The sequence below is a fragment of the Caballeronia sp. AZ1_KS37 genome, from assembly GCF_023631165.1.
Classification (GTDB): domain Bacteria; phylum Pseudomonadota; class Gammaproteobacteria; order Burkholderiales; family Burkholderiaceae; genus Caballeronia; species Caballeronia zhejiangensis.
In genome coordinates this window covers 54,804-111,124 of record NZ_JALQDP010000024.1, presented here as the reverse complement: position 1 = coordinate 111,124, position 56,321 = coordinate 54,804, and the positions used below count along the sequence as shown (strand labels likewise).

55 protein-coding genes and 1 riboswitch (2 of these 56 cut by a window edge) are annotated in these 56,321 nt (G+C 64.0%); of the genes, 19 read left to right on the top strand and 36 right to left on the bottom strand.

Going from position 1 to position 56,321, the window contains the following annotated elements:
• The 8 genes from fliP to NCS00_RS13750 all read right to left on the bottom strand — a co-directional run.
• Positions 1-683 carry the 5' portion of a flagellar type III secretion system pore protein FliP gene (gene fliP, locus NCS00_RS13785; protein ID WP_250440294.1) on the bottom strand. 88 nt of this gene lie to the left of the window's left edge, so only the first 683 of its 771 coding nucleotides appear in the window; the start codon lies at positions 681-683; the stop codon falls past the left edge of the window.
• A 245-nt stretch (positions 684-928) separates the two neighbouring features.
• Positions 929-1,438: a flagellar biosynthetic protein FliO gene (gene fliO, locus NCS00_RS13780; RefSeq protein WP_008352567.1), complete on the bottom strand. Its 510-nt coding sequence runs from the start codon at positions 1,436-1,438 to the stop codon at positions 929-931.
• Complete coding sequence (gene fliN / locus NCS00_RS13775; RefSeq protein WP_008352569.1) at positions 1,435-1,866, bottom strand: flagellar motor switch protein FliN; 432 nt, start codon at positions 1,864-1,866, stop codon at positions 1,435-1,437. Before fliN ends, fliO begins: the two co-directional genes overlap by 4 nt.
• A complete protein-coding gene (gene fliM / locus NCS00_RS13770; RefSeq protein WP_008352571.1) occupies positions 1,859-2,857 on the bottom strand; it encodes a flagellar motor switch protein FliM in 999 nt (332 codons plus the stop codon). The genes fliN and fliM overlap by 8 nt, the downstream gene beginning before the upstream one ends.
• A gap of 24 nt (positions 2,858-2,881) precedes the next feature.
• A complete protein-coding gene (fliL, locus tag NCS00_RS13765) occupies positions 2,882-3,370 on the bottom strand; it encodes a flagellar basal body-associated protein FliL (RefSeq protein WP_034473275.1) in 489 nt (162 codons plus the stop codon).
• A gap of 240 nt (positions 3,371-3,610) precedes the next feature.
• Complete coding sequence (locus NCS00_RS13760) at positions 3,611-3,790, bottom strand: hypothetical protein (protein ID WP_250440293.1); 180 nt, start codon at positions 3,788-3,790, stop codon at positions 3,611-3,613.
• 19 nt (positions 3,791-3,809) lie between these two features.
• Complete coding sequence (locus NCS00_RS13755; protein WP_250440292.1) at positions 3,810-5,483, bottom strand: long-chain-fatty-acid--CoA ligase; 1,674 nt, start codon at positions 5,481-5,483, stop codon at positions 3,810-3,812.
• 4 nt (positions 5,484-5,487) lie between these two features.
• Complete coding sequence (locus NCS00_RS13750; protein WP_250440291.1) at positions 5,488-5,910, bottom strand: hypothetical protein; 423 nt, start codon at positions 5,908-5,910, stop codon at positions 5,488-5,490.
• A 459-nt stretch (positions 5,911-6,369) separates the two neighbouring features.
• On the opposite strand from NCS00_RS13750, the gene NCS00_RS13745 reads away from it, so the two are divergent.
• Entirely contained in the window at positions 6,370-6,873 is a 504-nt protein-coding gene (locus tag NCS00_RS13745) for a hypothetical protein (RefSeq protein ID WP_250440290.1), read from the top strand.
• A 6-nt stretch (positions 6,874-6,879) separates the two neighbouring features.
• Here the strand turns inward: NCS00_RS13745 and NCS00_RS13740 are convergent, their stop codons facing one another.
• From NCS00_RS13740 to fliF, 6 genes are all read right to left on the bottom strand, one after another.
• The gene (locus tag NCS00_RS13740) at positions 6,880-8,241 is read right to left on the bottom strand and encodes a flagellar hook-length control protein FliK (RefSeq protein ID WP_250440289.1); all 1,362 of its coding nucleotides are present in this window, start codon (positions 8,239-8,241) and stop codon (positions 6,880-6,882) included.
• Positions 8,242-8,271: 30 nt separating this feature from the next.
• Positions 8,272-8,727 carry a flagellar export protein FliJ gene (fliJ, locus tag NCS00_RS13735; protein ID WP_008352578.1) on the bottom strand — a complete coding sequence of 152 codons (456 nt, stop codon included), beginning with the start codon at positions 8,725-8,727 and terminating at the stop codon, positions 8,272-8,274.
• Between the two features lie 65 nt (positions 8,728-8,792).
• A complete protein-coding gene (fliI, locus tag NCS00_RS13730; protein WP_008352580.1) occupies positions 8,793-10,316 on the bottom strand; it encodes a flagellar protein export ATPase FliI in 1,524 nt (507 codons plus the stop codon).
• On the bottom strand, positions 10,310-10,984 hold the full coding sequence (fliH, locus tag NCS00_RS13725) for a flagellar assembly protein FliH (RefSeq protein WP_008352582.1): 675 nt from the start codon (positions 10,982-10,984) through the stop codon (positions 10,310-10,312). Before fliH ends, fliI begins: the two co-directional genes overlap by 7 nt.
• A complete protein-coding gene (fliG, locus tag NCS00_RS13720; RefSeq protein ID WP_008352584.1) occupies positions 10,977-11,972 on the bottom strand; it encodes a flagellar motor switch protein FliG in 996 nt (331 codons plus the stop codon). Before fliG ends, fliH begins: the two co-directional genes overlap by 8 nt.
• On the bottom strand, positions 11,962-13,758 hold the full coding sequence (fliF, locus tag NCS00_RS13715) for a flagellar basal-body MS-ring/collar protein FliF (RefSeq protein WP_008352586.1): 1,797 nt from the start codon (positions 13,756-13,758) through the stop codon (positions 11,962-11,964). The genes fliG and fliF overlap by 11 nt, the downstream gene beginning before the upstream one ends.
• Before the next feature lie 271 nt (positions 13,759-14,029).
• Here fliF and fliE point away from each other — a divergent pair, with 271 nt between their 5' ends.
• The 5 genes from fliE (at position 14,030) to NCS00_RS13690 (ending at position 17,106) form a co-directional block, all read left to right on the top strand.
• Positions 14,030-14,404 carry a flagellar hook-basal body complex protein FliE gene (fliE, locus tag NCS00_RS13710; RefSeq protein ID WP_008352588.1) on the top strand — a complete coding sequence of 125 codons (375 nt, stop codon included), beginning with the start codon at positions 14,030-14,032 and terminating at the stop codon, positions 14,402-14,404.
• 242 nt (positions 14,405-14,646) lie between these two features.
• Entirely contained in the window at positions 14,647-15,066 is a 420-nt protein-coding gene (gene fliS, locus NCS00_RS13705; RefSeq protein ID WP_033536660.1) for a flagellar export chaperone FliS, read from the top strand.
• Positions 15,067-15,095: 29 nt separating this feature from the next.
• A complete protein-coding gene (locus tag NCS00_RS13700; protein WP_033536661.1) occupies positions 15,096-15,425 on the top strand; it encodes a flagellar protein FliT in 330 nt (109 codons plus the stop codon).
• A gap of 53 nt (positions 15,426-15,478) precedes the next feature.
• Positions 15,479-16,795 (top strand): flagellar hook-length control protein FliK, encoded by a 1,317-nt coding sequence (gene fliK, locus NCS00_RS13695; RefSeq protein WP_008352594.1) that lies wholly within the window; start codon positions 15,479-15,481, stop codon positions 16,793-16,795.
• The gene (locus NCS00_RS13690; protein ID WP_239295503.1) at positions 16,792-17,106 is read left to right on the top strand and encodes an EscU/YscU/HrcU family type III secretion system export apparatus switch protein; all 315 of its coding nucleotides are present in this window, start codon (positions 16,792-16,794) and stop codon (positions 17,104-17,106) included. Before fliK ends, NCS00_RS13690 begins: the two co-directional genes overlap by 4 nt.
• 7 nt (positions 17,107-17,113) lie before the next feature.
• Here the strand turns inward: NCS00_RS13690 and NCS00_RS13685 are convergent, their stop codons facing one another.
• Complete coding sequence (locus tag NCS00_RS13685) at positions 17,114-18,820, bottom strand: isovaleryl-CoA dehydrogenase (RefSeq protein ID WP_250440288.1); 1,707 nt, start codon at positions 18,818-18,820, stop codon at positions 17,114-17,116.
• 295 nt (positions 18,821-19,115) lie between these two features.
• Here NCS00_RS13685 and NCS00_RS13680 point away from each other — a divergent pair, with 295 nt between their 5' ends.
• Positions 19,116-20,774, top strand: a complete 1,659-nt coding sequence (locus NCS00_RS13680) for an OmpA family protein (protein WP_034473261.1) — start codon at positions 19,116-19,118, stop codon at positions 20,772-20,774.
• A 78-nt stretch (positions 20,775-20,852) separates the two neighbouring features.
• Here NCS00_RS13680 and NCS00_RS13675 read toward each other — a convergent pair whose 3' ends face one another.
• Positions 20,853-21,779: a LysR family transcriptional regulator gene (locus NCS00_RS13675; protein WP_250440286.1), complete on the bottom strand. Its 927-nt coding sequence runs from the start codon at positions 21,777-21,779 to the stop codon at positions 20,853-20,855.
• Positions 21,780-21,907: 128 nt separating this feature from the next.
• Here NCS00_RS13675 and NCS00_RS13670 point away from each other — a divergent pair, with 128 nt between their 5' ends.
• The 5 genes from NCS00_RS13670 to metF all read left to right on the top strand — a co-directional run bounded on the left by NCS00_RS13670 (position 21,908) and on the right by metF (position 26,064).
• On the top strand, positions 21,908-22,351 hold the full coding sequence (locus tag NCS00_RS13670) for a CidA/LrgA family protein (RefSeq protein WP_034473259.1): 444 nt from the start codon (positions 21,908-21,910) through the stop codon (positions 22,349-22,351).
• 10 nt (positions 22,352-22,361) lie between these two features.
• Positions 22,362-23,084, top strand: a complete 723-nt coding sequence (locus tag NCS00_RS13665) for an LrgB family protein (RefSeq protein ID WP_008352604.1) — start codon at positions 22,362-22,364, stop codon at positions 23,082-23,084.
• An 82-nt stretch (positions 23,085-23,166) separates the two neighbouring features.
• Positions 23,167-23,302: riboswitch (S-adenosyl-L-homocysteine riboswitch) on the top strand.
• Positions 23,303-23,334: 32 nt separating this feature from the next.
• Positions 23,335-24,756 (top strand): adenosylhomocysteinase, encoded by a 1,422-nt coding sequence (gene ahcY / locus NCS00_RS13660; RefSeq protein WP_008352605.1) that lies wholly within the window; start codon positions 23,335-23,337, stop codon positions 24,754-24,756.
• A 78-nt stretch (positions 24,757-24,834) separates the two neighbouring features.
• A complete protein-coding gene (locus NCS00_RS13655; RefSeq protein WP_008352606.1) occupies positions 24,835-25,188 on the top strand; it encodes a phage holin family protein in 354 nt (117 codons plus the stop codon).
• 36 nt (positions 25,189-25,224) lie between these two features.
• Positions 25,225-26,064 carry a methylenetetrahydrofolate reductase [NAD(P)H] gene (gene metF, locus NCS00_RS13650; RefSeq protein ID WP_008352607.1) on the top strand — a complete coding sequence of 280 codons (840 nt, stop codon included), beginning with the start codon at positions 25,225-25,227 and terminating at the stop codon, positions 26,062-26,064.
• A 339-nt stretch (positions 26,065-26,403) separates the two neighbouring features.
• On the opposite strand, the gene NCS00_RS13645 is transcribed toward metF, so the two are convergent.
• Positions 26,404-27,078: a T6SS immunity protein Tli3 family protein gene (locus tag NCS00_RS13645; RefSeq protein WP_250440284.1), complete on the bottom strand. Its 675-nt coding sequence runs from the start codon at positions 27,076-27,078 to the stop codon at positions 26,404-26,406.
• A gap of 17 nt (positions 27,079-27,095) precedes the next feature.
• Entirely contained in the window at positions 27,096-29,273 is a 2,178-nt protein-coding gene (locus tag NCS00_RS13640; protein WP_250440283.1) for a T6SS effector phospholipase Tle3 domain-containing protein, read from the bottom strand.
• A 190-nt stretch (positions 29,274-29,463) separates the two neighbouring features.
• Here NCS00_RS13640 and NCS00_RS13635 point away from each other — a divergent pair, with 190 nt between their 5' ends.
• From NCS00_RS13635 to NCS00_RS13610, 6 genes are all read left to right on the top strand, one after another.
• Positions 29,464-31,098 carry an ABC transporter substrate-binding protein gene (locus NCS00_RS13635; protein WP_008352609.1) on the top strand — a complete coding sequence of 545 codons (1,635 nt, stop codon included), beginning with the start codon at positions 29,464-29,466 and terminating at the stop codon, positions 31,096-31,098.
• Between the two features lie 125 nt (positions 31,099-31,223).
• Entirely contained in the window at positions 31,224-32,234 is a 1,011-nt protein-coding gene (locus NCS00_RS13630) for an ABC transporter permease subunit (RefSeq protein WP_008352611.1), read from the top strand.
• 91 nt (positions 32,235-32,325) lie between these two features.
• A complete protein-coding gene (locus NCS00_RS13625; protein WP_008352613.1) occupies positions 32,326-33,243 on the top strand; it encodes an ABC transporter permease subunit in 918 nt (305 codons plus the stop codon).
• Between the two features lies 1 nt (position 33,244).
• A complete protein-coding gene (locus NCS00_RS13620; protein WP_175979632.1) occupies positions 33,245-34,237 on the top strand; it encodes an ABC transporter ATP-binding protein in 993 nt (330 codons plus the stop codon).
• Positions 34,234-35,238, top strand: coding sequence for a peptide ABC transporter ATP-binding protein (locus tag NCS00_RS13615; RefSeq protein ID WP_175979631.1), 1,005 nt, complete (start codon positions 34,234-34,236; stop codon positions 35,236-35,238). Before NCS00_RS13620 ends, NCS00_RS13615 begins: the two co-directional genes overlap by 4 nt.
• Positions 35,239-35,282: 44 nt before the next feature.
• Positions 35,283-36,374 carry a TraB/GumN family protein gene (locus NCS00_RS13610; protein WP_175979630.1) on the top strand — a complete coding sequence of 364 codons (1,092 nt, stop codon included), beginning with the start codon at positions 35,283-35,285 and terminating at the stop codon, positions 36,372-36,374.
• A gap of 29 nt (positions 36,375-36,403) precedes the next feature.
• Here the strand turns inward: NCS00_RS13610 and NCS00_RS13605 are convergent, their stop codons facing one another.
• The 17 genes from NCS00_RS13605 to pxpB all read right to left on the bottom strand — a co-directional run bounded on the left by NCS00_RS13605 (position 36,404) and on the right by pxpB (position 55,316).
• Positions 36,404-37,201, bottom strand: a complete 798-nt coding sequence (locus NCS00_RS13605; RefSeq protein ID WP_250440282.1) for a heparin lyase I family protein — start codon at positions 37,199-37,201, stop codon at positions 36,404-36,406.
• Positions 37,201-37,950: a WecB/TagA/CpsF family glycosyltransferase gene (locus NCS00_RS13600; RefSeq protein ID WP_175979628.1), complete on the bottom strand. Its 750-nt coding sequence runs from the start codon at positions 37,948-37,950 to the stop codon at positions 37,201-37,203. Before NCS00_RS13600 ends, NCS00_RS13605 begins: the two co-directional genes overlap by 1 nt.
• 37 nt (positions 37,951-37,987) lie before the next feature.
• Complete coding sequence (locus NCS00_RS13595; RefSeq protein ID WP_250440281.1) at positions 37,988-39,067, bottom strand: glycosyltransferase family 4 protein; 1,080 nt, start codon at positions 39,065-39,067, stop codon at positions 37,988-37,990.
• A 79-nt stretch (positions 39,068-39,146) separates the two neighbouring features.
• Complete coding sequence (locus NCS00_RS13590; protein ID WP_250440280.1) at positions 39,147-40,424, bottom strand: VpsF family polysaccharide biosynthesis protein; 1,278 nt, start codon at positions 40,422-40,424, stop codon at positions 39,147-39,149.
• Positions 40,425-40,426: 2 nt separating this feature from the next.
• Positions 40,427-41,554 carry a glycosyltransferase gene (locus tag NCS00_RS13585; protein WP_250440279.1) on the bottom strand — a complete coding sequence of 376 codons (1,128 nt, stop codon included), beginning with the start codon at positions 41,552-41,554 and terminating at the stop codon, positions 40,427-40,429.
• A complete protein-coding gene (locus NCS00_RS13580) occupies positions 41,551-42,978 on the bottom strand; it encodes a lipopolysaccharide biosynthesis protein (protein ID WP_250440278.1) in 1,428 nt (475 codons plus the stop codon). Before NCS00_RS13580 ends, NCS00_RS13585 begins: the two co-directional genes overlap by 4 nt.
• A complete protein-coding gene (gene wecC / locus NCS00_RS13575; protein ID WP_175979623.1) occupies positions 42,971-44,215 on the bottom strand; it encodes a UDP-N-acetyl-D-mannosamine dehydrogenase in 1,245 nt (414 codons plus the stop codon). Before wecC ends, NCS00_RS13580 begins: the two co-directional genes overlap by 8 nt.
• A gap of 36 nt (positions 44,216-44,251) precedes the next feature.
• Complete coding sequence (wecB, locus tag NCS00_RS13570; protein ID WP_208456978.1) at positions 44,252-45,397, bottom strand: non-hydrolyzing UDP-N-acetylglucosamine 2-epimerase; 1,146 nt, start codon at positions 45,395-45,397, stop codon at positions 44,252-44,254.
• A 35-nt stretch (positions 45,398-45,432) separates the two neighbouring features.
• Positions 45,433-47,649: a polysaccharide biosynthesis tyrosine autokinase gene (locus tag NCS00_RS13565; protein ID WP_250440277.1), complete on the bottom strand. Its 2,217-nt coding sequence runs from the start codon at positions 47,647-47,649 to the stop codon at positions 45,433-45,435.
• Complete coding sequence (locus NCS00_RS13560; protein WP_250440276.1) at positions 47,646-48,083, bottom strand: low molecular weight protein-tyrosine-phosphatase; 438 nt, start codon at positions 48,081-48,083, stop codon at positions 47,646-47,648. Before NCS00_RS13560 ends, NCS00_RS13565 begins: the two co-directional genes overlap by 4 nt.
• On the bottom strand, positions 48,080-49,228 hold the full coding sequence (locus NCS00_RS13555) for a polysaccharide biosynthesis/export family protein (RefSeq protein ID WP_250440274.1): 1,149 nt from the start codon (positions 49,226-49,228) through the stop codon (positions 48,080-48,082). Before NCS00_RS13555 ends, NCS00_RS13560 begins: the two co-directional genes overlap by 4 nt.
• A gap of 16 nt (positions 49,229-49,244) precedes the next feature.
• Positions 49,245-50,519, bottom strand: coding sequence for an undecaprenyl-phosphate glucose phosphotransferase (locus NCS00_RS13550; protein WP_502801579.1), 1,275 nt, complete (start codon positions 50,517-50,519; stop codon positions 49,245-49,247).
• A gap of 501 nt (positions 50,520-51,020) precedes the next feature.
• Positions 51,021-51,977 carry a DUF979 domain-containing protein gene (locus NCS00_RS13545; protein ID WP_175979618.1) on the bottom strand — a complete coding sequence of 319 codons (957 nt, stop codon included), beginning with the start codon at positions 51,975-51,977 and terminating at the stop codon, positions 51,021-51,023.
• Positions 51,974-52,693 (bottom strand): DUF969 domain-containing protein, encoded by a 720-nt coding sequence (locus tag NCS00_RS13540; protein ID WP_008352624.1) that lies wholly within the window; start codon positions 52,691-52,693, stop codon positions 51,974-51,976. The genes NCS00_RS13545 and NCS00_RS13540 overlap by 4 nt, the downstream gene beginning before the upstream one ends.
• Before the next feature lie 110 nt (positions 52,694-52,803).
• Positions 52,804-53,553: a 5-oxoprolinase subunit PxpA gene (gene pxpA, locus NCS00_RS13535; protein WP_008352625.1), complete on the bottom strand. Its 750-nt coding sequence runs from the start codon at positions 53,551-53,553 to the stop codon at positions 52,804-52,806.
• 72 nt (positions 53,554-53,625) lie between these two features.
• The gene (locus NCS00_RS13530) at positions 53,626-54,666 is read right to left on the bottom strand and encodes a 5-oxoprolinase subunit C family protein (protein ID WP_008352628.1); all 1,041 of its coding nucleotides are present in this window, start codon (positions 54,664-54,666) and stop codon (positions 53,626-53,628) included.
• The gene (pxpB, locus tag NCS00_RS13525; RefSeq protein ID WP_008352630.1) at positions 54,663-55,316 is read right to left on the bottom strand and encodes a 5-oxoprolinase subunit PxpB; all 654 of its coding nucleotides are present in this window, start codon (positions 55,314-55,316) and stop codon (positions 54,663-54,665) included. The genes NCS00_RS13530 and pxpB overlap by 4 nt, the downstream gene beginning before the upstream one ends.
• 182 nt (positions 55,317-55,498) lie before the next feature.
• On the opposite strand from pxpB, the gene NCS00_RS13520 reads away from it, so the two are divergent.
• Positions 55,499-56,011, top strand: a complete 513-nt coding sequence (locus NCS00_RS13520; protein ID WP_008352632.1) for a winged helix DNA-binding protein — start codon at positions 55,499-55,501, stop codon at positions 56,009-56,011.
• On the opposite strand, the gene NCS00_RS13515 is transcribed toward NCS00_RS13520, so the two are convergent.
• Positions 56,008-56,321, bottom strand: partial view of a 5-formyltetrahydrofolate cyclo-ligase gene (locus NCS00_RS13515; RefSeq protein WP_250440273.1) — the 3' portion only. Its footprint extends 316 nt past the window's final position; only the last 314 of its 630 coding nucleotides appear in the window; its start codon lies beyond the right edge, outside the window — the gene reads right to left on this strand; the stop codon is at positions 56,008-56,010. The two genes, NCS00_RS13520 and NCS00_RS13515, sit on opposite strands and share 4 nt — an antisense overlap.

Below are 56,321 nucleotides of genomic sequence, written 5' to 3'. Positions count from 1 at the left end.
ATCGTCGAAGGCGAAACCATCATCATGCCCATCGACATCAGCACGCTCGCCACCACCATGTCGATGATGAGAAACGGAATGAAGATCGTGAAGCCGATCTGGAAACCCGTCTTCAATTCGCTCGTGACGAACGACGGCACGAGCAGCGAAAGCGGCACGTCTTCCGGTCCGTTCATCGGCGCGGCGTGCGAGATGCGCGCAAACAGCGCGAGATCCGATTCGCGCGTCTGCTTCAGCATGAACTGCTTGAAGGGCGCGACGCCGCGCGTCATCGCCTGATCCATCGCGATCTGGCCTTCGGAGAAGGGCTTGTATGCGTCGGTGTAAGCCTTGTCGAGAACCGGCGACATCACGAAGAACGACAGAAACAGCGCGAGGCCGACGAGCACCTGGTTCGGCGGCGTGCTCGTGGTGCCGAGCGCCTGCCGCAACAGCGACAGCACGATGATGATGCGCGTGAAGCTCGTCATCATCAGGACCATCGCGGGCAGGAACGAGAGCATCGTCAGCAGCAGCATCGTCTGCACGCTGAGCGAGTACGTCGTGCCGCCGTTCGGGCCGGGACTCGTGTTGAAGGCGGGCAGCCCCGCCGTGCTTTGCGCGAACGCCAGATACGGCGCGAGGCCGATTGCGACGGGCAGCGCGAACTTCACGCCGCGCACGATGTTACGACTCACCTGCATTACTTGCTCCCGCCGACGATGCTTGCGAGGGCATCGAGAATGCGCTGACCTTGATGAACGACGAACGTGATGACCATGGAATCCTGCCTCTTTCGATAGCGTGAATTCTCGGCTATCGCGGCATGGGACGATGGGGCGAAAAGAGGGGGAAACCCGCGCCAACTCGTTCTATTGCGAACGTGCGCCGTAAACGCACATCGGGCGCGGTCCTCGCGAACCGCGCCCGATGCATCGGCAAGACTGACTTATTTGCCGGGAGAAACGAACTTCTGGAGCCGCTTGTTCGCTTCGCCGGCGAGGGCGTCGCGAAAGCGCTGCCCGAAGTTGCCCGCCGGCGGCGACGATTGCGCGGGAACGCCGACGCCTTCCACTTCCGCCGAGCCTGCGGGCATCGTGTGCAACAGACGCACGTTGCCAGGACCGGCGCCGAGCACGAGCCACGTATCGCCCACTTCGACGACCGCGACGCGTTCCTTGTTGCCGAGCGATGCGCCGCCCACGACCTTCACGAGACCGCTGCGCTTGCCGCCCTGATAGCCGAACTTGCGCGCGAGCCATGCGCAGCCGAACACGAAGCCGATCACGATCACGAGTCCGAGCAGCGTCTGCAACACCGCGCCGAAACCGAGCGATGGCACCGCGGTGCCCGCGCCGACGCCCGAGGCGATCTGCGCGGCGTGGTTCACCGCGTTCATGTCGGCGGCATGGGCGAAAAGAGGCGCGGCGAAGAGCAGCGCAACGGCCAGGCGTTTCATCGATTCAACTTCCGGATGCGTTCGGACGGCGTGATGATGTCGGTCAGGCGAATGCCGAACTTGTCGTTGACGACGACCACTTCGCCCTGCGCGATGAGGCAGCCGTTCACGAGCACGTCCATCGGTTCGCCGGCGAGGCCGTCCAGTTCCACGACCGAGCCTTGCGCGAGTTGCAGCAGGTTGCGGATCGCGATCTTCGTGCGCCCGAGTTCCACCGTCATCTGCACGGGGATGTCGAGAATCATGTCGATGTCGTTGCGCGTCGACGGCGCCGCGGCCTTCGACAGCGGCTGGAACACGCCCGCGCTCGCGGCCACCGGCGCTTCGTTGCCGTTCTGCTCGGCGAGCGCGCTCGCCCAGTCGTCCAGCATCAGCTCTTCACCTTTTTCCGGCGCGCCGGGCGCGTCGTTCTGCATCAGGTCACTCATATCCACCTTCCTTCATCGTATCGCTCGCGCTGATCATCTTTTGCACGCGCAGCGCGTATTGACCATTAAACATTCCGTAGCCGCATTCCATCACCGGCACGCCGTCCACCTTCGCGACGACCTGCTCCGGAATGTCGATCGGCAGCACATCGCCTACGCGCATGTTCAGAATCTGCTCGAACGACGAGCGGATCTCGGCGAGATCCACCGTCAGTTCCACTTCCGCCGACTGCACTTGCTGCGACAGCACGCGCACCCAGCGGCGGTCCACTTCGAGCGCTTCGCCCTGAATCGGCGAGGAAAGCACGTCGCGGATCGGCTCGATCATCGAGTACGGCATGCAGATGTGCAGCGTGCCGCCCGTCGAGCCGAACTCGATCGTGAACTGCGTCACGATGACGATTTCGTTCGGCGTCGCCACGTTGGCGAACTGCGTGTGCATCTCCGAGCGCATGTATTCGAACTGCAGCGGCTTCACGCTGCGCCACGACGTCGCGTAATGCTCGAACACGAGATTCAGCAGTTTCGCGATGATGCGCTGCTCGGTTTGCGTGAACTCGCGGCCTTCGACGCGTGTATGAAAACGCCCGTCGCCGCCGAAAAGGTTATCGACCACGAAGAACACGAGATTCGGGTCGAACACGAACAGCGACGTGCCGCGCAAGGGCTTCACATGGACCAGGTTCAGATTGGTCGGGATCGGCAGATTGCGCGTGAATTCGCTGTATTTCTGCACCTTCACCGGACCGACGGAAATTTCCGCCGAGCGCCGCATGAAGTTGAAGATGCCCACGCGCATGAGGCGCGCGAAGCGGTCGTTGATGATTTCGAGGCCGGGCATCCGGCCGCGGACGATGCGTTCCTGCGTCGCAATGTTGTACGGACGTACGCCGGCGGGCTTTTTCTCGTCAGCTTCCTGATCGATCTCGCCGGTGACGCCCTTGAGGAGGGCATCGACCTCCTCCTGCGACATGAACTCTTCGTGGCCCATGACTCTTTACTCGCTGATGCGGCGTTACTGAACGACGAATTCGGTGAACAGCACTTCCTCGACGCGCACCGGTTTCTCCGCCGTGCTCGCCGCGGTTTCGACCGACGCGCGCAGTTCGTTGGCAAGCTGCTTCTTGCCGTCGACGGTCGCGAGATCGTCCGGGCGCTTGCCGGAAAGCAGAAGCAGCACATGGCTGCGGACTTCCGGCATGTGCTCGGTGACGAGCAACTGGACCTTTTCGTCCTTCAGCTTGAGCGTGAGGCCGGCGCGGAGATAGTGCATGGCGCCGTCGTCCGACTGGAGATTCACCGTCAGCGATTCGAGCGGGAAAAACACGGGCGGCGGCTCCGGCGCCGGCTTGGCCGGACCATGATTCTTCCCGACGAAGAAGTACGCGCCACCGGCGCCCGCGCCGAGCAGCACGATCGCGCCGACGGCGATGATCAGGATCTTTTTGAGCTTCCCGCCTTTCGCGGGAACGATGGGTTGCTGGTTTGCGGTCGTGGTAGCCATGAAAATGCGTGCCTCTTTCGATAGGGTGAATTGTTGGCTATCGCGGTGTAAAGCGATGGGTCGAACAGAGGGGGGTTTTCTGGCTATTCCGTTCGATTGCTCCGGGCCTGCGCGGACCCGCTCTTCGATACCTATCTCGGCTTTTCGGACGGAAAACTTGAGGCCGGCGCGGGCATTGCGCCCGCGCGGGGAAAGAAAAGGGAAGGGAGAGCCCGGCGCAGTGGCGCGCCGGGGAACCGCTCAGAAGCGGTAATTCAGCGCGGCGAAAGCCGATCGAAGCCTTCCACGGCGATTCGGCCGGCGCGCTCGCGCTTCCTGCGTGTGCGGCGTTAGCGGCGGCGCGTTGTCGGCGCGGGCATGGCGTGCGAGCGCCAGCATGGCCACCGCCGCAACCTCTTTCATCGAAACGAATTGCTTCACGTCTTTCTTCCTTCCGCGCTCACGCGGTTCCATCGCGCAGTTCCCTGCGCAAAACCTTTCCGATATTGCTCTTGGGCAGACTCTCGCGGAACTCGACTGCCTTGGGCCGCTTGTAGCCCGTCAGGCGCTCCTTGCAATGCGCGATCAGATCGGCCTCGGTGAGGGCCGGGTCGCGCCGCACGACGAAAATCTTCACGGACTCGCCGGAATGACGGTCGGGCACGCCGACCGCCGCCGCCTCGAACACGCCGGGATGCGCGGCGACCACGTCCTCGATCTCGTTCGGATAGACGTTGAAGCCCGAGACCAGGATCATGTCTTTCTTGCGATCGACGATCTTCAGGAAGCCGTGTTCATCCATCACGGCGATATCGCCCGACTTGAAGAAGCCGTCGGCCGTCATGACGTGCGCCGTCTCGTCCGGACGATTCCAGTAGCCCGCCATGACCTGTGGCCCGCGAATGCACAACTCGCCGGGTTCGCCGGGCGCGGCTTCGTTGCCTGCGTCATCGCGGATCGAAACTTCCGTCGACGGCAGCGGCAAGCCGATCGTGCCGCCACGCTGCGTCGAGTCCGCCGGGTTGCAAGTCACGCACGCGGTCGTCTCGGTCAGGCCGTAGCCTTCGATGATCGGCACGCCCGTCTTTTCGAGCCAGCGCTGCGCCACGGCCTGCTGCACCGGCGCACCGCCGCCGACAGCCGCGAAGAGCCGCGAGCAATCGAGCTGCGCGAAATCCGGGTGATCGAGCATCGCGTTGTAGAGCGTGTTCACCGCCGGGAACATCGTGATGCGATAGCGCCGCAGCGTCCGGATCATGCCGCCGATGTCGCGCGGATTCGGGATCAGCACGCCCAATGCGCCGGTCTGGATCGTCAGCAGTCCGCACGCCGTCAGCGCGAAGACGTGATAGAGCGGCAACGCGATGGCCGTCGTGAGTTGTCCGGACGTGGGCCGCTGCGCGCGGGCCGGTTCGAGCCACGCCTGCGTCTGCAGCATGTTGGCGATCAGACTGCGATGCGGCAGCACGGCGCCCTTCGCCACGCCCGTCGTGCCGCCCGTGTACTGCAGAAGGGCGATGTCGTCCGGCTGCTGCTCGACCGGCGTGAACGCCATGTGCCTGCCGCGGGCGAGCGCCGCGTTGAACGCCGTGTGGCCGGGCAGGTTCCATGCGGGCACCAGCTTTTTGACATGCCGCGCGACGAAGTTCACGAGGCATCCTTTCGCGCCGAGCAAGTCGCCCAGCGTCGCGACGACTACGTGTCTGATCGTCGTCTCGTGCACGACCGCTTGCAGCGTCGCCGCGAAGTTGTCGAGCAGGATGATCGCTTCGGCGCCGCTGTCCTTCAGCTGATGTTCGAGCTCACGCGGCGTGTAGAGCGGATTCACGTTCACGACGACGTAGCCCGCGCGCAGGATCGCCGCGAGCGCGACCGGATATTGCAGCACGTTGGGCATCATGATCGCGACGCGCGCGCCTTTGCGCAGGCCGGTCGACTGCAGCCACGCGGCGAGGTCGCGCGAAAGCGCGTCGAGCTTCGCGTAACTGATGGACGCTCCCATGCACGCGAACGCCGGTTTCCCGGCGTAAAGGCGGAAGCTCTGCTCGAGCAGGTCGGTGACGGAGCGGTATCGGTCGGATTCGATCTCGGCAGGCACGCCGGATGGATACGATGCAAGCCAGGTTTTGTTCATGAAGTCATGTGGTTGTTGTTGTAAGAAATGCGCGCGCGGGCCACGTCGGCCTCAGAACTTCGCGCCGAACTGGAGATAGACGCTTTGAATGCCGCCCGGCGCGATCGCGTAGCCGAGATACGCCGGGCCAAGCGGTCGTCGCGCCGACGAACACGCTGAGGCTCTCCTTCAGATCGCCCATGCGAAGTGCGCTGCGCTCGAACGTTGCGTTGCCGGCTTCGGCCATCGTGCCGAGATACACGTCGTTCACCGCCGTTCCGTTCGGCGACGCCACGCGAAACTGGTACGTCTGCTGGCTGTAGAACACGTAGTTCCCGGAGAACTGATTGACGCCATACGCCGCCAGATGTCGGAAGCCGCCGAGCGAGAACAGCAGGAAATTGGATCCCCAGCTCTTTTCCGCCGGGTTCACGCGCGGGCGGTTCACGCCGTCCTCGTGGACGAATTCGTGCGAGACGCTCTTGAAGTAGCCGCTCGTTTCGAGGCGCGCGAGGCGTTCGTTGATTTCGTGCGCGTCGTAGGCATCGCCTTCGTTGAGATCCAGCGCCCGCCGGACATAGTCGCAAAACCAGCGCGATCCGCGGCCGGGACTTGGGCGCGGCGTCGATTACGGGCGATGACGAACCTTGAGCGAAGGCGTCGGAAAAAGGGACGTGCAGGCAGAAAGCCAGCAGCAGTGAAACGAATGCGCGCATGACAAAGCGTCGCGCATGTTGCTGCGCGGCGGCAAAGGAGACGAGTCGCGCAGATTCTAGGAGCGCCCTTCAGACCGCCATCAGAGGAATACTAAATGTTGCACTCATGCTGTGTTCTGTCTCAGGACGATGCCGAGACTTTGAGAAAAGTCCGCCAATTGGGAGAACGCTGATCGTCGTTTGAGTCGCGATTGACTGGCCTCGGCCGGTTTCCATCTGGCGAGCGCCGCGTCGATCTGGCCGCCTTCGGGCGTCGCGATGGCGGCTCTCATGCTGACGCGCCGTGCGGCTGGCCTGCGGTCATCGGCGGACTCGCCGGCGCGCAGACGCTCGTCGGCGTGCTGCATCGGAGGAGCGTGCTGCACGCGCTTTTCGCCGCGCTTCTGCTCATCGCCGCACCCGCGATCGCGCTCGGCATCGTCGTGCGTTTCACGCACGTCCCGCTGCGCGGCCTCTATCTCCTGCGCGCGCTGCTTTTTGCGGCGCTCGTCTCCAGCGTGCTCGCGTGCGGCATCGACATCACGTCGGCGTCGTCGCATGTGCTCGACTTCCCGATGAACGCGCCGCTGCGCGGCGTCGCGCATTTCGTCGGCATGTTCGTCACCACGCCGGTGGCCTTTCAACGGACGATGCCCCCGGCATTACATCGTCGTCGTCGAGCGCCTGCGCGCCGAATGTGCGGCGTGAGGCGCTGAGAAGGATCAGGCGAACGTATCGACGAGTCCGACCGTGCGTCGCACGGGCACGTTGATACTCGCCGCAACGGAATCGTCGGCGCTCACCCCGCCCAGGCCACCGATTCCGCCCGACGCACGGCCGCCGCCACCCGATCCCGAGCGGCCGTCACCGCTTTGTTGCTGCGACTGGCGCGTGAAGCCATCGGCGATGGACGCGCTTCCGAGACTGATGCCGTTCGCTTCCATCGCTTCGCGCAGCTTCGGCATCGCGGCTTCGATCGCTTCGCGCACCTGCGCATGCTGCGACACGAACAGCGCGTGCGCGTGGTTATCGGAGACCTGCAGCGTCACCTGCAACGGCCCGAGATCTTTCGGATTCAGCGTCAATTCCGCGCTTTGCTGATCCGCCTTCGACAGAAACACGACCTTCTGACTGAACGCGTCGTCCCAGCCGGAGCCGCCAACGTGCGGTGCGATCGCGGCGCTGGTCGCCGATGCCATCGCGCCCTGCGGACTCGACACCGCCGAACCCGCCGATGCCGTCTGCATCGCGACCGCGTGCGCGGCCGCGTCGGCGGCTTGCTTGTAGGCGGCGGTCGCGGCGTCGGCGGATATCGCCGGCGCGGTTTGCGCGGATGCGAGCGCGGCTGCGTCGACAGCCTTGTCGCCGGCCTTCGCATTCGCCGTCAGCCCGGGCAGGCTCGCGCCCTTTCCGCCTTTCGCGAAGAGGCCGCCCTGATCGTCGCCTTTCCCGCCCTCGCGCGCCGTCCCGACCGAACCGTTCGCCGCGGCATTCGCGGGCTGCGTGTTGTTCATCGAGGCGAGCGCGGCGGCCAGCGCGTCCTGCGCCGACTTCGCATCGCTGCTCTTGTGCGTCGTGTCCGTCGCTTTGTCGTCGCCGGTCGATGCGGTCGTCGTGACGAGCGATGCAGCGTCGGCGGCATCGGCGAGCGCGGACTCGGTATCGTCCGAGTCGGCGTCGGCTTCGTTCGCGGCGTCCGCGCGGGCTTTCGCTTGCGCAGCGGCGGCCGCATCCGATGACGAGCCCGACGCCGGCTTCGACGCGTCGGCCGTATTCGTCTTGTCCGCAGGCTTCGATGCCTCTTTCGGCGCGTCCGTCTCGTCGGGCTTCGCGGCGGCCTGAGCATCGGATGCGTCGTCGCTCTTCGATGCGTCGTCGGAAGGCTTCGGCGCGTCGTGCACGCTCGATGTGTCGGCGGACGAATCCGCGAACGCCTGAGCCGCTTGTGCGTCGGCGTTGGCGCGGTCGGTGATGCCCTGGAGCGTCTTGCCGAACGACGCGCCGGCGCTCGCCGCGCGCTGCGCCGCGGAGTTGCCCGATGACGTGGCGCCGGAAAGCGCGCCGAGAAGAGAAACGGAGGACATGCTGAGCCTCTGGAAATATCGATGAATGGATTACGACGAAGCCCGCTCGGCGCGCATGCGCAGCACCTTGGCGGCGTGTTCGTCGGATTCGCGCTGCTCGACGCGCGCGGCCTTCTTCGCGAGGATCGCCTCGCCGCGTGCGGCCAGCACTTCGTAGCTGCCGAGCTTCTGTTTCTTGAGACGCCAGTCGGGTTTCGCCGCCTCGATGCGCTGATCGGCCATCAGGAGCAGCGTGCGCTGCTGCGCGATGGCGCTGTCGAGCGTATCGACGAAAGCCTGGAAATTGCGCAGCGTCTGCGCCGTCGTGCCTTGCTGCGCCGACGCCGTGAAACGCGCGTGATACTCGTCGCGATACGTCACGAGCGCGTTCAGTTGCGTTTCGATCTCGTTGCGTTCCTGCTGAAGCTTGCCGAGCTTCTTCGTGGCGTTATCGAGTTCCTCTTCGGCGAGTTCGATGAGGGTGTTGATCGGCAGATTCTTCGACATGGCGTGGCGGTCCCGTAAGGTCTTTGTGCTTTCTTGTGACGAATGCTTCGGATACTAGTCGAAAACTATTCGAACAGTTGATTCAACATCGCGATGCTCGGCTCGAACGGCGCCTCTTCGCGAAAGCCTTGCTGCAAAAACGACTCCATGCGCGGATACAGCGCGATGGCGCGGTCGAGCAACTGGTCGCGTCCGCTCGAATACGCGCCCACGTTGATGAGATCCTTGTTGCGCTGATAGCGCGACAGCATCTGCTTGAAGAGACGCACGCGTTCGAGATGCTTGTCGTCGATGATCGACGTCATCACGCGGCTGATCGACTGCTCGATGTCGATCGCCGGATAGTGCCCGGCTTCCGCGAGCGAGCGGTTCAGCACGATATGGCCGTCCAGAATCGCGCGCGCCGAGTCGGCGATCGGATCCTGCTGATCGTCGCCTTCGGTGAGCACGGTGTAGAACGCCGTGATCGAGCCGCCGCCTTCGGGACCATTGCCGGTGCGCTCGACGAGCGCCGGCAGCTTCGCGAACACCGACGGCGGATAGCCTTTGGTCGCGGGCGGCTCGCCGATGGCGAGCGCGATCTCGCGCTGGGCCATCGCGTAACGCGTGAGCGAATCCATCAGCATCAGGACGTGCTTGCCCTGATCGCGGAAATATTCGGCGAGCGAGGTCGTGTACGCGGCGGCCTGCATCCGCAGCACCGGCGACACGTCGGCAGGCGCGGCCACGACGACCGAGCGCGCGAGTCCGTCCTCGCCCAGAATCTGCTCGATGAATTCCTTCACTTCGCGGCCACGTTCGCCGATCAGCCCGATCACGATGACTTCCGCGCTCGTGTAGCGCGCCATCGTGCCGAGCAGAACCGACTTGCCGACGCCCGAACCCGCGAACAGGCCCATGCGCTGGCCGCGTCCGACCGTCAGCAGCGAGTTGATCGCGCGCACGCCGACGTCGAGCACCTTGTGGATCGGCTCGCGATTCAGCGGATTGATGACCGGACCCGCCAGCGGCGCATCGACCTTGGCGCCGAGCGGGCCGAGCCCGTCGAGCGGACGGCCGGACGCGTCGACCACGCGGCCGAGCATTTCCCAGCCGACCGGCAGACGCTTCGCGCCAGCCATCGGATCGTTGATCGGCGCGCTTTCCAGCGGATACACGCGCGCGCCCGGCAACAGGCCGGCGACTTCGGTCGTCGGCATGAGAAAGAGCTTGTCGCCCGCGAAACCGACGACTTCGGCTTCGGCGGTCGGAATCGCGCTGCCCGGCGGCAGCTCGATGATGCATTCGGAGCCGACGCCCATCTTCAGGCCGACCGCTTCGAGCACGAGACCGGCGGCGCGCGTGAGACGTCCGCAGGGACGCAGCGGCTTCGCGATCGCATTGCGCGAGCGCAGCGCGTCGAGCTTGTCGCGCCACGTGTCGATGTGCGGATTGCCCGCGATACCGGCCAGTTCGGCGATGGTGCGCGCGGCGAGTTCGTCGGGCGATTCGTCTTCCGCGCGCTCTTCGGCGAGCGGGCCGAACGACGCGCGCGCGAGTTCCTGTTCGAGTTCGCTCAGACCGTCCTGCGTGATCCGTTGATTTACCACGGCTTGCTTCTCCCCAACGCGGCCACGACGCGCTCCCAGCGCGACACGTTGGTCGCATCGATTTCACCGGTTGCGGCGTGCGCCTTGCAGCCGCCGCGCTCGACTTCCGGATCGGGCCGCACGGTCCAGCCGGCGGCTTCGAGTTCGTCCTTCAGATACGCATCGACGATAGCCATGTCGGCCGGATTGACGATGAGCGTCGGTGCGCCGCACAACTCCGGCTCGGACGCGATGACTTCGCGCGCCACGGCGACGAGCGCCGTCGGATCGAGTGCGAGATGCTGGCGCACGACCTGCTGCGCGATATCGACCGCGAGTTCCGCGAGCGATTCCGCGATGGCCGCATCGGCGGCTTGCAGGGCGGTCTTGAACGCATCGGCGATCTCGGCGAGACGCGCGGCCTGCGCGAGCGCTTCCTTGCGGCCGTCCTCGAAACCCTTCGCCTGACCTTGCTCGTAACCCGCCTGATACCCAAGCGCCTGCCCCGCGACGTGCCCCTTCGCGAGACCTTGCTGATACGCGTCGTCCTCGACGCGGCGCAGGTGCGCTTCGAGCGCGGCCTGTTCCGCCGCGCTGTTGTCGACCTTGATCTCGACGGGATCGAACGACGCCATTTCCCAGCGCTGATACGCCGAGACCGGAGCCTTTTGCGCGCGGGTGTTAGACATATGCGTCCTCGGCCTTGCCGCCTAACTGGATCTGACCGTTTTCCGCGAGATTGCGGACGATCTGCAGAATCTTGCGCTGCTGCTGCTCGACTTCCGACACGCGCACCGGACCGCGCGAATCGAGGTCTTCGGCGAGCAGTTCGGCCGCGCGCTGCGACATGTTCGACAGGAACTTCTGGCGCAGCGCCGGCTGCGCGCCCTTGAGCGACACGATCAGCGTTTCCGATTCCACTTCCTTCAGCAGAAGCTGGATCGCGCGGTCTTCCAGATCGAGCAGGTTCTCGAACACGAACATCTGGTCGATGATCTTCTGCGCGAGCTCCGCGTCGTATTCGCGCACGTTCGCGATGACGCCTTCTTCGTGATTGCTCGACATGAAGTTGAGAATCTCGGCCGCCGTGCGGATGCCGCCCATCGGCGCGCGCTTCAGGTTGTCGCTGCCGGAGAGCAGCGTCGTCAGCACGTCGTCGAGTTCGCGCAGCGCGGCGGGCTGGATGCCGTCGAGCGTCGCGATGCGCAGGAGCACGTCGTTGCGCAGGCGGTCGGACAACAGCGACACGATTTCCGACGCCTGATCGCGGTCCAGGTGAACGAGGATCGTCGCGATGATCTGCGGATGCTCGTTCTTGATGAGTTCCGCGACCGCGCCCGAGTCCATCCACTTCAGGCCTTCGATGCCGCTCGTATCGCTGCCCTGCAGGATACGGTCGATCAGCGCGCCGGCCTTGGTTTCGCCGAGCGCCTTCGTCAGCACGGAGCGGATGTACTCGCTCGAATCCAGCGAAAGCGCCGTGTGCTGCTCGGCTTCGCTCACGAATTCGGTCAGCACGTTGTCGAGCTGCTCGCGCGTCACGTTTTTCAGGGCCGCCATCGTCGCGCCGATCTTCTGCACCTCGCGCGGGGCGAGATACTTGAAAACTTCGGCGGCTTCTTCCTCGCCGATCGACATCAGGAGGAGAGCGGCTTTATTCAGGCCTTCAGCGTTCATCGGACACCCAGTTCTTTACGACCGTCGCAACGATTCTCGGATCCTGACGCGCGACCATGCGCGCGTAGTCGAGATTGCGGTCGAATTTGGCTTTCTTGCTTTCATGACCGAGGAGACTCACCTCGGCATCCTTGTCTTCGTCTTCCAGCTTCGCCGTGCCGCCGCCGTCGAGCGACGGGCCGTCGAGCAGCGAGAGTTCGTCCGGTACGGCGAGCGTCGGCGCGGCTTCGGGCGGCGGCGGGAAGGCGCGCTTCATCGCCGGCTTCACCATGCTGAAGTACAGGAACAGACCGACGATGCCGATGCCCAGATACTTCGCCGCCTGAATGCCCATGCCGATCGATTCCGGCGTCTTCCACCACGGCACGTCGGGCGTCGCGTTCAGATCGGCGGAGAACGCGCTGTTCACGACGTTCACCGAGTCGCCGCGCTTGTCGTCGAAGCCCATCGCGTCCTTCACGAGCTGCTGGACCTGCGCGAGTTTGTCGGCGGCAAGCGGCGTCATCGTGACGTTGCCCTTCGCATCGACCTTCTTCTCGTAGTTCACGACCACCGCCACCGACAGACGCTTGATCCCCCCCGTCGCCTGCTCGTAGTGACGCACGGTGCGATCGACTTCGTAGTTCGTCGTCGTGTCCTTGCGCTGATTCTGCGGACCCGTTTTCGCCGATGCGCCCGCCGCGCCCGATGCCGCTGCGTCGACCGGCGCGGATGCCGGCTGCGGCGGCTGGTTCGACAGCGCGCCCGGCACGCCGCCGATGCTGCTGCCGCCGGATTCGCTCGACTCGCTCGACTGCTGGCTGCGGATCGCCGTGTTCTGCGGGTTCCCGTTCGGGCCGTAGCTTTCGGCGGTTTGCTCGAGCTTCGAGAAGTCGATGTCGGCGCTGACCTGCGAACGCGCGTTGCCGGCGCCGAAGAGCGGCGCGAGGATCGCGTCGATGCGCTTTTGCGTGTTGTGCTCGATCTGCTGCACATACTTCAGTTGCGATGCGTCGAGGCCGTTCGCGGCGTTCTGGCTCGTCAGCAGGTTGCCGTCCTGATCGACGATGTTCACGTTCTTGACCGGCATGTCCGCGACGCCGGACGCCACCATGTGCGTAATCGCCACCACCTGGCCTTCGTCGAGCACGCGGCCGGGGTACAGATTGACCATCACGGAGGCGGTCGGCAGTTCCTTGTCGCGCACGAAGACGGAAGGCTTCGGAATCGCCAGATGCACGCGCGCCGACTTCACCGACGAAATCGAGCCGATCGTGCGCTCCAGCTCGCCTTCCAGCGCGCGCTGATAGTTGACCTGCTCGGCGAACTGGCTGATGCCGAACTTCTGGTTGTCCATCAGCTCGAAGCCGACCGAGCCGGCCTTCGGCAAGCCCTGGCTCGCGAGACGCAGACGCGTTTCGTGCACCTGCTCGGCCGGCACGAGAATGGCGCCGCCGCCGTCGGAGAGCTTGTACGGAATGTTGCCCTGCTGGAGCGCGGCAACGATTGCGCCGCCGTCCCGGTCGGACAGATTGGAAAAGAGCACGCGATAGTCCGGCTGGCGCGACCACATGACGAGGCCCGCGACCACCATCACCAGAATCGCGACGGCCACGATGAGCGGCACGCGCGGATTCGAGCGGAACTGGTTGAGCATCGGCATGCGCTGCGCGAAGCCGCCGAAGTCGGCTCCCGCGCCGCCCGCGAGGCTCGCGCCGGCGGTGGCCGTTCCGGCTGCGCCCGGCTGTGCGCCCGCCAGGCCCATTCTGGCGTCGGGCGTGATGAGTGAGTTGTTGGGCGTTTCCATTTAGCGTCGAAGCTCCGAATCCTGAGGTTCCCCTCCGCCGCTTCCCGCTTCCATGTAAGCGGCGGTGGAGGACTTTTCACGATGGGGATTATCCGCAGAAGATTGCAAGTCGATTCGGCGAATAGAGCGGGGTTTTCCCCGTTCTTCCCGCGCTTTGAAAAACCGCCGGCTGCTAATCTTTTTCGTACTCGGCGAACCTCCGCAAATGCGGGCCGGGCATCGGGTCTCCGCCACGAGCGGCACCCGTTATTTCCTGTCATCCGGAGTCAACATGAACTTTCCGATCAATCCGCTTTCCTCGGCTATGTCGGCCATTCAGTCGATGGCGTCGCAAGCCGCCGGCGGCACCGGCGCCGCAAACGCCGCGTCCGTCGCGTCGGGCGCCGTCATGGGGCAGAGCGGGACATCGGGCGCGGCGAGCGCCGGCAGCTTCGCCGACGCGCTGAAATCGTCCATCGACAAGATCAGCGACAACCAGAACAAGGCACTCGGCGAGGCGCACGCATTCGAAATCGGCGCGCCGAACGTGTCGCTCAACGACGTGATGGTCGACATGCAGAAGGCGAACGTCGGCCTGCAGTTCGGCCTGCAGGTGCGCAACAAGCTCGTGTCGGCCTACAACGACATCATGCAGATCTCCGTCTGACGGTCTTCACACGATCCGTCCCTCGATCCTCGCGATTGCTCTAGAGCCTTGAGTCCTAAAGCTTTGCCGCGTTTTTCCGATAACCCCGGTAACGGCACGGCGAACGATGGTTCGCCCGCTTGAGGCGGGCGGCACGCTCGTCTCTCACCGGTTTTACCGGACCCACACGGATCAGGACGAGCGGCACGGCGTCCGCTTGAAGCCCGCGCACGCTGCGGCATCGCATAAGGAGAACCCGAGAGATGTATTCCCCAGGACACGCAGGAGCCAGCGCCTACGCACGCGTGGGCGTTCAGACAGGGGTGATCGGAGCGAGCCCGCACAGGCTGATCGTGATGCTGTATCAAGGCGCGCGTCAGGCGATCGCGCAGGCGCGCATGCATCTGCAGCAGAACAACGTCGGCGCGCGCGGCGCGGCGATCGGCAAGGCCATCAGCATCATCGAGAGCGGATTGCAGCAGGCGCTCAACAAGGATGCGGGCGGCGAGATCGCGCAACGGCTGGACGCGCTGTACACGTATATGACGCGCCGGCTGCTCGAGGCGAACATCAAGCAGAACGAGTCGATGCTCGTCGAAGTCGACGGCCTGCTCGCGACGCTGGAAGAAGCCTGGGTCGGAATTGGACAGGAAGTGGCGCAAATGACCGCCGTGCCCGCATGACGGGTATGAGCGTCGACTGCCTCGAAAGAATGAAGACGACACAAGAATATTTCGCCCACTACGAGGCCATTGCGGCGGTTTCCGGTCAGATGCTGGTGGCCGCGCGCGGTGGCGAATGGAGCGAGCTGAAGGCGTTGCAGGGCACCTATCGCGAGCTGGTCGACCGCCTGAAGGAAGTCGATACCGGTTCGGATCTCGACGAAACCGCCCGCGCACGCAAGCTGGACCTCGTGAAGAAGATTCTCGCCGACGACGCCGCGATCCGCGATCTGACCTCGCCGAGTCTCGCGCGCCTGTCCGCGCTCTTCACGGTCAACAGCCCGGCCCGCGTACTGAAGAAAATGATCGGACTGCGCTAGCCGCGGTTCCGCGCCCGCCGGACGATCCGGCCGGCGCTTACGAGGATGTGGGCATGACTGGACTCGATTCTGCGATCGCATCGTTGCTCGCCAGCCGCACCGAGCTCCTGATGTCCGCGATTCGCGCGCCGGGCGGCGTGAGCGGCAGCGGCGTGACGGGCACGAGCGTCGGGCAGACGACGCAGCCGGACATGCCGCAGACCGTCGGCGCGCCCGCCGTGGCGGCGGGACCGGCGGCGTCGGCGCAAACCGAGCTTTCCAGCGTCGCGCGCACGCTCGACGTGATTTCGCGCTTCGGCGGGGCGACGCCCGCGCTGACTGGCGACGCCCCGCTCTGGCCGACGCCGCCGCGCCCCGCGAGCGCCTTCGCCGCGCTCACGACCGGCCTCTTCGATACCGCTTTCTCCTCCAATGCCGCCGCCGTGGCGGCCGCGCGCGCCGCGACGCAGAATCTGCCGCCGCTGCCCGCCGCCGCGCTGGCGACGGCGCTCGCAAGGACCGTCGGCGAAAGCGGGCTTTTCTACGAATCGCATCTGGTGCAATGGCTCGCGGGCCAGCGCAGCGCGGCGTCGCTCGGCAACGAACCGCAGGCGCGCGTCGATGCCCGTTCGATGTCCCTGCCGTTCGAGCTCGCCAACGCCGTCACGCCGGCCGACACCGGCCTCGACGATGCCCGCGCGCCGCAGCTCGCGCCCGATCTGCCCGATTTCCACGGCCGCCCGATCGCGACGCCGCAGACGCCGCAGCAGGCGGCCGCGCTCGCGGCGTCGGTGCGCGATGCGTCGCCGTCCGAGCTCTCGAATTCGCAGAACGGAACCGCGAACGGTGCCAACGCGCAGACGGCGCAACCGAGCCGGCACGAATCGGCGCTGCAGGCGTCGCTCGCGGCGGGCATCCATCCGGCGACGCTCAATGTCGTGCGTCAGCAACTCGACGTGCTCGCGAACGAGCAATTCCGCTGGCAGGGCGAGGCGTGGCCCGGCACGCGCTTCGAGTGGGAAGTCGCCCGCGAACCGCGCGATCAGCGCGCTTCCGACGACGCCGCCGACGAACGCGCCTGGCGCACGCGCATCACGCTGTCGCTGCCCGCGCTCGGCACCGTCGACGCCGAACTGGTGCTGTCGGGCGACAAACTCGTCACGCGCATCAAGGCGGGCGACGCGGGCGCGCGCCGTCTCGCCGCCGACGGCGCCGCGTTCGCGCGTCAGCTCGAAGCGGCGGGCATCGCGCTCGCGTCGCTGTCCGTGCGTTCGATGGACGGCACGACCGATCTCGCGCTTTCCGGCGACAAGACCGCCGCGAAAAAGCCGGTGCGCTCGCCGCTCGAACATCTGTTCCACCCGCCGCACGGCGATGGGAGTGAAACATGAGCGGCCCGGATCATCCGCCGTACACGCGCAGGCAGGCGACGGCGCTCGCCTACGACGCGGGCAATCGCGAGGCGACGCCGCGCGTCGTCGCGAAGGGCTACGGCATCGTCGCGGACATGATCGTGCAGCGCGCGAAGGAAGCGGGGCTGTACGTGCACGAATCGCCGGAAATGGTGTCGCTGCTGATGCAGGTCGATCTCGACGCGCACATTCCGCCCGCCTTGTATCAGGCGGTCGCGGAATTGCTGTCGTGGGTGTATCGGCTGGAGAACGAGGAGCCGTTGAGGGAAGCGGGGCGGGCGATCCGCTGACGCTTTCTCAGGCGGCGAACGCCCGCGTGACGATCGCCGCGTGATCGAAGCGTCCGGGCAGCGTGCCGTACACGCGCCCGTTTTCGCCGCGCGCGTCGCCAAGACGCGATTCGATGAACGCATCGGCGACATCCTGCGGCGCGTGCCGCGCGAGCAGCACGCCCTGCGCGCACAACGTCAATTGCTGCGCGATGCGCCGGGCCGACGCTTCTCGGATCGACGGATCGTCCGTCAGCATCGCAATCAGCGACGACAGCGCGCCCGCCAGCGCCGGATGCGCGCCCGCCGTCGTCTTCCAGTCGTCGATGAGCGCGTGCGCGGCGTCCTGCTCGCGCTCGAACGCGCGCAGGACGTCGAGGCACATCACGTTGCCCGAGCCTTCCCAGATCGAATTGACCGGCGCCTCGCGATAGAAACGCGCCATCGGCCCGGTTTCGACATAGCCGTTGCCGCCCCAGACTTCCATCGCTTCGCCGGTGAATTCGAGCGCGCGCTTGCAGACCCAGAATTTCGCGGCGGGCGTGACGATGCGCCGCCACGCGCGTTCGGCGAGCGCTCCGCCTGGCGCGGCGCTCTGCTCGAACGCGCCCGCGAGCCGCATGAATAGCACCGTCGCGGCTTCGGATTCGAGCGCGAGATCGGCGAGCACGTTGCGCATCAGCGGCTGATCGACGAGATGCGCGCCGAACGCGCTGCGCTGCCGCGCGTGATGAATCGCCTGGACGAGCGCCGCGCGCATCAGCGCCGCACTGCCGATCACGCAATCGAGCCGCGTGAAATTCGCCATCTCGATGATGGTCGGCACGCCGCGTCCCTCTTCGCCGATCATCACGCCGTAAGCATCGAGAAACTCCACTTCGCTGCTCGCGTTCGAGCGGTTGCCGAGCTTGTCCTTCAGGCGCTGGATCTGGACCGCGTTCTTGCGGCCGTCCGGCGCGAAACGCGGCACGTAGAAGCACGACAGGCCGCCTTCGTCGGCGGTGCGCGCGAGCACGAGATGCGCGTCGCATTGCGGCGCGGAGAAGAACCACTTGTGACCGACCAGCCGATAAGCGCCTCCGCGTCCCGTCGCGCCGTTTCTGTCGATGGCGTGCGCGCGCGTGCGGTTGCTGCGCACGTCGGAGCCGCCCTGTTTCTCGGTCATGCCCATGCCGATCATCATCGAATGCTTGCCGGCTTCGAGCGGAATGTCGCGCGGATCGTGTTCGCGCGAAAGCAGCGCATGCGAAACGCGCGCGAACAGGTCGGGTTCGTTGCGCAGAACGGGGATGCTCGCGAAGGTCATCGTGATCGGGCACAGCGAGCCCGATTCGAGCTGGCCGTGCAGATAGTAGCCGGCGCAGCGCGCGGCCATCGATCCGGCGCGCGCGGACGGCTCGAACGGCATCGCGTGCAATCCCTCATGGCGCAGCCGCCGCACCAGTTCATGCCACGCCGGATGAAACGCGATGGCGTCGATGCGCTCGCCGCGCGGACTGTGCGTCGCGAGTTCGGGCTCGTGGCGGTTGGCGAGCTCGGCCAGCGCGACGACGTCCGGCTGCGTCAGCGCCATCCCGTCGCGCGAAAGCGTCTGCACATGCCAATGCGCGCCTTCGCGTCCGACGGCGGCGACGAGCGCCGGATCGAAGGCGAACGCGTCATAGCCGACGAGCGGCGAGGCCTGATTCGTGACGTCGTGGGTTTGCCCGAACGGGCGATCGGCGGGATCGGACATCGTCGCTCTCCTTCTGCGGTGATTCGTCGCTGTCGGACGCGCGCAACAGCGCTTTCGGCGGATCGGCCGTCCGGGCGTCATCTCGAATTCAGGAATCATAGGCCGCGCACGGATCGGCCGTGTAGAGGCACCGTTCTTTTCGGGATCGATCGGGAATTTTTGATGCGCGCTCCTAAAGCGCCGCTCACTGAGATAAATCCGATTGTTAATCCCGCCCCGATGACGCGCCGGAACCCGAACCTATAATCGGCACGCCTAATTCCGGCGATTAACGCCTTTCACGGAAGCATTCTCAATGAGCATCAACCTCAATCAACTTGTCCAGGGCGCTTTGACCGAAAGCGTGTTGCAGCATGTCGCCGGGCGCATCGGCTGCGCGCCGGAATCCGCGCGGCGCGTCGTGTCGCTGTGCGGGCCGGCGCTGATCGGCGCGATGATGAACAAGGCGTCGTCGCTCGAAGGCGCGCGTCATCTGTTCGCGGCGATCATGTCGCCGGCGACCAACGCGCTGATCGCCGAAGAACTGCCGCACTTCGTCGTGCAGGACGAGGGTTTCAAGACGCTCGTCGACAGCAGCGAAAAAGCCGATGCCGAAATCGCCTCGCGCGACAATCTCAATCTGCTCGCCGAGCGCATCGCCGAATACACGGGCGTCGCGGCGAGCGCCACGCGCACGCTGACCGGCGTGGTCGGCGCGACGCTCTTCGGCGTGCTCAAGCGCTATCTCACGCAGCACAACGGCAATCCCAGCCAGCTTCCGACGCTGCTCGGCCATCAGTTGCCGGTCGTGCGCGCGAACATGACCGACGCGTTCGCCAACGCGCTCGGTCTCGGTTCGGTCGGCGCGTTTCTCGCGGGTGTCGCATCGCGGCTGAAGGCGGTGTCGGCGCATCTGGAACATCCGGCGACGCAGGAAGCCGCCGTGTTCGCGCAGCCGCAGGAAGCGCCCGCCGCCGCCGATCACGCCGTGAAGGAAGACGCGGGCCGGAAGAAATGGTGGTGGATCGCATCCGCTGCCGCGCTCGCGATGTTCGCGGTTCTGGCCGGTCGCGGCTGCTCGACGGACAACAAGCCGGAAGACGCCGCGCCCGTCGCGAAGCCGGACGCCGCTTCCGACGCGAGCGCCGAGACGGCAACGGGCGCGACGGCCGCCGCGGCCGATCAGGCGTCTGCGCCGGCCGCGCTGCCTTCCAAGGACGCAACGATGTCCTTCGTCGTCGACGCATCCGGCGTTCCGACGCTGACCGCGACCGTCCACGACGAGCACGAACGCCGCGAACTGCTCGACACGCTCGCCGCGAAGCTCGGCGCGGACAAGTTCAAGGCGGACATCGCGGTCGATCCGGACACGAAGCCCGCCGCGTGGATCGCGAAACTCGACGGCCTGCTCCCGGTCATGACGCTGCCGGGCGCGCAAGTGCGCGTGGTTGGCGACAAGATCGACCTGAGCGGCCGCGCGGGCGATTCGAAGCTCGGCTGGCTGGACAAGCTGAAGGCGTTCTTCGGCGACGGCTGGACGATCGGCGCAACCGACACGACCGCCGCCGCAAAAACGCTCGCCGCGTCGGACGCTGCCGCGAATTGCAGTGCCGCCGACGTCGCGAAGAATCTGAATCTGCGTCCGATCAAGTTCGGCTTCGCGTCAAACGAGTTGCCGCGCGCGGCGCTGAACGAACTCGCCGAATCCGCGAAGGGGCTGAAGGATTGCGACGCGAACGGCAAGCCGATCAAGCTGCAGATCGGCGGCTACACGGACAGTTCGGGCAATCCGGCGGTGAATCTCCACTTGTCGGAAAAGCGCGCGCGGTCCGTGCGTTCGTATCTGATCCAGCGTGGCGTGCCGGCCGACACGCTGACGGCGGAAGGTTTCGGCGACGCGCATCCGATCGGCGACAACGCCACGCGCGAAGGCCGCGCGGCGAATCGGCGAATCGAATTCAAGGAACTGAACTGATTCGGGAATCGCGCGAGCCGCTGTAAATGACGCGCCGGTCCGCTCATCGCGGGCCGGCGCGTTTTTTTTGCGTGGATGTCACCGGTTTCGCGGAAAGCCATCGGCCATGAAATCCTGATCCAGATTCGCGGGCAGCATTTCCCGCGCGACCTCGATCCACGCGCGCGCCGCGTGCGACAGATAACCGTTGCGCCGCCAGCCGAGCGCCATGTCCCAGTGAATCTCGGGCGCGACGACCGGACGGCAGGTGAACGCGTTCGCGTCGAGACGCCGGCAGTACGGCGCGGGCAGCAGCGCGATGCCGATGCCTGCCTGCACGAGCGCCGCCATGAAATCCCAAGGCCCGCTGCGGCCGACGATCGTCGGCGCGAAACCCGCGTCACGGCACGCGTTGAGCACGACGTCGTTGAGCGCGAGGCTCTCGCCGTAGAACACGAACGGTTCGGCGGCGAGATCGGTGAGCGCGACTTCGCGGGCGTCGTCCCAGCGCGAACCCTTCGGCGCGACGAGCCAGAGAATCTGCCGGCTCACGGGCAGGACGTCGAACATCGCGGTGTCGACCGGCTGCAAGACGCCGCCCAGTTCGAGCTCCCCGTCGATGAGCGCCGCCTCGATCGCCTTCGAGCCGCGCTCGAACAGCTTCAGCTCAACTTTCGGATAACGGCGACGGAACGCGGCGATGGCCGGCGTGAAGAGCGATCCGCCCATCGGCGGAATACCGATCGTCAGCGTGCCGCGCCCGAACGTGCCGAGATCGTTCAACTCCGCTTCCAGACGCGCGTGCGCCGCCAGCACCTCGACGCCGCGCTGATAGACGATCTGGCCGGCGTCGGTCAGCACCATCTGACGCCCCTCGCGCAGAAGCAGCGGCGAGCCGACCTCGTCCTCCAGCGCCTTCACCATCTTGCTGATGGTCGGCTGCGTCACGAACATGTGTTCGGCGGCAGCGGTGAAGCTCTTCTGCTTCACCACTTCGATGAAGTACCGCAAGGCGCGCAATTCCATCGTCGGCTCCGAATTCCAGTTTGGAATGATTCGAATAAGGTTAAGTCATTTTTATTATGCAAGGTGCGCCCATATACTCAGCCTACGGGATAACCCTAATCAGTCGCCTTCAGCCCACGAGATCCGCCATGTCCACCGCCCTGCCGATCAAAACGCCGTCCGCCTTCGCCCGCTTCCTGCGCGTCGCGGTGCAGTCCGCCGCGCTCGCGGGGATCTGGGTCGTAGCGGATTTCGTCGCGCGCAAGCTGTCGCTGCCCGTGCCGGGCGGCGTGATCGGCCTCGTCGCGCTGCTCGCGCTGCTGTTCTGCGGCGGCGTCGCGCCGCGCTGGGTCAAGGCGGGCGCGGACTGGCTGCTTTCCGACATGCTGCTCTTCTTCATCCCGGCGGCGGTCGCGGCGGTCCAGTACGGCGGCCTGTTCATGGAAGACGGCTGGCGGCTCGCGCTCGTGGTCGTCGGCGGAACGTTGATGGTGATGGTGGCCGTGGCGTTCGCCGTCGACCGTGCGGCGCGCCTGGAACGCCGTCTCGCCCTGCGCCGTGTGCTCGTCGCGCGACACGCGGCCCGCGCCTGAGCGAGCGGACATGAACCACTTCTTTGCCTCGCTTCTCGAAGACGACGCCGCGCGCCTCATCGCGGCCGGCTGCTTCGTGCTGACCGTCGCGCTGTACTTCGCGGCCAAGCATCTGTACGCGCGCTTCCGGCGGCCGTGGCTCACGCCGCTTCTGGCCGTGCCGGCGGTGCTCGCGGTCATCGTCGTGATTGCGCGCATTCCGTACTCGGTCTATTACACCGACACGCGCTGGCTCATGTGGCTGCTCGGACCGGCGACGGTCGCGTTCGCGGTGCCGATCTATGAGTACCGCGAACTCATCAAGCGGCACTGGATTTCGCTGACCGTCGGCGTGACGGTCGGCATTCTGGTGGCGGTCGGCGGTTCGCTCGCGCTCGCGAAGCTGCTGCATCTGTCGCCGGAATTGCAGCGCAGCCTCGCGACGCGTTCCGTGTCGACGCCGTTCGCGCTCGCCGTCTCCGACAAGATCCACGCGCCCAAAGACCTCACCGCGCTCTTCGTGATCGCGACGGGCGTCTGCGGCATGCTCTTCGGCGAAATCGTGCTCGCGCTCGTGCCGCTGCGCACGCGGCTCGCGCGCGGCGCGTTGTTCGGCGCGGCGGCGCATGGCGTCGGCACGGCGAAGGCGCGCGAACTGGGGAGCGAAGAGGGCGTCGTCGCGAGTCTCACGATGATGATCGCCGGTGTCGTGATGGTGCTGCTCGCGCCAGTGCTCTCCGTACTGCCTTTCTGAGCGCTTGCGCGCGCCGCGGAAGTCCCTCTTCGGCGTCTCGAAAACGCATTCGCCACACGAGACTTTGCTACAATCGACGCTCGTTTCCGAGGAGCGTTGCGACGGGCGATTCATCGAATCCGCCCGCCAGGCTCGGAAGCATTCAATCCGGACGGTTCGAAAGCGCCAGGCAGTCAAGGCGCCCGCTGAGCCACCGCATCGAACGGCGCTCACGTCAACATTTCTAGTCTTTTTAGAAAAGGAGGGCGTGATGAACGCCGCAGTTCTCGATTCCAACGGTTCCAAGGATTACATCGTTGCCGACATGTCGCTTGCCGCATGGGGCCGCAAAGAGCTCGACATCGCCGAAACGGAAATGCCGGGTCTCATCCAGACGCGCGAAGAGTACAAGGCGCAGCAGCCGCTGAAGGGCGCGCGCATCGCCGGCTCGCTGCACATGACGATTCAGACGGGCGTGCTGATCGAAACGCTCACGGCGCTGGGCGCGGACGTGCGCTGGGCATCGTGCAACATCTTCTCGACGCAGGATCACGCAGCTGCAGCGATCGCCGCGGGCGGCACGCCGGTGTTCGCGTTCAAGGGCGAATCGCTCGACGAATACTGGGAATTCTCGCATCGCATTTTCGAATGGCCGAACGGCGAATTCGCCAACATGATTCTCGATGACGGCGGCGATGCAACGCTGCTGCTCATCCTCGGCGCGAAGGCGGAAAAGGACCGTTCGGTCATCGCCAAGCCGACGAACGAAGAAGAAATCGCGCTCTACAAGTCGATCGCGAAGCACCTCGACGCCGATCCGACGTGGTACTCCACGCGCCTTTCGCACATTCAGGGCGTGACGGAAGAAACCACGACGGGCGTGCATCGCCTGTATCAGATGGAAAAGGAAGGACGCCTGCCGTTCCCCGCCATCAACGTGAACGATTCGGTCACGAAGTCGAAGTTCGACAATCTGTACGGCTGCCGCGAATCGCTCGTCGACGGCATCAAGCGCGCGACCGACGTGATGATCGCCGGCAAGATCGCGGTCGTCGCGGGTTACGGCGACGTGGGCAAGGGCTGCGCGCAATCGCTGCGCGGTCTGGGCGCGACGGTGTGGGTCACGGAAATCGATCCGATCTGCGCGCTGCAAGCCGCAATGGAAGGCTACCGCGTCGTGACGATGGAATACGCCGCGAGCCGCGCCGACATCTTCGTCACCGCGACGGGCAACTATCACGTCATCAACCACGATCACATGAAGGCGATGCGCAACAACGCGATCGTCTGCAACATCGGCCACTTCGATTCGGAAATCGATATCGCGTCGACGCGTCAATACACGTGGGACAACATAAAGCCGCAGGTGGATCACATCGTCTTCCCGGACGGCAAGAAGATCATCATTCTGGCTGAAGGGCGTCTCGTGAACCTCGGCTGCGCGACGGGCCATCCGTCCTTCGTGATGTCGAACTCGTTCACGAACCAGACGCTGGCGCAGATCGAACTGTTCACGCAGGGCAAGAAGTACGAGAACAAGGTCTACGTGCTGCCGAAGCATCTCGACGAAAAGGTCGCGCGCCTGCACCTCGGCCGTATCGGCGCGGAACTGACCGTGCTGTCGGACGAGCAGGCCGGCTACATCGGCGTCGACAAGAACGGCCCGTTCAAGCCGAACCACTACCGCTATTAAACGCTGACGGCAGCCGTAACAGGCGCGGGCGTGACGACCACGCCCGCGCGATTCAACGCATCAACCGGAGATTTCTCGATGACCGTGCTGCTGACATGGCTGATCAACGCGCTCGCGCTGCTGATCATCACCTACCTCGTGCCTTCGATTCATATCCGCAGTTTCGGCACGGCGCTCATCATCGCGGTGGTGCTGGGTCTCATCAACGCGATCATCCGGCCTGTTCTCATCATTCTCACGTTGCCGGTGACCATCGTCACGCTCGGGTTCTTCATACTCGTCGTGAATGCGCTGTGCTTCTGGCTGTGCTCGTCGCTGTTGAAGGGCTTCGAAGTATCGGGCTTCTGGTCCGCGTTCTTCGGCTCGATTCTCTACAGCATCGTGTCGTGGCTGCTGTCGGCGCTGATCTTCGGGAATCGCAACTTCGGTTGACGTTGGACCGCGCGCTGCCGTGCGTCAAAAAACATCATGAAACCGATCGAACTCTCATTCGAGTTTTTCCCGCCGAAGACGCAGGAAGGCGTGGACAAGCTGCGCGCGTCCCGCGCCGAGTTGAAGAAGCTCTCGCCCAAGTTCGTCTCCGTGACGTTCGGCGCGGGCGGCTCCACGCAGCAAGGCACGCTCGACACCGTGCTCGAAATGGCCGCGGAAGGCTTCGAGGCCGCGCCGCATCTCTCGTGCATCGGCTCGTCGAAGGACAGTCTGCGCGCCATTCTCTTGCAGTACCGCGAGCACGGTATTCGCCACATCGTCGCGCTGCGCGGCGATCTGCCTTCGGGCATGGGCGAAGTCGGCGAGTTGCGCTATGCGTCGGAACTGGTGGCGTTCATCCGTCAGGAGCACGGCGACTGGTTCAACATCGAAGTGGCCGCGTATCCGGAGTTTCATCCGCAATCGAGGTCGCCGAAAGCCGATCTCGAAAACTTCGCGCGCAAGGTGAAGGCGGGTGCGAACTCGGCGATCACGCAGTACTTCTTCAACGCCGATTCCTACTTCAAGTTCGTCGAGGAAGCGCGCAAGCTCGGCGTCGACGTGCCGATCGTGCCGGGCATCATGCCGATCACGAACTTCTCGCAACTGATGCGCTTCTCCGACATGTGCGGCGCCGAAGTGCCGAAGTGGATCGCACGGCGGCTTGAAAGCTTCGGCGACGATCGCGAGTCGATCCGCGCGTTCGGCGTCGACGTGGTGACGGGCCTGTGCCGCCGTCTCATCGATGATGGCGCGCCGGGTCTGCACTTCTACACGCTCAACGGCGCGTGGGCGTCGAAGACGGTTTGCGAACGTCTCGGCTTCAAGAGCGTCTGATCAGCATCAATGTTTCACCCGCGCGGCGCTCGCCGCGCGGTTCCTGGTCGAGGCATTCGAAGCGCGGGACTCAGTGCATTTCTCGGACGGACGAGGTCATTTTTCGTTCGCCGCTTCTGGATGCGATGGCTTCGCACTAACTCGACCGCATGTCGTTGTACTAGGTCTCTCCCGCGCAATTGTCGTAGCTTTCTAATGTCACGAAACGTGACAACGGCTTGGTCGTATCGGACGATTTCTACTTGACGTGCTTGCTGGCATGCGGCCAACAGCAGCAGAGCAAGTCCTATCTACTGTCTCATTCATTTACGTACCGTTTTTGTTTCTAACTTAGTCGCTCTAATGTCTATTCGTTGGGCGAATTGACGCGTCGCAGACGTAGTGGTCTTGGCCGGAAGGGGAGTGCAATCCCTTAGGCAAAGTTGTGCTGAATAGAATGGTTACGCCTTCCGGCAACCTCGCATTTTTACCGTAGACATAACCCGGTCCTAACGGATAGCGATCCGTCAGTGTGTCTCCGAAATTTCCCCATTTTCTCGTTATATATAGCGAATCAGCCGTAACGGAAAGGGTATATTCCTTCGACGCTTCGACCGAGTCGTACGAAATATGGTCGCGGTCATACTGCATCCAATTAAACGTCCGTCCGCCGTCGGTCGAATATGCCGCGTAATTCATGCATCCGCGATCACCGCACAGATTTGTTGATACTTTTGGGATCACTACGTTCATGCCCGTTGGGTCGTCGATGATCAGTTTGCCGAGAAAACCGCCGACCCACATGTCGTCAACCAAGGTCCGCACGCCTGTATGCGTGTCGTTGTACCAAGTGTCACCGAAGCAATGGTCGTAATTTTCGAGAGTCACAAAACGATAATCGTCGATCCGATAGATCACCTGCACAGGCGAGTCATACTGTTTTTTCGGCAGATCGCTCGGCACAACCCGACCTGTTTCAAATTCACGTGCACTCATCTGCTGACATCCAGCAAGGAACGTCAGCAGTAACAACACGATTGTCCTCAGTCGTTTCATTGCTCGTACACCGGTTTGTTGATCTTTTGGCGTTCCGCTTCTGCGGCTACGATTTCATCCGTAATGGTTTCAGGATCAATTCCTTTGGGTATGGGAGGAACATTGAGCGTTCCCTTATCGAAGTATTCGTCACCGATCTGCGTCCAATCCGCGTCTTTGATCAGACTGAGCCAGAAATCGAGCGAGTCGTGCGACTCGCAGAAACCGATCGGCAAATCCCACGCCACCACCCGACTCATGAATTCATGATGTTGCGGCAAGGTGCTGTGATTCGTCGGCATCGGTTGATATTCTTCGATGCGCTTGATCATTTCCGCGTGGTTTTCCGTACGCATTAGCGGGCCCTGCGCATAGGGATCGTTCATGACCTGCTTTTCCAGGCGATGTATGGATTCGAGGTAAGGAACGCCAGGATCCAAATAATTTCCACGCTTATCTTTTGCGCCGAGCGCATCCTGATCGCTCAACGCTTCCTCGAAGTACCGTTCAACCGGTTGCTTGCTTTCTACCGTCTGGCCTGCTTCGACCCGCGTGACAATACGTTGTTGCTTCTTGGACATCTCCTCAGCCGTAATAGGATGAGGTACTTGCTCGGCATTGATATTGACCTTCTGATTCCTGCCCGGCACCGTCCATAGCTCGACTCCAGCCGCTGTTCGGTTGCCATTCCAGAAATCGCCCGGCTTTACGCCAGGCTCAGGATTAGGAATCGGCGGCAAAGTACCAAAGTTCGTCGTCGCCGGCGCGTCCCCACAGGACGTGCCTCGTGCCAGCATCCGCTGTTTGACGGTATCGCCCAGTTCATCGATCAATGCGTCACTCACGCCTTGCCAGCCGATGCTTTGAAGGGCTTTGCTGCCCATCACCCGGTCGTGCGGATTGAAGTACACGTAAAGGCGCCCGTGATTGTCACGTTCCTTGATTCCGTTGTTTACGGCATTGACATGCCACAGTTCCATTTCCTGCGTCGCGCCCACATGAAGCATTCCATGTTCTTCGTCGGTAAAGACCTTTTTATCCTTCTTAATGCGTTCCGCCACGTTGCGGAATGTATTGACACGCGCCTGCGTTGTGGGGCGACTGTGCCAGCACGTCAACGCGTCTGTGGATTTGTCTTCCAGCGAAAAAGGCGAGTTCATTACCACCAGCGAATCGGGCGCGCGCGTCTTGCACATGAGCGTGGCCGCCATGCTGATCATCGTTCCCTGACTATGCGACATAACGGTGATCGTATCGTCCGGACAGCGCGTGCGGATCTTGTCAATCAAATTCGCGAGGCGTTGCGCCGCGTGGGCGTAGTACTGACGGCCAGGAGCGTCGTGCAGTTCCCGGTCCCATTCGGTGTTGAACCATTGGAGGTTGAATACTTTGGCAATTCTGGGTGAGAAGCCGGTTTCGCTCCACAGTTGCTGGAGGTTGTTCGTGCCGTTCTGAAAGGGACCGCCGCCCCAAAACCACGGCCCTGAATCCTTCAAGTCCCTGGTTTTCCAGCCATCCTCGTCACGGATGTTTTTTAGCGGCACACGCCATTTATGCTCCTTGCCTTCTTGAGCGCGATAGCCCCAATAAAAGCGAATCACCGGGGAATACCCGCCGTTCGCGATCCGTCGCACGGACACACCACCTTTACCGTCACTGGTCGTGTAGTCGTTCGACTTGAGGTCCTTCCGCCCCAATCTCGCATTCAACCCCTCACATAGCGCCTTCTCCGCCGCTTCGTACCATTCCCCTTCCGAGTTAACGCCATGCACGAAGATAACGACGCCCGGCAAAGCCGGCGGAACACGACACTCGGCATACACCTGATAACTTTCAGGTGTCATGTAGGACTCCCAAAACGGCCGCCCGAAGACGTCGGCCTGCATCGGCACAACGCAAGTGGCGGTTTCTAATTTGTAGCGTTTTGGTTGCGCATCGTCAGACGCGGCGCCTTCCCGCTGGTCGGGCGTATCTCGCCCGGTCATCTTTTCGTTCAATTTTTGCTCCGTTCGGCTGGATTCGCCCAGTTCGGCGTGCTCGTTTTTTTTAGCATGCGCGTGCTCAACCAGTGGAAAAATAGTGTCGCATCCTGCCGAGTGGCAGCCTTTCGGAGCAATCAAAGTGGAAATCAAGGAGCGGCGCTTGAGCCCGCCGCGATTCCCAAGATCCGTGTACCGCTTATCACGTTCAAACATGCCCGATAACCTACCCTTATCGGAGCGCCACCGACGACAAACTCTAGTGGGGAAAACCAAGTACACGTGTCACTTTTGTTCGTGCTAGGGTAGCGCCCACTTTGCGCGTGTGCTTCGAAAAAAGCGGGGCGGCGCGATCAAGTACACTCGCGCTACGTCGGCCAGAAGCCGGCATCGACTTGGAGGAAACATGAACAAAAACAGCCTGTTGCGAGCCATCCGCGGATCGGCGCTCGCAGGCGCCGTCGCCACCGCGACGCTCTTTGCGGCAACCGCGGCACACGCCGCGGGAATCCCGAACAAGACGCTCGTGTATTGCTCGGAAGGCAGCCCGGCCGGCTTCGATCCGGCGCAATACACCACCGGCACCGATTTCACCGCGAATACCTTCACCGTCTATAACCGTCTTGTCGAATTCGAGCGCGGCGGCACGAAAGTCGAGCCGGGTCTCGCCGAAAAGTGGGACGTGTCGTCGGATGGCCTCAGCTACACGTTCCATCTGCGTCACGGCGTGAAGTTCCAGACGACGTCGTTCTTCAAGCCGACGCGCGAATTCAACGCGGATGACGTGATCTTCACGTTCAACCGCATGCTCGATCCGAACAATCCGTTCCGCAAGGCGTACAACGTCCAGTTTCCGTACTTCACGGACCTCGGCATGGACAAGCTGATCTCGAAGATCGAGAAGGTCGATCCGTACACCGTGAAGTTCACGCTGAAGGAAGTCAGCGCACCGTTCATCCAGAACATGGCGATGGAATACGCGTCGATCCTGTCCGCCGAGTACACGGACAAGCTGCTGAAAGACGGCAAGGCCGCCGACATCAACCAGCAGCCGGTCGGCACGGGTCCGTTCATCTTCCGCAGCTACACGAAGGACGCGACCATCCGCTTCGACGGCAATCCTGATTACTGGAAGCCGAACGCCGTGCAGATCAGCAAGCTGATCTTCTCGATCACGCCGGACGCGGCCGTGCGCGTGCAGAAGCTGAAGAACAACGAATGCCAGGTGATGAGCTATCCGCGTCCGGGCGATATCGCCGCGCTGAAGTCGGCATCGAATGTCGATACGCCGTCACAGGCGGGCTTCAACGAAGGCTATGTCGCGTACAACGTGACGAAGAAGGGCCTCGACAACACCGACGTGCGCCGCGCGCTCGACATGGCGATCAACAAGAAGGCGATCATCGATTCCGTGTATCAGGGCGCGGGCCAGCCGGCCACCGCACCGATGCCGCCGACGCAGTGGTCCTACGACAAGAACCTGAAGGGCCAGACATACGACACCGCGAAGGCGAAGGAACTGCTCTCGAAGGCGGGCTTCCCGAACGGCTTCGAAATCACGCTCTGGGCGATGCCGGTTCAACGCGCGTACAACCCGAACGCGCGGCTGATGGCGGAAATGATCCAGGCCGACTGGGCGAAGATCGGCGTGAAGGCGAACATCGTTTCGTACGAGTGGGGCGAGTATCTGAAGCGCGCGCACGCGGGCGAACACGATGCGCTCCTGATCGGCTGGACCGGCGACAACGGCGACCCCGACAACTGGCTCGGCACGCTGCTCGGCTGCGACGCCGTGAAGGGCAGCAACTTCTCGAAGTGGTGCTACAAGCCGTTCGACGAACTCGTCGTGAAGGGCCGTTCGACGACCGATGTCGCCGCGCGCACGAAGGCTTACACCGATGCGCAGCAGATCTTCGCGCAGCAACTGCCGTTCTCGCCGATCGCGCACTCGACGGTGTATCAGCCGGTGAGCAAGAAGGTGACGAACATGAAGATCGAGCCGCTCGGCTACGTTCGCTTCGATGGCGTCGGCATGCAATAAAGTTTGTCTACGGAACGCTTTTTGCACTAAACCATAGTTAATCGAACAGGTCCGGCGGCGCGGGTCCACAAGATCCAAGCCGCCGGTCACGTTTTGAGTCCTCCCAATACCGAAAAGGACGATCCATGTTCCGATTCGTTTTGCGACGCATAGGAATGGTGATACCGACGTTCATCGGCATTACGATTCTCGCGTTCGCGCTCATCCACCTGATTCCCGGCGACCCCATCGAAGTGATGATGGGCGAGCGTGGCGTCGATCCCGCGATGCACGCCGAAGCCATGAAGCGCCTCGGTCTCGACCAGCCGCTGCCGGTCCAATACCTCACCTACGTCGGGCACGCGCTGAAAGGCGATCTCGGCACGTCGATCATCACGAATACCAGCGTGATGGGCGAGTTCCTCGCGCGCTTTCCGGCGACCGTCGAACTCTCCATCTGCGCGATGATCTTCGCGCTCGTCGTCGGCTTGCCGGCGGGCGTCGCGGCGGCGCTCAGGCGCGGCACGGTCGTCGATCACGGCGTGATGGGCACCGCGCTCACGGGCTATTCGATGCCGATTTTCTGGTGGGGCTTGATCCTCATCATGTTCTTCTCGGCGAAGCTCGGCTGGACGCCGGTGTCGGGCCGCATCGCGGTCGAATACGACATTCCGCACGTCACCGGCTTCATGTTGATCGACGCGCTCTTCTCGAGCGACGAAGGCGCGTTCACGTCGGCGGTGTCGCATCTGATTCTGCCGACCATCGTGCTCGGCACGATTCCGCTGGCGGTCGTCGCGCGCATGACGCGCTCGTCGATGCTCGAAGTGCTGCGCGAGGACTACATCCGCACGGCGCGCGCGAAGGGTTTGTCGCCGCTGCGCGTGGTCGTCGTGCATGCGCTGCGCAACGCGCTGATTCCTGTCGTGACCGTGATCGGCCTGCAGGTCGGCACGCTGCTCGCGGGCGCGGTGCTGACCGAGACGCTGTTCTCGTGGCCGGGTGTCGGCAAGTGGCTCATCGACGCCATTTCGCGCCGCGATTATCCGGTCGTGCAAGGCGGCATTCTGATGATCGCGACGCTCGTGATCGTCGTGAACCTGGTCGTCGATTTGTTGTACGGCGTGTTGAATCCGCGCATTCGCCATACTCGCTGAGGAAAACATGTACCCCCACGCTCACACTTGTTCGCTGCCCCCCAAGGGGGCGCATGCCTCGCTTGAGGCCGCTCGGCGCGAGGCATAACGAATGGCTGACGTTCAAAACAATCTCCCGCCGGGCGCGCTCACGCCGCCGTCCGGGCGCATGGTCGCGGCGCGCGAATTCTGGGCGAATTTCTCGCGCAATCGCGGCGCCGTCGTCGCGGGCGTGATCGTGCTCGTGCTGATTCTCGTCGCGCTGCTCGCGCCGCTGATCGCACCGCATAGCCCGATCGAGCAATATCGCGATTACGTGAAAATTCCGCCCGCGTGGCTCGAAGGCGGCAACCGCATGTTCCTGCTCGGCACCGATGAAGCCGGCCGCGACATTCTCTCGCGTCTCATGTACGGCGCGCGGCTGTCGTTCTGGATCGGCTTCGTGTCGGTCGTGCTCGCGCTGATTCCGGGCGTCGTGCTCGGTCTGATGGCCGCGTTCTTCCACTGGCTCGATACGCCGATCATGCGCGTGATGGACGTGCTGCTCGCGTTGCCTTCGCTGCTGCTCGCGGTCGCGGTCGTCGCGATCATCGGGCCGGGGCTCGTCAACACGATGCTCGCCATCGCCATCGTCGCGCTGCCGGGATACGTGCGTCTCACGCGCGCGTCGGCGCTCGGCGAATTGCAGAAGGAATACGTGACGGCATCGCGCGTCGCGGGCGCGGGCACCGTGCGCCTGATGTTCTCGCAAGTGCTGCCGAACTGCGCCGCGCCGCTGATCGTGCAGGCGACGCTCGGTTTCTCGTCCGCGATTCTCGATGCTGCCGCGCTCGGCTTTCTCGGCCTCGGCGTGCAGCCGCCGGCGGCGGAGTGGGGCGCGATGCTCGCATCGGCGCGCGATTACATCGAAAGCGCATGGTGGATCGTGACGATGCCAGGCCTGTCGATCCTGATCTCGGTGCTCGTCATCAATCTGCTCGGCGACGGTCTGCGCGATGCGCTCGATCCGAAACTCAAACGGATGGGCTGACATGAACGATCTTCTGACTATCCGCAATTTGCAGGTGACGTTCGGCGGCACGCAGGCCGTCGATCGCATCGATCTGTCCGTGAAGCCGGGCGAAGTCGTCGGCGTCGTCGGCGAATCCGGCTCGGGCAAGAGCGTCACGATGATGGCGCTGATGGGCCTCATCGACGCACCGGGCAAAGTAACCGCCGATCAGGTCACGTTCGACGGGAAGGATTTGCTGAAGGCGTCGGCGCGCGCGCGTCGCAGGATCATCGGCAAGGACATCGCGATGGTGTTTCAGGACGCGCTGACGAGCCTGAACCCGAGCTACACCGTCGGCTATCAGATCAAGGAAGTGCTGAAGCTGCACGAAGGTCTGCGCGGCGATGCGCTCGACAAACGCGCGCTCGAACTGCTCGATCAGGTCGGCATTCCGGACGCGAAGAACCGCATCAATTCGTTTCCGCATCAGATGTCGGGCGGCATGAATCAGCGCGTGATGATCGCGATGGCGGTCGCATGCAATCCGAAGCTGCTGATCGCCGACGAGCCCACCACCGCGCTCGACGTGACGATCCAGGCGCAGATCATGGAACTGCTCGTGAAGCTGCAGAAGGAACGCGGCATGGCGCTCGTGCTGATTTCGCACGATCTCGCGGTCGTGTCCGAAGTGGCACAGCGCGTCGCGGTGATGTACGCGGGCGAGATCATCGAAACGAATCATGTGCCGACGATCTTCAGCGAGCCGCATCATCCGTACACGGAAGCGCTGCTCGCGGCGATTCCCGAACATTCGCGCGGCGCGGAACGTCTCGCGGCGCTGCCGGGCATGGTGCCGGGCAAGGACGATCGCCCGAGCGGATGTCTCTTCGCGCCGCGCTGCAAATATGTCGTCGACGATTGCCGGAAGGCGCGGCCGAATCTGTATCAGCTCGACAAGAACGATCCGGCCGTGCGGGCGCGCTGCATCAAGCCGTTGAACATCGATGTGGTCGTGGAAGGAGGCGCGCGATGAACGCCGTACCGAAGGAATCGAATCAGGACATCGTGCTCGCCGCCGACAAGCTCACGAAGCATTACGACGTGAAACGCAGCGCGTTCAAGCACGGCACGGTGAAGGCGTTGAACGGCGTGTCGTTCGAATTGAAGCGCGGGCGCACGCTTGCGGTCGTCGGCGAATCGGGATGCGGCAAGTCCACGCTCGCGCGTCAATTGACGATGATCGAAGCGCCCACGTCGGGCCGTCTGCTGATCGAAGGCGACGATGTCGCGGGCGCGAGCCGTGCGAAGATCGCCGAGTTGCGTCAGCGCGTGCAGATGGTGTTCCAGAACCCTTTCGCGTCGCTGAATCCGCGCAAGACCGTCGAGCAGACGCTCGGCGAACCGCTCGCGATCAACACGAAGCTCTCGTCGACGGAGCGCGCCGAGCGCATCGCGAAGATGATGCGTACCGTCGGCTTGCGGCCGGAACACGCGTCGCGTTATCCGCACATGTTTTCGGGCGGGCAGCGTCAGCGCGTGGCGATCGCGCGGGCGATGATTCTCGATCCGCAGATCGTCGTCGCCGACGAGCCGGTGTCCGCGCTCGACGTGTCGATTCAGGCGCAGATCCTGAATCTGTTCATGGATCTCCAGGCGCAGTTCGGCACGAGCTACGTGTTCATCTCGCACAATTTGTCGGTGGTGGAGCATATCGCCGACGACGTGATGGTGATGTACTTCGGCGGCGTCGCGGAAGTCGGCGACAAGAAGACGATTTTCGCGAAGCCGCGCCATCCGTACACGCGCGCGCTCATGTCCGCGACGCCCGCGATCTTCGAGGAAGACCGGCGCATCAAGATCAAGCTGCAGGGCGAGATGCCGTCGCCGCTCAATCCGCCATCGGGCTGCACGTTCCATCAGCGCTGCCCGTATGCGATCGAGCGATGCCGTGTCGAAGAGCCGAAACTGCGCGTGGTCGATGGACGTCAGGTGTCGTGCCATCGCGCCGAGGAGGTCGGCGAAGCCGAAGTCTGAATCTCGCCGGAAGGCTGCACGACGCGTCACGCGAATGTTTTAAGATGTCGATCGTGCAGGATTCAACCGTCAAGCCGCGCTTTTCGCGCGCGGCGTTCGCCAAAACGACAGCCCTCGTGCTGTCGTTCTTGCTGTTTACGGCGGGTGTCTCGGTGTCGCCTTCGGGCTTCGCGGTGGTCGGATCGCGCACGCCGCAGGCCGCGGGCGATGCGGGGTCCGCCGCCGCGCCTGCCAATCCCGCTCCGCCGCCGCGCACGGACCGCTCGACCGGCACGACCGCGAGCGGCCCGGTGCGCGCGCAGCCGCCGCGCATGCCGTTCTACGTCGCGACCAAGGGCACGACGACCATCTATCTGCTCGGCACGCTCCATGTGGGTTTCGCGAGCGACTATCCGCCCGAGCAACCGTTTCGCAAATCGATACTCGCGGCGCTCGATGCATCGCCTACGCTCGCGCTCGAGATTTCCCCCGACGATCTCCTGCTCTCTCAAGACGATGTGAATCGTTATGGCATGTGCCGCAGCGCGTGTCTGATCGACTATTTGCCTGACTCGATGTGGAAGAAGGTCGAGGCGCGCATGCGCAGCAATCCGGCGGCGCTGAAGGAGATCCGGCATACGCGGCCATGGCTCGCATCGATGCTGATCGAAACCTACGACACGTTGAAGGCCGGGTTTCAAAGCGAGTACGGAACCGAGGCGCAGTTGCAGAACGTGTATCTTCGCGCGCGCGGGAAGATCGTCGGACTGGAAACGCTGAACGAGCAGATTTCGACATTCACGCGGCTTTCGTCGGCGCAGCAACGCGAAATGCTCGCGCAGGATCTCGTGCAGACGCCGGCGGAGAACGTCGCCGATGTGAAGGAGTTGCACCGGCTGTGGCGCATCGGCGACGCGGATGCGCTCAAGGCCTGGGACGACGCCAAGTCGAGCAAGCTGGCGCGGAACAAGGCGCTCGCGGCGCAGGTCGACAATCGCGTGGTGTATCAGCGGAATCAGCGGTTCGTGCAGCGGATCGTCGCCATCGCCGCGCCGGATAAACCGGTGTTCGTGGCGATCGGCGCGTTGCATCTCGGCGGGCCGCGGGGCGTGCTCGAGCTTCTGAGAAAGCGAGGGTTCGTGGTGGAAGCGGGGTGATCGCCAGATCGCCGGGCCAGCCGTCGACGTTATCGGCGCGGCGCGACCGGTGACGGCGCCGATTCCCGTGCGAGAATGTCGACGTTGCCGTAGTACATCGAGCGCTCGGTCACGTCGGACGGTCGCGTCATCCACCACCATTTGTAAATGCCGAGCTTGAGATACGCGTTCCGGTCGCCCGGATACGCATTCGCGCAAGTCTCGCACCGAGCGACGCGCGTTCCGTTCATATAGAGATCGGTTCGCGGATGAAGGCCCGTATCGTCCGGACGGTATCGCAGCAACCAGTCGACGACTTTTCCCCTGTCGCCCGAAGGCGCGCCGAAATCGATCGCATTGACGGGCTTCCCGGGGCCGCCACGGATCTCGAGCCGGTATCGCCCGCCGGCCAGTATCAGCGAGACGGGCGGGGAACCTGCGGAGGCGCCCTGATGCAACTGGAAGGTGATTTCCGGTTGCCGTGAATCGAGCCGATAGTCCGCGGGGATGACCGTGGACCACCGGATCTCGTATTCCTTGCCGATCGCGAAACGCGCGATGCGCTCGAAGCCGATTTCGGCACGCGGCGATCCGTTCGCGACGCGCGAGAAGTCGTCGGCACGGCTCATCGACAACTTCAGGGCGACGCCGCCAGCGACGGGCATCGCGACGGTGTCGAGCGATTCGGGCCTCGGCGTGTGGATCGTCAGGCGCGGATCGACGCCTTTGCTCCACTGGCTCCGATAAACCAGCGCATAAGGGCGATCGCTATCGCTATCCGCGAGCACCGAGCACGCGGACAGCAGCATCGCGAAAACGGCGGCGAGCAAGACCGGCTTACTTGACATCAGGTTCTGCGGCGCGTCATCGAAGCGAGCGAAGCCCGCGCAAGCATCAACGCGAATTTGTTGTTCGTCACGAAGTAGCGGCGCCACATGCGGCGCGGCTCCTGAAAGACCCGGAACAGCCATTCGAGCCCGCAGCGCTGCATCCAGACCGGCGCGCGCCGCACTTTCCCCGCGACGACATCGAACGTGCCGCCGACGCCCATCACGAAGTCGACGCCGAGTTGTTCACGCCATCGGTTGATGAAATTCTCCTTTCTCGGCGACGTGATCGCGACGAACAACAGCCGCGCCCCGGACTGACGTATCTCATCGACGACGCGCTTTTCGTCGTCCCAGAAATAGCCGTGATGACGGCCTGCGATTCGCAATCCGGGATATCGGGCCGTGACCACGCTGGCCGTGCGATCGACCACGTCTTGCGTCGCGCCGAGAAGGAACACTGGCAACGCGCGCTCGGCGGCCATTTCCAGCAAACGCCCGAACAGGTCGACGCCCGCCACGCGCTCGCGTACCGGGAAGCCTAGCAGCCGCGCGCCCCATACGACGCCCATGCCGTCGATATTGACGATGTCGCAGGCGCGCACCGACTCCGCAAGCGCTTCGTCCGTCTGCATGTGAACGAGCTTTGCGACATTCACGACGACGTGCTGCGTGAATACCCGCTGCTCGACGCGTGCGCGAATCCAGTCGACGGTTTCGTCCATGGTGGCGACGTCCATCGGGCATGAAAAGATTTCGATACGGTTCATGTTTGAGAGAAGTAGTGCGAGGACACGTTCGGTCGTATCAGTGCAAGGCCTTGTCGTAAGCGCTCACCAGGCATTCGACCGTGCGTTCGATGGTGAAACGGTCGAGAAAGCGTTGTCTCGCTGCGGCAGCCAACTGCGTGCGCAGCGCCGGCGACGTGATCAGCTTGGCGAGTGCATCGCAGAGTTGATCGGCGGCATCGGGCGACACCAGCAATCCATCGCGCCCGTGAACGATGGCGTCCGTGACGCCGGGAATGTTCGTGGAAACGATCGTCGCGCCGTACGCCATCGCTTCGACGATGGCCACCGGAAAACCTTCACTGCGCGACGGCAAGACGAAGATGTCGGCATTCGCGAGCAACTGCGCCTTTTGTTCGCCCGTCGCCCATCCGAGGTGCTCCACTTCCATCGAAAGATTTCGATGTTCGACGTCCGTCAGGAACGCTTGGAGGTCGCCGCTGCCAGCGACAAGCAGCCGATACGGATGGCCGAGCCGTTTCAGCCGTTCCGCGGCTTCGAGCAGCACCTTGATGCCTTTGGCTTCCACGAGCCTGCCGAGGAACAGAATGGTTGGCGGCTGCGAGCCGGACCTGCCGAACGCCACGTCCGACGCGGGATCCGAAATGCCGTTGTAGATGAGCTGACGCTTCTCCGGATGGCAGAGCCGGTCGCGATCCAGCCACGCTTCCATGTCACGCGACAGGCAGATCACCTGAGCAGCGCGCTTCCACATAAGACGGACCGCCTTGCGGCACAGCGCGGGAAGCGTTTCGATGTACTGCGCCATCGCGCCGTTATGCAGATGCAAGATGTACTTTTGGCGCAAGCCGATGCACGTCATGGCGAGGAGCCACTTTCTGAGCAGCGAGCCACGGACCGACGTGTGAATATGGACGATGTCGATATTCCGCGAGACCGCTCCGCTCACGACTTTCCACCACGCGCGCGCAAACTGCCGGATGCGTCGCAGCCCACCGCGGGCGCCGCATGTCGCCGCGAAGCTCAGCGTGTAGCCCTGCGATTCGAACAGCTCGCTGCGTTGCGCATATCCGCCGATCACGGAAGCGATACCGCCCTGCGCCGACATATCCGGGCCGACGTGAAGCACCTTTTGCACGGCGCGACCATGCGCGCCGGCAGACCTCGAAACACTCATCCTCACTACCTTGCAGTTCAAATCGTTGACGCGAGCGCTTTCATCGGTCGCGGACATCCTCGGTGGACGAAGCGGGCAAACCGCCTTCGAAAGCTTCGCGAGCGCGCGGCGGCTTCTGCCGGCGCCGGTCCATCTCGCGGCCGGCGGCCCAGGCGAATACGGCGCAGAGATACAGCGCGGGCGTTTTCGTTGCGAGCGAGTTGTTGGTCATCGCCGTCATGAAGAAGGCGACGAACATTACGGACAACCGACGACGGGTCCGGGCGTCCCGGTCATGTGCGATCCTGCGCAAACAGATCCAGATACAGGCGAGCAGCAGTAACGTGCATCCCAGGCCGAACATGAGCACGTACGCGACCAGAAAGTTCTCGATCACGCCGATATCCGCCCGATCCATCATGCGCGACACCGCGTCCGGGTCCGTTCCGGCGAGGACGCTTCTCCAGTCGAGGTAGTTCAGGATTTCCACGGACTGCAAACGGACGCCCGAACTGCTGTCGTAGGCGCCGACATTGGCAATCCGGTCGCCGAGCATGCCCGACGCCAGCATCCAGCCGACGAGGCCAATGGCGAAGGGCGCGCCGAGCGACACCAGCGCCATCCGGCCGACGGACCTCAGCCCGAAGCGAATGGACATCAGCGCATTCAAGGTCAGATAGACCATGAGCGCGCCCCGCGCGCCGAACGCCGATAGCGCCGCAGTCGTCAGTACGAACACCAGAATCGAAATCGCGGACGTGCCGCTCAGTTGCAACGCGACGGCGACTGTGACCAGGATCAGCGCGTTATTCAGCGGATGGCCGTGCAGGGCAGTCGCACGAAAATAGCTGCCGTACCATGTGTCGATTGGAATGAACTGCGTCTGCGTGACGACCTCGAAAATCGCCATCGCGCTTTCGAGGATCACGAATGCGAGACCCAGCCGCAAGGTGCGCCGCACCGTGCGTTGATCCATGAACGGCGCGACCGCCGCTATCCAGAACATGGCAAGGATCGTGTCGACGGCGAAACCCAGCGCCTGCGCGCCCGTGACGATCGCTTTCAGAATGAGGACGGCTATCGTGAAGACCGAGCACGCAATCGGTGTCCGGAAACTTCGGCAAGACCACGCCGACGGTCCCGCCGTGCGCCTGAGCACAAGCACGAGCACCGCGCCGACGGTGAACCAGACGTAAGGGTGGACCTTCAATCCACCCGCGCCCTCGTTGCCCGAATAGTTGAGGCCGAGCAGATTCAGGCCGGCTCCGCTGAGGAACAGCGCCAGCGACACGGCCGCGAGAAACATGAACGAAACGACGTTCGAGACGGACAGCCTCACGACTACGCTCCGGCTCCCTGAGTGGCCTTGTCATCGTGGGCCTGCAAACCGAGTTGCTCCAGATAGCGATCTCCGATTGCTTGAAGGGAGAACGCTCCGGCTCGCGCGATCAGCGCCGGCTTGTCGACGTCGCCGGTCAAAGACTCGATGATGGCCGCTGCCAGTGCTTTCTCGTCGTCCACGGGCACGAGGCGTCCGTACTTTCCGCCGTCGAGGATCTCGTCCGGCCCGTGTTCGCAACGCGTGGACACGACCGGCAGTCCGAATGACAAAGCCTCGACGATCACATTGCCGAACCCTTCGCGCTTCGAGGAGCACACGAAAAGATCCGCGTTGCGATAGAGCTCCGCGACATCGCCGGCGAATCCGGGAAGACTGACGCTATCGGACAAACCCAGTTCACGGACCAGCGCCTCCAGACGAGCGCGGTCCTTGCCCTCTCCGGCGATGACGAGCGTGGCGTCGCCGCGCGTCTTCAGCACGGATGCGAACGCGCGAATCAGAACGTCGAAGCCTTTTTGCGCGCCCAGCCGCCCCACAGCGAGCACGGCGGCTCCACGCGGCTTCGCGTTCGCGACGGCGCCCGGTATGAAGCACGGGTTATGAATGACGACCACCTTGTCCGGCGCCCGGCCTTTGAGGCTGCGCCGGAGATCCTGTGCGACGCCTGTCGAGACCGCCACGATGGAATCGCTCGCCTGATAGAGCCATCGCGCGATCGCCCACTTGATTTTTGCCTTCGCGCTGGTCCTGTGCAGAGACCCGTACACCGAATCGGACGGAGCGAAGACGGAGTGCTCGCTGATCACCAGGCGCGTCCGGCTTGCGCCGAACAGTCTGGCCGATACGGAAATCAGGTTGGCATAGGGCAGAAACGACAGCACGGCCTCCGGACGTCTCGTCCTGATCAACGCACGCAGTTCGAGCACGCGCGCGAGATGCCCGGTCTTGCTCGCGACGACGACTTCGACGCCGGGCGGCAACTGATAAGCGGTTCCTTCCGTGTGAACGAAGAAAAACGGCCGGAAACCCTTCGAGACGAAGTGCTTCGCAATTTCGACGGCGACGCGCTCGGCGCCTCCGCCATGCAAGCAGGGAATATGAAACAGAACCTCGCGCTTGCCATTCATAGCTTGCCCCTCAGTGCTTCCCGAATGGAGCCCACGTTCGCGCCAACGCACATGCCGCCGAAGAGCGAAAGCGCGACGATCGCGGAAAGGCACTCCGTCCATATGCCGGCATGGCCCGCGCGATTCAGCACGTCGTTCGATAGCTCGCCAGCCGCCAGAGCCGCCGCAGCGAACGCAGACAGGAGGATCGCACCGGACACCACGCGCCCCAGATCCACGATGCCCCGCGCGAATGCGGCGCTGATGAGCAGCGCGACGACGTTCACCGCGAGAAGGCCGCGCACCATGCCGCCGCATCCGGCCATGCGCGCGCCGAAATATGTTGCGGCTACCGCGAGCGTCATCGTCAGAAGGTTGATGCTCATCAGCGCCTTGGTCCGCGCGTGCAGGTGATACGCCTGGTCGAAGAAATGCGCCCTGAACGCGGCAATCGTCGCGATCGCCAGCAGCGGCAGCACCAGTGGCAGCGCCGCGTTTCCGATCGACGGTCCCAGCATCAGCGGGAGCGCGACGTCACGCAGCACCATAACAACGATGGACACCGCGAACACGCAGGCCAGCATCAGCAGGCCCAGCCGGGCATGAAACGCGCGGTGCCCGGCTGCGGACCGCGACGCCTTCTCGCGCAAGAGCCACGGATAACACGGCGTCACGATCAGCAGGCAGGCGGCCGAGATGGCGTTGGTGATGAGCCCGCTGGCGGCGGCGTAGATACCGACGACGGCCGGTTGCTCGAACATCGCCAGAATGGGACGGTCGAGGCGCGTCATCGCCGTCGTGGCGATGAACACGGGTATGAGCGGCAATCCGTAATGCAGCATGGCGCGCAACTGATCCACGCTGAAGCGCGCGTGACGCATGACCGCAACCCTGTCGAAGCCGCAGAGAATCGCCTGCAGCACGAAGACGGCGGCGGTCCCATACAGGGTCAAGGTCATGGAATGCGTCAGCGACCACGCGATCAGTCCCGCGAGCGTCGCGCCGACGGTGAGCAGGAACGACGCGAATGCGTATCGCAACACGGCGCTGCCCGCCCGCGCGATTTCCTGCGTGTAAAGCGCCGCGCTTTTCGCCAGCGCGAGCACGCCGACGGCGAGCCACACCTGGCGGCTGCCGGCCTCGAACGCGAGCGCCAGAGCGATGGCGCCCAGCGCGACGAGTGCGATCGCCAGCCAGACGAGGTGACTCGTCCGCAGGTACGCATCGGCGTCGTCCTTCCGGGCCGAGGCCGTCCAGAAGCGCACGAAGGCCAGCCTGTGCCACTGAAAAACGACGGCCTGAAACGCCTCGACGAGCGCCAGATAGACCGCGAGCTGGCCATAGACCTGCGGGCCGAGCACGCGTGCGTAGGCCATCAGCGATACCACGCCTCCGGTCACGGATACGGCATAGCCCGCGGTAAGGCCAAGGCCGCGCCTAGCCACGAGCGAGCACTCCACGTGTATCGATCAGCACCTTCGACAGCATCCGGTTGCCGTCCATCGACGTGAACTCGCGGTGATCGACCAGCAGCACGATGATGTCCGCCGCGTTGATCGCGTCGGCCATGCTCATCAGTTCGATCTTGCCGCGCAGCGGCTGCGGCAATGCCGAAATGTTCGGTTCCACGGCGACGATTCCGCCGATGCGCGCATCCGCGAGCATGGCTACGATTTCCAGCGCCGGACTCTCCCGCAAATCGTCGATGTTCGCCTTGAAGGCGAGTCCCAAACACGCGATCACCGGCTCCTTGAACCGCGCGGCCGCGCGTTTGACGCGCTCGACCACCCAGTGCGGCTTCGAATCGTTCACGGCGCGCGCCGTGCGAATCAGGCGTGCTTCCTCGGGCGCCGAATCCACGATGAACCACGGATCCACCGCGATGCAATGCCCGCCGACGCCCGGCCCCGGCTGCAGGATATTCACGCGCGGATGCCGGTTCGCGAGCCGGATCAGTTCCCACACATTGATATCGAGGCGGTCGCAGATCAGCGACAGTTCATTCGCGAACGCAATGCCCACGTCGCGCGACGCGTTCTCGGTCAGCTTGCACATCTCGGCGGTGCGCGCGTCGGTGATGACGCACTCGCCCGTGACGAAGGTTTGATAGAGCGCGCGCGCCGCTTCGCTGCAGCGCCGCGTCATGCCGCCGATGATGCGGTCGTTCTCCACCAGTTCACGAATCACATGTCCCGGCAACACACGCTCCGGACAATGCGCGATGCGAATGTCCGACGCCTCGCCGTTCTCCTGCGGAAAGCTCAGATCGGGCCGCATTTCTGCGAGCCATTTCGCCATCTGTTCCGTCGCGCCGACAGGCGATGTCGATTCCAGCACGACCAGGTTGCCTTTCTTCAGAACCGGCGCGATGGCGCGGCTCGCCGCTTCGATATAGGACAGGTCGGGCTTGTAGCCGTCGGTGAAAGGAGTCGGCACCGCCACCAGAAACGCATCCGCCGGTTCGGGCGACGTCACCGCACGCAAATGCCCCTGCGTCACCGCGGCGTGCACCAGCATGTCGAGTTCCGGCTCGACGATATGAATCTCGCCGCGATTGATGGTATCGACGGCATGCTGATTCACATCGACGCCGATGACTTGCTTGCGGCGCGCGGCGAACGCGGCCGCCGTAGGCAAACCGATATAGCCGAGACCGATGACGGAGATTGTCTGGAATTCCATGACTGTGCTTCTTCTATCTTCTATTGCGAGAGGTGATCAGGCGGCCAGAGCCGGGCGAAGCTCGAACGCCTGCAAGACGGCGGCGATGCGATCGCATGCGCGGCCGTCGCCATAAGGATTCGCGCCACGGCTCATCGCCGCGTACGCACGCGCGTCGTGCAGCAGGTGCATGACGTTGTCGACGATGTCGGCGGTATCGGTGCCCACGAGCTTCACCACGCCGGCGTCGACCGCTTCCTGACGCTCGGTGGTATCGCGCATCACGAGCACCGGCTTGTGCAGCGAGGGCGCTTCCTCCTGAATGCCGCCGGAATCGGTGAGGATCAGGTCGGCGCGATCCATCAGCCGCACGAACGGCAGATAGTCGAGCGGCTCGATGAGATGCACGTTGCCGATGCCCGTCAGCAGACGGTTGACGGGTTCGCGCACGTTCGGATTCAGATGCACCGGATACACGATGTCGGCATCCGGCGACGCATGCGCGATCTGCGCGAGCGCCGTGCAGATGCGCTCGAATCCGCCGCCGAAGCTCTCGCGGCGATGTCCCGTCACCAGCACGAGCCGGCGTCCGGACGCGAAGGAAGGCAGGGCGTCATCGGCGCGCGCGCGAAGGGTGCCATCGCTCGCGAGACGTTCGCGAACCTGCAGCAACGCATCGATGACCGTGTTGCCGGTCACGACGATGGTTTCGTCGCGCACGCCTTCCGCGAGCAGGTTATTCCGCGCGCGTCCGGTCGGCGCGAAATGCAGCGCGGCCAGTGCGCCGGTCAGCTTGCGATTCGCCTCTTCCGGCCATGGCGACGCGAGATTGCCGGTCCGCAGCCCCGCCTCGACGTGCGCGACCGGAATGCGCTGATAGAACGCGGCGAGCGTCGCGGCCATCGTCGTCGTGGTGTCGCCGTGCACGAGGACCATGTCCGGCCGATACGCGGCGAGCACGTCGCGCATCCCGGCGAGAATCGCGGCGGTGACGTCGTAAAGATCCTGACCGCGCTTCATGACGTTGAGATCGAAGTCGGGGCGGATGTCGAACAGCGCGAGCACCTGATCCAGCATCTCGCGATGCTGACCGGTCACGCACACGCGGCATTCGAAGCCGGATTCGAGCGCCATCCGCTTGACGAGCGGCGCCATCTTGATCGCTTCGGGACGCGTGCCGAAGGTGAAGAGCAGTTTTTTCAATCTTGACCTTGAGGAATGCAAAGAGTCCGATGGCTTCATGACTTCGGGCTTCCATACTGGGAGAAGGCCCCGTAGGACATCCCGCGGGACGGCGTGTCGGTAAGCAGTGCCCCGTCGACCGACACACCCGCGCTCGTGAGCTGACGCATGGCCTGGCCCAGCTCGGCGGCGGTATGGCAGCCGTGCCGGACAACGAGGAGAGTGGCATCGGCGTGGCGGCCGATCAGGCCGGCATCGGTGACGGCAAGCACCGGCGGCGAGTCGATGATCACGAAGTCATAGAGCGTCCGCAGCTCTTCGAACAGTTGCTCGAAGCGCCCGCTCAACAGCAGTTCCGATGGCAAATCGGGCGTGCCGCCACCCGTGATGACATCGAGCCCCGGCAGCACGCCCCTGCGAATCACGCTTTGCAGACTGGCGCCGCCGATCAATTCCGCGAGGCCCGATGCGCGGGCCAGACCCAGAACACCTTGCAGATCGCCGCGCCGCATGTCGGCATCGAGGAGCAGCACGCGTTCTCCGCCCGCAGCGAGCACGCTCGCGAAATTGACCGAGATGAACGATTTGCCGATGCCGGGGCGCGCGCCAGTGAACATCACGATCTTGTTGCGCTTCCTTAGAACGCCGAACTGCAGCGCCGTGCGCAAGCTGCGCAGACCTTCGATGGCGATGTCGTTCGGCGACGCGCTTGCGAGCACCCGAGGCTTCGCCGGATCGCGTTCGCGCGATGCGTCGAGCGACGCCTGGCGGTCGGAGTGGGAGATGAGCGCATAGACAGGCAGATCGATCGCCGCTTCGACCTCCGCCGGCGTTTCGAGTCCGCGACTGAGCATCCGCCGTCCGAGCGCGAGGCCGCATCCGGCGAGAAGTCCGAGCACGAGCGAGAGCGCGAGCGTGAGCGCCTTTTTGGGCGCGACGGCCTTCTCCGGCACGACCGCGTAGTCGACGGTGCGGACGTTGCCGAGTTGGCCCGCCCTGAGCACGCGTAACTGCTGCGTGCTGTTGAGCAGACTGGTGTACAGGTCGTTGCTGACCCGCACATCGCGCAGAAGACGCACGGCGTCCTGTTGCACCGACGGCAGCTCGCCGATCTGCCGCTCGTAGGTATCCGATTGCCGCCGCAATTCGGCGATGCGTGCGTCGACCGCCGTCACCGATGGATGCAGCGCCGTGTAACGCTGAACCAGGTCGACGCGCTGCTGCTGAAGCTCGATGATCTTCGTCTTGTTTTCGACGACGGTTTGAAGCAGCAGCTTGCTTTGCTCTTCCAGATCGACGGCACCGTGCTGCGCGCGAAATTCGTTGTAGCGTGCTTCGGCCTGGTCGAGATCGGCGCGCAATTGCGGCAACTGATCGCCCAGAAACGCGAGCATCTGCTGCGCCTGTGCCGATTTCCGGTCGACGTTTCGTTGCACGTAGAGCGTCGCGATCGTGTTGACCGTCTGCGTGATGCTTTCGGCATCGGCGCCGTCGAGCGTCATTCCGACGATTCCGGACTGCTTCGTCTTTTCCGCGATCTTGAGGCCCTGCTGCAGATCGGCGATGGTCCGCTGCGTCGACAGGCGCGTCACGTCGAAGCGCGTGCCGGGCCGCGCGCGCAGCGATGTCACGGTGAGTTCGACACTGTCGTTGCCCGTTCGCGCGGACGCCGGCTGGCCAGCCGTTCCGCGCAGGATGGTGGCGCCGTCGGCCGATTGCAGTTCGTAGCGCCCCGCGTCGCCCGCGATCAGCGCGAAGGGCTTCCCGTGCCAGCGCGCCGGCACGTCGAATTTCGACACGGCGATGCGCTCGCCGCCCCACGCATAACCGCCCAGGCCGGGCGGCGCGCCGTTGAGGCCGTCGCCGGCCAGGAAACGGACGAACGGCTTGCCGACGAGCGGCGCATAACGCGGCTTCGCATCGATATCGAGGTGCAGACGCGCGACCGCGTCGCCGATCACCGCGCGCGAGCGCATCAGTTCGATTTCCGCATCGGTGCTGGCCTTGTTCTGGAACAACGCCGCGAGATCGCCGAGCTTGTCGTTGAGCGAGCCCGTACCGCTGTCGTCATCGACCTGGATCAGCGCGTCGGCGCGATAGGTCGGCGTGGCGAGGAATGCGTACAGCGAACCGATCAGAAACGTGCACGCCGTCGCGGCCGCGATGAGCCCGCGGCTCTCGCGCAGGACGCCGAGAATCTCGAACAGGCGGATTTCGTCGTCGCCTGTCGTGTCGGAATAGGTCTGTGATGGTTTGACTTGAATGTCTTTCATCGTTGCACCGCCAATGCGCGGCTCCATTGCGAGACGCCCGCGCGGATCTGCGCGAAAGCCAGGTCGAACACCGCGCGATGGCGCTTGTAGGGATCGGCCACGTCCGCGCCCGTTTCGTCGCAAAGGCGGAAGACCTTGCCGCGAGTGAATGGCCAGGTCGTCTCGATCCAGCGGCGCTGTTCCTGGGTCATCGTGAGAATCAGATCGGCTTCGCGGACGAGAGCGCCGTCGAGCTGTCTCGCGACGTGCGAGTCGAGCGGGATGCCGTGCGCATCGGCCATGTCGGCGATGGCCGGATCGGCTGGATGCCCGGCGAGCGCGCGCGTTCCCGCCGAAACGACCGGCAGGTGCGGCAACTCGCGCGCGAGCATCGCCGCCGCGAGCGGACTGCGGCAGATATTCCCCTCGCACACCATCAGCACGGAGCGGATCATTTCGCGAGCACTCCCGCCGTGAGGCCGGCGTTGACCAGCGGCATCAGCAAACTGATCACGCGGTTGAAGCGCACGAGGCCGCTGCCGTCCACATAGACGATGTCCTTAGGCTGCAGCTCGAATTCGTTCGCCACGAGCATCGACACGGGCGAACGGCTGTCGAGGTGAAACACTTGCGGTGCGTCGTCGTCCGGGCGGATCACGAACATCTGCGCGGTGTCCGCCGTGTTCGGATTGATGCTGCCCGCCTGCGCGAGCGCATCGGCGAGCGACATGCGGCCGTCGCGGCGCGGTGCGGCGCGGCCGGGCCTGCTTACTTCGCCCATCACATAGACGACGTTGTCGTCGCGCGATGCGACGCGCAGCAGGTCGCCGGACTTCAGATACAGCGTCGACGGGTTGAGCCCTTGCGCGAGCAGTTGCGGCACGTCGATCCGGTGCGAGGCGCCGCCGCGCACCAGCACGACATCGCTCTGATCGGCGTTGTCGCTGAAGCCGCCGGCGCGCGCGATCGCGTCGTAGAAGCTGAGCGGCACATCGGTCAGCGCAAGCGCGCCGGGGTTATGGACCTGGCCGTCGACAAAGACCTGGCGCGAGCGATACGAAGCCATTCGCACGGTGACTTGCGGCTTGACGAGATACGTCGAAAGCGCGCTGGTCAGCCTTTGCTGGATTTCATCGGTGCGCAGCCCGGCGACCGCCAGCGACCCTGCATACGGGAAGCGCAAGTTGCCCTGCTGATCGACGACGAAACCGGGCGCGGGGTCGCTTGCCTTCGCGCTCGTCTGGCTCTGTACGGAGCCGAGCGCTGCGGCAAATTCCGGATGATCCCAGACGACGATCTGCAGCACGTCGCCCGGGCCGACCGTGTACGTTCCCGGCGTGCCGAAAAGCTGCTTCGCCTGCTGATCCTGACGCGTCTTGCGTTGCGCGGCGTAGCGCTTCACGAGCGCGAGATCGAGCTCCGTAACGGCGATCGCGGGCGTCGCCGCGGTGGCTTCGACCTGCGATCCGGCTTCGTTCATGTGAAAGCCGGGCGCGAACGCGCACGCGCTCAGCGCGCACGTCAGCGCGATCGTCAGCGTCGTTGGTAGAAACGAAGCGCGCCCGGTCGCCGGGCGAACGCGTTCGGTTGATTGCTTCATGGATAAGGCCTGCGCATCAATACGCATTGCGATGAACGAAACCCCGCACGATGGTCGCGAGGACGATGCGCATATCGAGCGCGAACGACCAGTTGCCGAGGTAATAGAGATCGTGTTCGATGCGCTGCTGCATCTTGTCGACCGAATCGGTTTCGCCGCGAAATCCGTTGATCTGCGCCCAGCCGGTGATGCCCGGCTTGATGCGATACCGATGGATGTAGTCGTCGACGATGTCCTGATAGAGATCGTCATGCTCGATCGCATGCGGACGCGGCCCCACGACCGACATCTCGCCGCGCAGCACGTTGAAAAATTGCGGCAGCTCGTCGAGGCTCGTGCGACGCAGAAACGCGCCGACGCGCGTGACGCGCGGATCGCCGCGCGTGGCCTGGACGACGCCGTCGTCTGCCGCGTGCAGGTGCATCGTGCGGAACTTGTAGATCTCGAACGGCTGCCCGCTCGCGCCGCGGCGTCGCTGCTTGAACAGCACCGGTCCCGGCGACGAGAGCTTGACGGCGAGCGCGATCGCGATCAGCAGCGGCAAGGTTCCGAGAATCGCGCACGTGGCGAACACGCGATCGAAGATCGTCTTGATGGCGGGCGTATCACCGTTGAGCGGCGAGGCGACGAGATTGATCGCGAGCAGGCCGTTGCCATCGGCCGTGCTGCTTTGGAAGCGCGACAGGCTGGTCACATCCGGAATGAACCGGATATTCACCAGTTCGTTGCGGAACGCATGGAGCACGCGGCGCAGCGATTTCTCATCGGTGAGCGGCAGGGCTAGCCACAGTTCGTCGATCCGCCGCGTACGCACATGCGACATAAAGGCGTCGAGATCGAAAAAGCGCGGCACGCCGTTCAGCGGAGGCGCTGTTGGCGCCCCCGTCTCGAATTGCGCTTCGATGCGGTAGATTGGCTTGCGGATGGCATCGAGGCTGCGCACGAGGAAGGCGCAATGATCGCGGCACCCCGCGACAGCCACCGAATAGATTGGCGCCCCACGCGAACCGGCGATCCTGAGTACAAAGATTCCGAGCGCGGTCATCACGCCCAGACCTGCGAATGCACCGAGCGAGGGCTGGTAGTCCGGATGCATCAGCTTCACCGTGCCGATGGCGAGCGCTTCGCAGAACACCCAGCCGAGCGCCGACAGAAGCGCGCCTACGCGGGGCGCGGCACGAGACGTTCCACGCACGTCCATTGCGCACCACGCGAAAATGATCGCGAGTGCGACGACGGTGCTCCGATACGCTGCGAATGAGCTTCCCTCGGTCTGCTTATGGACGGTTATTGCGCAGACTACGACGAAGACGCTTTCGACAAGTCGCAGCGGTAAATCACGGCCGGAAGGTGCGTTATTTAGTTGGAAATAGCTCGGCAATCGCATGGCGGACAAAGGCGGAATACCGGCTCGCCTGTCGATCGTGAATGGCGAATATATGGAGAACCAGATTCATGAGTGAAACAGTCTCCATTAGCCATTACACGGCAGATATAAGCATCGTCCTAATTACCCATATTTGAAATATGGATGCGATTTTTCAAAGTTTAATGATTGACGCATGCCTCTTCGGGCAATTCATAAACGTGATCCACCCTCGGAAGGCGATGATCCATTGCCTCAAAACGCAGGCGGTTGGAGGCTCACAGCCGGAGCCGGGTATTGCAAAATAAAAAAAGCGCACTCAGGGTGTTTCCTGAATGCGCTCGTTAAACCGATTATCGAATTTTATTGATTGACGAACGTCGCTCGAATATTCGCGCACTCGAGATGCGCCATAAAAATATTCGCTCAAATAAACATCAGCCAGTTCAACAAGAATATATTCGCGACTAGCAACGTCACCGCCGTCGGCACCTGCACCTTGATGACCGCGTTCTTGTCGGGCAACTCCAGCAGCGCCGCAGGCACGATGTTGAAGTTCGCGGCCATCGGCGTCATCAGCGTGCCGCAGTAGCCGGAGAACATGCCGATCGCGGCCATCGTCGCGGGATTGCCGTGGAATACGCCGACGAGAATCGGTACGCCGACGCCGCCCGTCATGACCGGAAACGCGGCGAAGCCGTTGCCCATGACCATCGTGAAAAGCGCCATGCCGAGGACATACACCGCCACCGCGACGAGCCGGTAATCCATGTTGACGTAAGCCGTCGTCACATGCGCGACCGCCTTGCCTACGCCCGCATCCGAGAACACGAGGCCGAGCATGCCGAGCATCTGCGGCAGCACGGCAGCCCACGACAGCGCATCGATGAGACGGCGCGTTTCGCGCATCGACTGGCCGACCGTGTCGCGCGTCATCACGCAGGCAATGGCCAGCGCGATCACGCAGCCGATGCCGAAGCCGATCAGCGTCACGTTCTTCAGCTCGATCAGCGGCACGCCGCCGAACACGAGGTATTTCGCGCCGAGCGTGAGGATCACGGTGACGACGGGAATCGTCAGCGCGGGCACGAAGAGCTTGTTGCCGAGCCGCGCGGCGCTCCGGCGGCGCGTGTCTTCGGAAAGCATCTTCGGCTTCGCGCCGGTGACGCCGCCGAAACCCGCGATCAGCGCCATCGCCACGACGAGCACGCCGACGACCGTCACCGGAAGCCAGTCGCCGACGAGAAAGATCAACGCGTAGATCAGCCAGAATCCGCCAGCGGTCAGACGCCGCGGATGCGATTTGTCCGTGAGGATCATCCCGCCGACGACCAGCAGAATGATGCCGACGAGATAGAACAGATAGTTGATCGTGAGCGTCATGCTTTTTCTCCCGCGACGTTGCGCGTGAGCGCGTCGAGTTCGCGCGCGAGCCTGCGGTCCAGGAGCCACAGACGGAAACCGTGAATCAGGAACGCGCAGATTGCCGTCGGAATGCCCCACACGGCGACGTGCATCGGCTCCACGACGATGCCCGCTTCCTTCAGGAACGTGACCATCAGCACGATCGCGCCGAACGCCACGAAAATGTCCTCGCCGAAGAACAGGCCGACGTTGTCGGTCGCCGCCGAGTACGCGCGCAGCTTGAAGCGCGTCGCATCCGAGAGCTTGCCGTAGCGCGCTTCGGTGGCGCCTTCGGCCATCGGCGCGAGCAGCGGGCGCACCATCTGCGGATGGCCGCCGAGTCCCGTCAGGCCGACCGCCGCCGTGAGTTCACGCACGAACAGATAGACGATCAGCAGACGCCCGGCTGTCGCGGCCTTGATGCTCGAAATCCACATTTGCGCGCGCTCGCGCAGGCCGTGCCGTTCGAGCAAACCGATCACCGCCAGCGGCAACAGGATGATGAGCGGAATGTTGCGCGTCTTGAGAAAGCCGGTGCCGATCGCGGTCAGGATTTTCTCGATGGGAAAATGCGCCGCGAAGCCGGTGATGATCGCCGCGGCCGCGACGATCAGCATCGGATTGAAGCGCAGCACGAAGCCCGCGATGATGACGGCCACACCGATGAGCGGCCATAGATTGACAGGGGTTGCCATGAGTTCTCCAAACAATATTGACGTCACGCCTCGTACCGGGCGCGTGGATTCACTGCTTCCTTGCTAAAACGCCCCGGCGTTGCGGGGCGTTCGAACCTGCGTTGACGGCGTCAGGCGTCGGCGTGCGCGGCGCGGACTTCGATGCCCGCATCCGCCAGCGCGCCGCGAATGCGCCGCGCGAATTCGAGCGCGTGCGCGCCGTCGCCGTGCAGGCAGATCGTCTGCGCGTTGAGCGGCACCCATTCGCCGGACACGGCCTGCACCCGCTGATCGCGCACCATCGCGAGCGTGCGGTCGAGCACGACGTTTTCGTCATCGAGCAGCGCGCCCGGCTCCTTGCGCGGCACGAGCGAGCCGTCCGCGCGATAACCGCGATCGGCGAACACTTCTTCGATGGCGATCAAGCCCGCGCGCCGCGCCGCTTCGATGAACCCGCTGTTCGCGAGACCGAAGACGAGCAGCGACGGATCGAAATCGTGCACGGCGGAGACGATGGCATCGGCGATTTCCGCGCTTCTCGCCGCCTGGTTGTACAGCGCACCGTGCGGCTTGACGTGCGCGATGCGTCCGCCTTCGGCCTGCGCGATCGCCGAAAGCGCGCCGAGCTGATACAGCACGCCCGCGTAAATTTCCTCCGGCGGCAGGTCCATTTCCTTGCGGCCGAAGTTCTCGGGATCGTTGAAGCTCGGATGCGCGCCGATGGCGACGCCTTTCTCGACGGCCCAGCGCACGCAATCGCGCATCGCCGTGGCGCCGCCCGCATGCCAGCCGCACGCGATGTTCGCGGAACTCACGAGATCGAGCAGCGCCTCATCGGTGCCGCAACCTTCGCCGAGATCGGCATTGAGATCGATTTCCATGATGTTTTCGCACTCGTTCCGTTGGATGTTGGATGTATGCGCCGCGTCGTTCGCGCGGCTTTCGCCCCGCTGCTAAGAGCCGGCGCGCGCGATGCGTTCCTCGTGCATCGCGATCGCCGTTTCCACCTGGCTTACGTATTGCCGTTCGTCGGCGAGCGCGTGACGCGCCTCTTCCGCCGACGTCTCGATAAAGCGCACGCCGCCGTTCAACCTCACCTGCGCGAGCTTCCACAAATCAGCCTTGATGACCGCGCCGATCTTCGGATAGCCGCCCGTGGTCTGCGCGTCGCCCATCAGGATGATCGGCTGGCCGTTCGGCGGCACCTGGATCGTGCCGGGCAACACCGCGTGCGACAGCAGCTCGATCTTTTCGCGCCGCTCCAGCGCCGTGCCCGCGAGGCGAAAGCCCATGCGATTGCTGTTCGGCGTGATCGTCCATTCCTCGTTCCAGAAAACCTGTTGCGCGGCGTCGCTGAAACTCGCGTATTCCGGGCCGCGCAGCACGCGAATCGGGGCGGCCCACGCGAGGCTCGGCGAATGGCGTCCGCGGCGCACGGGTTCGTCGACGAGCACGAACTTGCACCACGCGGGCGCTTTCACGCCGAACGCGGGTTCTTCCGGCGAAAACGCGATGCCCTTGTGCGGCTGCGGCACGCCGACCGGCAGGCGATCGCCGTCGCGCAGCGCGCGTCCGCCGAGGCCGCCGAAGCACGCGCCGAGATCGGTCGAGCGCGAGCCGAGCATCGGCAGAACGTCGATGCCGCCTGCGATCGCCACATAACAACGCATGCCGCGCTTCGCCGCGCGCAGCGTCAGCTCCTGGCCCGCGCGCACCGGCAGGCTCCACCACGAATACACCGGTTCGTCGTCGAGCGTCGCGCCGAAATCGGTTCCAGTGATGGCAATGCGCGTCGCATGCTTGAAGCGCAGCACGGTCGGCCCGAACGTGATCTCGATGCCCGCCGCATCCGCCTTGTTACCGACGATGCGATTGCCGATTTCCAGCGACAGCGCGTCGAGCGCGCCACCGGAACTCACGCCGAGATGCCGGTAGCCGCGCCGGCCGAGATCCTGGACGGAAGTGAGCACGCCCGCGCGAATCACGTCGATCATGCGCGTACCTCCAGCGCCTTGAAGCGCACGCGGTCGCCGGGCTGCATGAGCGTCGGCGGATTTCTGGCCGGATCGAAGAGCTTCAGCTCGGTGCGCCCGAGCAATTGCCAGCCGCCCGGCGACGCCGCCGGATAGATGCCCGTCTGCGCCCCGCCGATGCCGACCGATCCCGCCGGCACTTCGAGACGCGGTTCGGCGCGGCGCGGCATCGCGAGCGCGGGATCGAGCCCGCCGAGATACGCGAAGCCCGGCTGGAAGCCGAGGAAGAACACGACGTACTCGGTTTGCGTATGACGCTTCACCACGTCATCGACGGACAAGCCCGTGTGCTGCGCGAGCGCGGCGAGATCGGGGCCGTCGGCGCCGCCGTAGCGCACCGGAATCTCGATTTCGGCGCTGTCCATGTCGGGCGTCTCGGCCGCGTCCCAGCCGCTTTCGAGTTGCGCGGCGAGCGTTTCGTAGTCCGCTTCGAGCGGATCGAACACGATCGTCAGATTGTTCATGCCCGGCACCACTTCGACGACGTGCGGCATCAGGCGCGCGTGCTCCGCCAGCGCCCAGATGCGGCGCTGGCAGTCGAGCGTGGCGGGCGGCGCGGCTTCGCATACGAGCGCGGAGTCGCCCAGCGAATGAATACGTGGTCTTGTCATGCCTCAATTTGCCTTTGCGATGCGCGAAGTTCGTCGATTCGATGAACGCCGCACCGTCGCAGAATGTTACATTGTCAATAAATTATCAAGAAATTATCAATACAGGTTTTCGCCGAGGCGCGCCGTCGCTCGCAAAATCGACGTTGCGCTACACTCCAACGCACTTCAATTCGGTCACCGCCATGCCGCGCCATCCCACCAAGATCGTTTCGTCCGAGCATCTCGTCTCCGAAGCCAGCGCGGAATTGTCGGAGTTCGAGTACGGCCTCATCATGGCGGGCAACGCGTTCAATCGCTGGATGGTGCGCTGCATGTCCGCGGCGGGCGCGAAGGACATGACGGCGGTGGAAGTGTCGCTGCTGCACCACGTGAGCCATCGCGACCGCAAGAAGAAGCTCGCCGACATCTGCTTCGTGCTGAACATCGAGGACACGCACGTTGCCACGTATGCGCTGAAAAAACTCGTCGCTCGCGGCTATGTGCAGAGCGAGAAATCCGGTAAGGAAGTGTTCTTTTCCGCGACGCCGGCGGGCCGCGAGCTGTGCGGCAAGTATCGCGAAGTGCGCGAAGCCTGCCTGATCGAGACGCTGCGCGAAAGCGGCCTCACCAACGAGCAGATCGGCGAGGCCGCGCAACTGATGCGCAACGCCTCCGGCCTTTACGATACGGCCGCGCGCGCGGCGGCCTCGCTCTAATAGACAGCGGATTCGGTGACGATCGCGTCGAGCGGCATGTCGTGCGTCTCGCGCGGCAAGGTCGCGCACAGACCCGATTCGTACGCGACGCCGATCGTCATCGGCCGCGCGCCGTTCGGCCACGCGGCGAGCGTGCGGTCGTAATAGCCGCCGCCGTAGCCCAGCCGATACCGGTCCGCATCGAAACCGACGCACGGAATCAGCAGCAGTTCGGGCACCACGGCTTTCTCTTCAGCGGGCACCGGAATACGGTAGCGGCCTTCTTTCATCGGCGAGTCGGCGCGCCAGGCGTGGAAGACCATCGGCGCGT

What these genes read in the sequence shown, in the direction of transcription:
- NCS00_RS13700 (WP_033536661.1), top strand. Translation starts at nt 15,096, where the DNA reads ATGAAGACGACACAAGAATATTTCGCCCACTACGAGGCCATTGCGGCG.
- NCS00_RS13560 (WP_250440276.1), bottom strand. Translation starts at nt 48,083, where the DNA reads ATGATCCGCTCCGTGCTGATGGTGTGCGAGGGGAATATCTGCCGCAGT.
- NCS00_RS13755 (WP_250440292.1), bottom strand. Translation starts at nt 5,483, where the DNA reads ATGAACAAAACCTGGCTTGCATCGTATCCATCCGGCGTGCCTGCCGAG.
- NCS00_RS13600 (WP_175979628.1), bottom strand. Translation starts at nt 37,950, where the DNA reads ATGAACCGTATCGAAATCTTTTCATGCCCGATGGACGTCGCCACCATG.
- NCS00_RS13565 (WP_250440277.1), bottom strand. Translation starts at nt 47,649, where the DNA reads ATGAAAGACATTCAAGTCAAACCATCACAGACCTATTCCGACACGACA.
- fliJ (WP_008352578.1), bottom strand. Translation starts at nt 8,727, where the DNA reads ATGTCGAAGAATCTGCCGATCAACACCCTCATCGAACTCGCCGAAGAG.
- NCS00_RS13670 (WP_034473259.1), top strand. Translation starts at nt 21,908, where the DNA reads ATGTCCACCGCCCTGCCGATCAAAACGCCGTCCGCCTTCGCCCGCTTC.
- fliG (WP_008352584.1), bottom strand. Translation starts at nt 11,972, where the DNA reads ATGAACGCTGAAGGCCTGAATAAAGCCGCTCTCCTCCTGATGTCGATC.
- NCS00_RS13605 (WP_250440282.1), bottom strand. Translation starts at nt 37,201, where the DNA reads ATGTCAAGTAAGCCGGTCTTGCTCGCCGCCGTTTTCGCGATGCTGCTG.
- fliK (WP_008352594.1), top strand. Translation starts at nt 15,479, where the DNA reads ATGACTGGACTCGATTCTGCGATCGCATCGTTGCTCGCCAGCCGCACC.
- NCS00_RS13585 (WP_250440279.1), bottom strand. Translation starts at nt 41,554, where the DNA reads ATGAATGGCAAGCGCGAGGTTCTGTTTCATATTCCCTGCTTGCATGGC.
- NCS00_RS13640 (WP_250440283.1), bottom strand. Translation starts at nt 29,273, where the DNA reads ATGTTTGAACGTGATAAGCGGTACACGGATCTTGGGAATCGCGGCGGG.
- fliL (WP_034473275.1), bottom strand. Translation starts at nt 3,370, where the DNA reads ATGGCTACCACGACCGCAAACCAGCAACCCATCGTTCCCGCGAAAGGC.
- pxpA (WP_008352625.1), bottom strand. Translation starts at nt 53,553, where the DNA reads ATGGAAATCGATCTCAATGCCGATCTCGGCGAAGGTTGCGGCACCGAT.
- NCS00_RS13635 (WP_008352609.1), top strand. Translation starts at nt 29,464, where the DNA reads ATGAACAAAAACAGCCTGTTGCGAGCCATCCGCGGATCGGCGCTCGCA.
- NCS00_RS13540 (WP_008352624.1), bottom strand. Translation starts at nt 52,693, where the DNA reads ATGGCAACCCCTGTCAATCTATGGCCGCTCATCGGTGTGGCCGTCATC.
- metF (WP_008352607.1), top strand. Translation starts at nt 25,225, where the DNA reads ATGAAACCGATCGAACTCTCATTCGAGTTTTTCCCGCCGAAGACGCAG.
- NCS00_RS13665 (WP_008352604.1), top strand. Translation starts at nt 22,362, where the DNA reads ATGAACCACTTCTTTGCCTCGCTTCTCGAAGACGACGCCGCGCGCCTC.
- fliE (WP_008352588.1), top strand. Translation starts at nt 14,030, where the DNA reads ATGAACTTTCCGATCAATCCGCTTTCCTCGGCTATGTCGGCCATTCAG.
- fliO (WP_008352567.1), bottom strand. Translation starts at nt 1,438, where the DNA reads ATGAAACGCCTGGCCGTTGCGCTGCTCTTCGCCGCGCCTCTTTTCGCC.
- NCS00_RS13675 (WP_250440286.1), bottom strand. Translation starts at nt 21,779, where the DNA reads ATGGAATTGCGCGCCTTGCGGTACTTCATCGAAGTGGTGAAGCAGAAG.
- NCS00_RS13530 (WP_008352628.1), bottom strand. Translation starts at nt 54,666, where the DNA reads ATGATCGACGTGATTCGCGCGGGCGTGCTCACTTCCGTCCAGGATCTC.
- NCS00_RS13545 (WP_175979618.1), bottom strand. Translation starts at nt 51,977, where the DNA reads ATGACGCTCACGATCAACTATCTGTTCTATCTCGTCGGCATCATTCTG.
- ahcY (WP_008352605.1), top strand. Translation starts at nt 23,335, where the DNA reads ATGAACGCCGCAGTTCTCGATTCCAACGGTTCCAAGGATTACATCGTT.
- NCS00_RS13610 (WP_175979630.1), top strand. Translation starts at nt 35,283, where the DNA reads ATGTCGATCGTGCAGGATTCAACCGTCAAGCCGCGCTTTTCGCGCGCG.
- NCS00_RS13555 (WP_250440274.1), bottom strand. Translation starts at nt 49,228, where the DNA reads ATGAAGCAATCAACCGAACGCGTTCGCCCGGCGACCGGGCGCGCTTCG.
- pxpB (WP_008352630.1), bottom strand. Translation starts at nt 55,316, where the DNA reads ATGACAAGACCACGTATTCATTCGCTGGGCGACTCCGCGCTCGTATGC.
- NCS00_RS13680 (WP_034473261.1), top strand. Translation starts at nt 19,116, where the DNA reads ATGAGCATCAACCTCAATCAACTTGTCCAGGGCGCTTTGACCGAAAGC.
- NCS00_RS13655 (WP_008352606.1), top strand. Translation starts at nt 24,835, where the DNA reads ATGACCGTGCTGCTGACATGGCTGATCAACGCGCTCGCGCTGCTGATC.
- NCS00_RS13740 (WP_250440289.1), bottom strand. Translation starts at nt 8,241, where the DNA reads ATGTCCTCCGTTTCTCTTCTCGGCGCGCTTTCCGGCGCCACGTCATCG.
- NCS00_RS13690 (WP_239295503.1), top strand. Translation starts at nt 16,792, where the DNA reads ATGAGCGGCCCGGATCATCCGCCGTACACGCGCAGGCAGGCGACGGCG.
- NCS00_RS13630 (WP_008352611.1), top strand. Translation starts at nt 31,224, where the DNA reads ATGTTCCGATTCGTTTTGCGACGCATAGGAATGGTGATACCGACGTTC.
- fliF (WP_008352586.1), bottom strand. Translation starts at nt 13,758, where the DNA reads ATGGAAACGCCCAACAACTCACTCATCACGCCCGACGCCAGAATGGGC.
- NCS00_RS13520 (WP_008352632.1), top strand. Translation starts at nt 55,499, where the DNA reads ATGCCGCGCCATCCCACCAAGATCGTTTCGTCCGAGCATCTCGTCTCC.
- fliN (WP_008352569.1), bottom strand. Translation starts at nt 1,866, where the DNA reads ATGAGTGACCTGATGCAGAACGACGCGCCCGGCGCGCCGGAAAAAGGT.
- fliS (WP_033536660.1), top strand. Translation starts at nt 14,647, where the DNA reads ATGTATTCCCCAGGACACGCAGGAGCCAGCGCCTACGCACGCGTGGGC.
- fliM (WP_008352571.1), bottom strand. Translation starts at nt 2,857, where the DNA reads ATGGGCCACGAAGAGTTCATGTCGCAGGAGGAGGTCGATGCCCTCCTC.
- NCS00_RS13625 (WP_008352613.1), top strand. Translation starts at nt 32,326, where the DNA reads ATGGCTGACGTTCAAAACAATCTCCCGCCGGGCGCGCTCACGCCGCCG.
- fliH (WP_008352582.1), bottom strand. Translation starts at nt 10,984, where the DNA reads ATGTCTAACACCCGCGCGCAAAAGGCTCCGGTCTCGGCGTATCAGCGC.
- NCS00_RS13620 (WP_175979632.1), top strand. Translation starts at nt 33,245, where the DNA reads ATGAACGATCTTCTGACTATCCGCAATTTGCAGGTGACGTTCGGCGGC.
- wecC (WP_175979623.1), bottom strand. Translation starts at nt 44,215, where the DNA reads ATGGAATTCCAGACAATCTCCGTCATCGGTCTCGGCTATATCGGTTTG.
- NCS00_RS13615 (WP_175979631.1), top strand. Translation starts at nt 34,234, where the DNA reads ATGAACGCCGTACCGAAGGAATCGAATCAGGACATCGTGCTCGCCGCC.
- NCS00_RS13685 (WP_250440288.1), bottom strand. Translation starts at nt 18,820, where the DNA reads ATGTCCGATCCCGCCGATCGCCCGTTCGGGCAAACCCACGACGTCACG.